Consider the following 57,671-nt stretch of genomic DNA (forward strand, 5'->3'; position numbering starts at 1 on the left):
TAAAGCATTTTGGATTTAATTTTGTGAAAAATTATAATGTAACACACTTCACTTTTTTTTAAGATGGTAAAAGTTGAACTCAATGGCGCATAGGTTATTTGGCAGTAACCATAGTATTCCCTTCCTTTTGGTTAACTAAGTTTTTACAGCCTACTTGGGAAACCCTGCCATAATAGGTGGTTGCGCTTATTGGGTTCTACTGTCAGTGATCAGCATAAACCTTACTTACCGAAGTTTTTTTATTTCATTTTATGTTAAAAATGAAATCTCACATTATTCGCATAATATATTGACATATGGTCAATTTTAGAGAAAAATAGATAACAATAATATAAAAATTTTGGAATTTTTATGTGAAGGGTGGATATGACATGAAGCATACACCTACGATTCGGGCGGAATTAGATAGATACCTAAAACAAGAGGGTCTGAACCTAACGCAATTCGGGCATATCGCAGGCATTAATAGGGGGATAGTAAGTGGCATTGTAACAGGAAATAGTTCTATGTCTGTTAACCAAATTGATAGAATCACTGAGGCTATGGGTTTACCAGAAGGCTATTTTTACGACTTATATGTAGAAAACTATATTATCGACATTCCCCCTAATATGAGGCGAATCGAACCATTTTTGTATCGCTGTGCAGAGTTGGACAAGTTGGATGCGATCCGTCGAGTGGTGGGAGCTATCATGGACAATCTACTCTACTCACCCAAGCTATTTGACATTGCAGAAGAATTGTTAGCGCAGGGACGATATGATGCTGCACTATTGCTCTATGAAAGTGTAGCAGAAGTGGAAAAATATCAACATTCTGAACGCTTGGCCATCTGTCAATATCGGATTTTCACGATTCAGATTGATGACGATCAAAGCCGCAATCTTAGGGCAGCCATACTTTTCGAGCCTTATGTCGAGCGCCTAGATGAAATAGAACAACTTGATGCATTGAAGGACTTAGCTAATGTGTACAGATCTTTGCGTAAATGGGATAAGGTTGATGAAATAGCGAGAAAATTGAGAGCTAAGGCGGAAATCCAATACACTTTGAAACATCAACAGAAGAAACTAAAGGATGACGAGTCTAAAAATAGTTTAAGTCGCCCCATGTTTGTATATATTACCTATGCTGACCTATTGTGTGCAAGTGTCTGTGATGCCCAAGGCGATTATCAACAAGCTCTACAATATACATATGCCTATGCAGACTTGGAGTGGGTTAGAGAGACTGATGATGATACCCTATATTGGGTAGAAATGTATCAAGACTGGGCACGATGCAATATTTACGTTAATAAACTCCTATCTGGAGATACAAGTGTGCTTGCAGATTATGTTGAATACATAGCTGAAACAGCACATACTGTGGAGGATGAAAAACTCTCAAAGTTGTTGAACGTTATGATAGCGGCTAACCGATATAATTTGAATGTAGATGATGTACTATCACGATTTAAGATAGACATTGATGCCTTTACCCAACTTCCGCTATCTACTGATATGTACACCCAACAAGTGGTACCTGACTATATTGCATGGTTTTGTTACGAAGTGGCCTACTATTATTTAAACAGGGGGAAGTACAATGATGGTTTTAAACAATTATTATGTGCTATGGTAAAAGCACATATACTAAACAATGAAACATACTTTATAAACTGTACGGGTCTCTTTGCACATTTCCAAGCATACGCGTCTCCAGAGGCCAGAGAAGAGTATTTTAAACTATCAGAAAAGGTGTGGTTAGACAATGTTGAAAAAAATGACACTGTTAATCGTTGCAAGTAGCTTTTTGTTTTTTCCCGTCCTGACGCAACATATTCAGATCCTTGTACAGGTTGGAGGTTCTTAAATGCAAAGGCTCTACTAACCTTATGGTTGGTAGAGCTTTTTAGTTAAAGGAATTGTTACACTATGCCCCGAATGAGTCACTGAGTGTTCAGTTTTAAAGCATACATATAAATATTTTGATGGCACAAAGTTATGACAAATTATATCTTCCCATGAAATGAGGTTTTTTAATGATTTTTGATCTAAGAGGGTCTGAATCTATGACACCGCAGGTGGGCATCTTTTATTCAATGGTGGAGGGTAATTACAACCGATTAAAGTCCATCGTTCAAGATATGCAGCAAAGCGAGTTAGATTATAAAGGGCCAGATCATAAGTATAACAGCACTTCCCAGTTGGTTAGGCATTTGTCATATGTAGACTTGAAATGGGTTTACAGAATTAAAGGAGAAGATATTCCTGAATATCTTGAGGAAAAGTATGGTCCTATGGTTGATAAACATAATAATATTCCGCAAAGCAGGGATATTTCACTTAAGGATCTCTTAGCGGATTATAATTTTGTGATTAATTTATTGGAATCTGGCACATATCTGATCATAGCCGGTATCACCAAGCAAAATATAAATCAACTTCGGAAATGGTATAGCCAACAACAATAATTTCTCTATTGAGAGTAACTCCAATCGTTGATTAACGGTCTCTATTTCTTTCGTAAGCAGCCGGAGAGTTTTTTTATCTACAACAATTTTTCCCTTACTTCGACACACTTAGAATAGTAGATTTATTATGTAATCATACCAATATTCTGAGAGGGGATACTCAATGAAGAAGTTCAAACCGATGTTTCTAGTCATGATTGCTGCTTTTTTAATGTTTGCTACAAGCGTTTCAGCTTCCAGCTACGTAACCACAACTAAGTGGAAAAACGAAACCTACGCCCAAAGTGACATTATTCATACAAATGGCGGAAAAGTTAGATTACGTGGTGGTTATACTGGTCCAGGTAAAGCTACAATAATGTTTATGTACTCTGTTGACGGCACATCTAGGTATGGCCCAATAGGTACATATAGTTTTGATACTTTTATGAGTGGGAGATCATTTACTGATTATGTCGACGTACCTAGCGGGGGGTATTTATACGTAGTTATCACTGGTGATGAAACTGCAGAAGCATACGGGAGAATAGACGACAAAAAATAAATTACTATAGAGGAATATAATATTTTGTATGAAATGACAAGAGTGACACAAGGCATATCGCAATTACAGTGAGCTTAAGTCGTGACCCAAGGATCGTGTTACGTCGCCTGAAGTGTAAATAGATACTATATGGAACTCTGAGCCTCAGATTAAACTGAGGCTTATTTTTTATGTACTAAAAAAGATAACTCTTGTAAGGAAGAAGGTCAGGAAACTTTTTCTTCTTTTTTGATTGTGTTAGAAAGGAAATGAATACTTGGTGTATGACAATGGCTAAAAAACTGGCTAGCAGTAGGGAGACCAAAGATCGAACCAGATCGACAGACAAAAGGTTATTTGTTCCCGTTCGATATTATGCTGAGTAAGGGGAGTCACCAACCCGGCCCAATGCGAACGCTGACCAATTTACGAACTTATCAGAGTCACCGATAACGTGTGGGCTATCAACGTTATATTGCCGTCTTATTCCTTCATCAATCAGTTCTCATGAAAGGAATCCCTTCTGTTCCAGCAAATCCTCTGTGGCCTTCCACAGTTTTTGCTGCATCTTGGGATCTTCTCCGGGTGAGACCGGTTCAATAGATTTCCCGGTTCCGACGTTAAAGTATCCACCCGTTTTTTTATGATATTCCGGCTCTACAATCAATCGGGTGATGATATCTGCTCCTCTTCGCGGATCTCCAAGACGAAGAAACTTCAACAATCGTTCTAATAGAGGGGCAAACCAAAGTTCTCGTCCCAATCCGGTAACATTGAATCCTGGATTTAGTGCATTTACACTGATTCCCGTATACGACCATCGTCTTGCCAGTTCAGCAGTGAACATAATATTCAATAATTTGGTTTTTCCATAAATGGGCGATGAGCCACGAGCGGTAAAGGCAGTTGTATCCGTTAAATCTTCGGGGAGCTTCAAAACTCCATGACGGCGTGAAGCTTCGGAGGCAACATTGACAACTCTGGCCTTGTCTACGTTCTGCAGACACGGTTTTAGTGTATGTGTTAACAGCCATGGCGATAAATAATTTATGGCAATCATTTCAGGAAACCCCTCGGAAGTGATACGTTGCTCAAAAGCATGGATACCCGCATTGTTTAACAGCACATCAATTTTAGGGTATGCGGCGGCTATTTCACACCCGATCCGTTTAACATCCTTTAGTACTGATAAATCTCCATAAAAAAAGTCAACCTTCGCTGATGGGCTAAACACCTCAATCTGTTTTCTTGTAGCTTCAGCACGTTCTTTACTCCTGGCAGTCAAAACAAGGTCAAAACGGCCGCGTCTTCCCAATTCAATTGCGACTAGCTGTCCAAGACCACTGGTGGCACCTGTTATGACAATAGTAGCATTTTTAGGCATCGTCATTTCTCCTTCATGTGTTACAATTTTATTGGAGTTCCAAAAACCGGCGATTTAGCGCCTTTGATTGACATATGTCCACTATAATAATTTGGTTGATATATGTCAATCAAATTTGATTTATTATGGGTTTTTGATCGAGAGAAAGGTGATTGAGGATGAAATATAATGAAGTCAAAAATGGACCAAGGAAAAAATTGGAGATTGAGTTGGGCGAGCAGCTTAACGCACTTATCAGTGCTTCACACGCCTTGAATGTCAGAGCTGCTGCGAAATTTGACTCCTCCTTACAACCTGCGGCCTTCCACATTGTTCGTTGGCTGTATTCTTATGGCCCAACTAATGCCGCCACTTTAGCAGAATCAACTGCGATGGATCGAAGTTCAGTAAGTCGTCTTGTCAAACAGCTCCAGTCTTTGGGGTATTTGAACAGAGAGGCCTCCCAAAGTGATGGACGGGGAATTGTATTATCTCTTACCGAGCATGGACAACAACAATTAATTGATGCGCTAAAGGAAAAGGAGTCCGTTTTTTTTGAACGAATTTTGGACTGGAAAGATACAAAGCTTCATGATTTCATCCAAATGCTCAGGCAATTTAATGGACTCAATTGACACGGAACGCAACCTTAAGAAGTGTCCCGAATGTAAAGACTTGCAAACAATATCGACACTTTCCAAAGAATGTATTGAGCTAATGGAGAACGTTAGCTCAATATGACTGTAAAAATGTATGTAGCAAAAAAATCCAAATATATTGTCTGTTTCATTAAACTGTTTTACCAGTTAACTTAATGGTATTGCACAGAACCAATTTAAGATACGAGCCAGTAGCAAGTGTTACCCATGACACCTATACAAACTCTTTTAATCAAGAATTAGTTTCATCTCAATTAGTAATTTTTAAAGATGACACAGCATATACAGATGTAGCTATTGTCGGGAAAAGAGTGAAATTTTCGATTAGTGGTTTAGAAAACCCGTTTAATACTAATTATTATAATCGATTAGTCTGGACTAGTACTGATGAAGAACCAAATATAAAAAATATACTGACAGTAAAAGTTGCGCCAAAAACAGGGTCGCTTTACAGTTCCAGCAACTATGAAAACCTTTCACTGATAAAACAAAAAATCAACTCTGACTCACCAGTATATGGATGGATTCAATTAGAATCCAAAGAGTGAGCTAAAGCAGGATCAGCTATAATCAAATATTAGAAAATTCCTAATGTGTAGTGTAAGTGAATATTCTAAATAAGCGAAATCCCCACCCGACCAGCTAAGGTAGTGGGGATTTTTCAAAATAAAAAAAGACTCCATCAAATATTGACAGAGTCTTTTAGAGAAATTGTAATTGTTGAAAGTGATGTTCTTAAGAAGGGAAAAGTGTTTCGAAATCTGGAGAACCGCCATCGCCAAGCCAACGGTTTGGGCTTGCAAATGGAAGAGTTTTCCTGTTTCCAGTAATTTTTATATTAGCGATTTTCCAACCTGGTTTATGTCCAGATCCATCAGTTCTGATCGTAATTTTTCTGATGTCACCAAGGTTGCTGGTGCTAATTCTTGTTGTATCCGAATCTCCTTGTTCAAAACTTCCATTGAGTGTAGCGGTAGCATAATCTCCATTTGAACCATACAAAGTAATAGAGATATTAGAATCAGTTCCAGCATCTTTAAGTTTGGCTGTATTTACAGTAACAACATATTCAACATTAGCAAAAGGTGTAACTGACTCTATACTTCTATTAGAGTCTTGTAATGAGCTATAAGTGTCAGTTGTGACCTGATCTGCAAAAGAAGGTGCTGCGAAAGCTGCAGATGAGACAAGAAGTGCTGATGCTAGCAAAGATACTTTGTTCATTAAAATGTTACCAACTTTCTAGTATTTGTATTTAATGTTATACATTAATTTCAGGATGATATGTTCATAAAAAGTTCACTTACATGAAAATTTTGTTGCAGCTAAAATAATCACATCAAAAATGAAAGGTTGAATTTAATGCCAACAACTAAAAAGGAAAGCTTTTACTTTGGGGCTATTATGTGTTTTGGAATGGTCATTATTATGACCTTCTATAATCTTTTGATTAACGGATTGATTGGAAAAATTAGCTTGATTACCATTGCTGTTGAATTTCTAATTGGATTTATTATAGCGCTCGTATTAGATCTATATATCGTGGGTCCTATAGCAAAAAAAGTTGCTTTAAGTCTACCTTTTGATAAATCCAAAAAAATATTTTTAGTTATCACGATTTCAACATGTATGGTGTTCGGAATGGCCTGTTCTATGTCTTTCTACGGTTTATTAACTTCAATTCTTAGTCATGCTATTAGTGATCATTCATTATTTGAAGCATATTTAGAAATTTTTATAAAGAACTTTGTTGTGGCCTATCCATTACAATTATTGGTTATGGGTCCAGCTGTTCGAGCCTTGTTTATAAAATTTATAAAGAAAAGTGGGCAAGCAGGACCAAAGCTGATACAAGTTTGAAGAAGCTATAACTGCGGGATTGGTAGTTTGGTGTTTGATTTAACACAAAAAAAGCAGGAAGAATTCTTCCTGCTTTTTGCTTGAAAATAATTATTAACGTCTGCGTTGTCTATCATTCACGCTAAACAGATTAACAGCCAGTGCGTTACCTCTTGCACGCGCAGTGGCTCTTTGATTGGAACGGATGTTTAATCTTCTTCTTCTCAATTCACGGTTGCTGTGTCTTCTGCTCATAATGTCACCTCCCTTCAAAGAAATGAAGGTACGGTTAAATCTTAATGATGTTTATGCTTACGCTTGGAAATTTTGATATTTAATGCGTTAGTTGCGAGTGCATTTCCGCTTCCTGTTTTAGCAGCTGCGGCTTGAAAGACTTTAACGACCAGATATCTGTTTTTCCCGATGCGATGCTTATACGTTTTAACTCTATTTCTGATCATCTGCATAACTCCTTTGCTTTAGGTCTGCTATATACATATGTCAATTGTGCTAGTAATGTATCAGCATAAATCTACTAAAGACAAAAAGAAGCTAGTACCTATGTTCCTAAATGTTTAACAAAAAAAGCTCATACTAGCCTGCGTTCGCCTTCCCAACTTTACGTTATAGGGGAAGGCTACAGTAGGTTCACATGAGTCAAATTTCCATTTATTTAGCTAATAAAAGTAAACAGTTCAAGATCAGAGGGGAACTATTTCGGATAATGGGGGGGATATAATAGTAGAGACAATATAGGTTGCTAAAAAGGAAAGAATAGTTGTGAGACACACATAGTAAACATAATAACAATATAAAACCGGCTCGCCTAGGCGGCCGGTTTTATATTCGTGGTAGTATAACGGGGAAGAAAGCACGATAAATCAGTGGAAGTCCCGGAAGAGTCCAACAACCTTGCCCAATATGCTGACGTGTGTCAGGCGAAGCGGTTCAAAGGCTGGATTTTCAGGTTGAAGCCGGATATGATCTTTTTCTTTGTAAAAGGTTTTAACTGTAGCCTCGTCTTCATCTGTCATAGCTACTACAATGTCTCCGTTATCAGCGGTCTGCTGCTGACGTACGATTACATAGTCTCCGTTAGCAATACCAGCTTCAATCATGCTTTCGCCTACAACAGATAACATGAATATTTTATCCTCACCAACAAAGTGTTGGGGAAGAGGAAAGTAATCTTCAATATTTTCTGTCGCCGTAATAGGAAGACCAGCGGTTACTTTGCCGACGACGGGAACACGACTAATGGAGTAATTAATCAAGTTGCTGTTATCCGATTCGTCTTGACCAAGTAATTCAATAGCCCGTGGTTTCGTAGGATCGCGGCGAATGAGTCCTTTTTTCTCCAAACGATCCAAATGACCGTGAACCGTAGAACTGGAGGCCAATCCGACTGCCTCGCCTATTTCGCGTACAGAAGGGGGGTATCCCTTTAGACGCACTTCATTGCGGATAAATTCAAGAATGGCCTGCTGGCGGCTCGAAATCTTAGACATACCGTATCAACCCCATTTAGTAACGTTTGGGAAAATTATAGCATAGAACCTCCGTTCGTACAAACATAAGTTCTAAATAATCCCTAAAAATATTTACGAACTTTTGTTCTGTTTTCTATTGAACAAAACAAACGTTCGTGTTATATTGTGAAAAACATAAGAACAAACGTTTGGAGGACGCGGCCAATTATGAAATATAGCACTTATCAAAGTATTTTCCCGATGAACTTAGAGAATTTACAGGAGACCCGAAAAGAGGGTAAGGTGCGTTTGTTACAGGTTATTACCAATACTCTTTTACTCAAGCTTCTTATTCTAGTAATTATCGTTTGGGTTGCAGGGGCAGGTGTACTTACGGTTTTCGCAGCACCTTCAGTTTCTAATAAAGAGGTGATTAAGCTGACCGTACAACCTGGAGATACGTTATGGAAGATTGCCGTGAATCATAAACCGGAACGAATGGATACACGGGTATATATTGAAGGAATTATGCGTATTAACGCTTTGGAGGATCGGGGAGTGCAGGCAGGTCAGGTGCTTAAGCTTCCACACTTCTGATCTATAAGACTATAGAGCTTGTCAAGGAGCGCAATGCGGGAGCCTTGACAAGCTCTTTTCTACATGTCAAAGTGTATTATATCTTTGCTTTTATGGAGGGGACACAATTTGGATATAGACAGCTTGGTACAGCGCATTAATGAATTAGCGCGCAAAGCAAAAGCCGAAGGATTGACAGAAGAGGAAACCACAGAGCGCGCCAACCTTCGGGAAATTTATTTAGGCAACATTCGCCGTAATTTTCGGCAGCAGCTTGAAACCATTGAATTTGTGGACGATGATACGTCGAAGGGAAATGGCGGGCTGAAGCATTAATGTCGCTAAAGCCTGCATCATTTGCCTTTGTTTTAGGTATCTTTCCTGGTATCTATATAGATCAGCTTTAAGGCAGTTGCTTTAATGTAATATTTATTGGGAAGGGAATTGAGAGATGGCCCGATCATTTGAAAGAAAAGTACGTAAAAACACAGCGCATTTAAATAAAACGCGCAAGAAACAAGGCATTCAAACCATTAACGGCGCAGGTTCAGCAATGGACATTTTCCGTGGCCGTAATATTACTGTGCCAATCATGCTGGCTGGTCTTGCTGTATTGTACATGCTTATGAGTTACTTTTTGACTAAGACCGGCATGCGGGGAATGGACTGGCTGGTATTTGGCTTGTACTTGATGCTGGCTGTAATCTTCTTCATTCGCCGTCCTTATTTAAAAGTGGGAAAAGATACCCTCTATATGTTAAAAGGTGGCAGAGAACGGCCGATGACGGCAGGGGACATGAAAGCCATCAAAATTGAAAAGGGTTACGTTACCGTTGAAAGAAAAGGGAAGGGCGGTAATTTTATTTTTACAAAATCACTGGGACGCTACGATACGGATGCCATCGCAGAGCGTCTTGAAAAGTTTGCACTATCCAATCAGATACAGGTAGATAAGAAATAACCGATTTAGCCTGTAGCTCTGTAAGTAAGGCCGTATGATGTTATTTTTTCATATAACATGGTGCGGCCACTTGCTTAATATGGGCACACATAACGATCTGATTCGTGACCAAACAGACAATCTTACATATACAGTGGAAAGAGAGTGGATAATTCATATGACGATTCAGGCGATAATGTTTGATCTTGATGATACCCTTCTGTGGGATGAACGTAGTGTAGAAGAGGCATTTGATGCAGCGTGTCAAACAGGCTCCCGAGAAACAGGCGCTGATCCGAAAACGCTGGAAGAAGCCGTACGCAAGGAAGCGCGCGCTTTGTATGAGTCCTATGAAACCTTTAGTTTTACTCAAATGATTGGCATTAATCCGTTTGAAGGACTGTGGGCGAATTTTACAGCAGGTGAGCAACCTGAATTCCGCCAATTGGAACAGTTGGCTCCTGCTTATCGTAAGGAATCATGGCGCAGAGGGCTTCAGCAACTGGGGATAGATAATGAGGAGTTGGCGGAAAAGCTAGCTGCCCAATTTGCTTCGGAAAGACGTGCACGTCCACATGTGTATGAGGAAACGTTTGAGATTCTGGAACAATTGAAGGGGCAATACAAGCTGTTATTGCTGACAAATGGTTCCCCTGATCTACAACAGGAGAAGCTGGATGGAGTTCCTCAATTGGCTCCTTTTTTTGATCATGTTGTTATTTCAGGTTCTTTTGGTCGGGGCAAGCCTGATCCTTCTATATTCCAGCATGCTTTGGGCCTTCTAGGAATTGAACCTGGACAAGCTTTAATGGTAGGAGATAAGCTGACGACTGATATTCAAGGGGCTTTGGCAGCTGGTGTACATTCGGTGTGGGTGAATCGGAACGATAAAACCAATACTACAGAAATCAAGCCGAAGTTCCAAATCAAGCATTTGTCTGAGTTGCATGGAATTATTCAATCTTTAAAGTGAGAAATCTACAGTTTTCTAAAACAAGTATCAAGAAAACTCCCTTCGCTCGATATGCTACAGAGCGGAGGGAGTTTTCTTATTGACACCATAGATCTTAATTATGCTGTAGTGAATGTTGGATCTTCGAACGGTTCGGCAATCCAGCCATTTTCTTCGATGAACAAGCGGACTGCGACGATCTTTTGATTTTCCATTAAAGTGAAAAAGTGAGGTGTATTTTCAGGTACGGAAATAACGTCACCTGGTGAAAGCTCTACATTAAAATAGCCGATCTCTTCAGAGCCTTTAATGATGAAAATGCCTTTACCAGCAACAATGGCACGGATCTCATCCTCGGTATGGGTGTGAATTTGCTCGAACTTGGCCAGCAGCTCCTCCAGATTCGGCGTTGCTTCAGATAAGGTGATAACGTCCCATATTTTATATCCACGACGTGCGGCTAAATCCTTGATTTCAGGTTCAAATGTTTTAAGAACAGCGGCTTTTTGATCATCTGTCAGAGTAAAGTTTTCTTGCAGCTCCCCTGGCAGCTTTGAGGCATCCCAGTGTTCATACAATACCTGGTGGCTCTCCAAAAATTCACGTACCTGTTCTTCACCACTAATTCGCTCATTCGTATTGCGTATAAAAATTTCTGCCATGTATAAATCCCTCTTTTCCACTTGGATTAATATTGTATAAAGAATACCATGTCTTAACCAGTTGTACAATACAGGCTGAAACATTTATATGGGAACGACTATAGCTAAACGATACAGTTTAAAGACGTTCGTCTATAACGATGCATACTACAAAAATAGAACAGCTAAGTCGTTTGTGAAGAAGAATAACCTGCATAAAACGTATGTTTTTACTTCAATCTATCTAAATGATACGGTTTCTGCTAAACTAGGATTTAACGTTTTGCGGGGGTGAAGAAATTTTGGATAAAGTTAGCTTGCAGGATGCGTTACAACGAAGAATACTCCTTCTTGATGGGGCTATGGGTACTATGATTCAGCAGGAAGACCTTTCTCCCGCTGATTTTGGTGGAGAAGAGTTGGAAGGCTGCAACGAGATGTTGGTCTTAACGAGACCGGATGTCATTCAAGGGATTCATGAAGCATACTTGGAGGCCGGGGCAGACCTGATTGAAACGAATACATTTGGAGCAACATCCGTCGTTTTGGCGGATTACGATATACCAGAACGTGCCCGTGAAATTAATCTGGTGGCGGCCAAACTGGCACGTAACGCGGTGGATAAATACAGCACTGCGGACAAGCCTCGTTTTGTTGTAGGAGCTATGGGTCCAACCACGAAAACCTTGTCTGTCACAGGCGGTGTTACATTTGTAGAGCTGATTGAAAGCTATCAGGAGCAGGCTTTGGCGCTTATTGAAGGCGGGGTGGATGTTCTTCTGTTGGAGACCTCACAGGATACGCTTAACGTTAAGGCAGGCAGCATTGGAATTCGTCAGGCTTTTGAGCAGACAGGGATTGAGCTTCCGTTAATGATTTCTGGCACGATTGAACCGATGGGAACAACGTTGGCCGGACAAAATATCGAATCCTTCTGCATATCACTCGAACATTTAAACCCAATCTCGATTGGACTGAATTGTGCTACAGGTCCAGAGTTTATGCGTGATCATATTCGTTCTTTGTCTGAAATGTCCTCTGCAGCTATTAGTTGTTATCCAAATGCGGGCTTGCCCGATGAAAATGGTCAATACCATGAATCGCCGGATTCATTAGCTCGTAAAATGGCTGCTTTCGCTGAAAAAGGCTGGTTGAATATTGCAGGAGGCTGTTGCGGTACTACACCAGAGCATATAAGAGTAATGAGTGAAAGTATGGCGCAGTTTGAGCCTCGCCAGCTCGTAGGTCATCATCCTCCTGCCGTATCAGGCATTGAACCAGTATATATTGAACAGGATAATCGTCCGTATATGGTTGGTGAGCGAACGAATGTTCTGGGTTCCCGGAAATTCAAGCGTTTGATCGTGGAAGGCAAATATGAAGAGGCGTCTGAAATTGCCCGCGCTCAGGTAAAAAGCGGAGCACATGTCATTGATATTTGTGTGCAAGATCCGGACCGTGATGAAATGATTGATATGGAAGCGTTCTTGAAACTGGTTGTAAACAAGGTGAAAGTACCATTGGTGATTGATACCACGGATATTAAAGTTATCGATAAAGCACTTCAATATTCGCAAGGTAAGGCAATTATTAACTCCATTAATTTGGAGGATGGTGAAGAGAAATTTGAGAAAATGGCTCCTATTATTCATAAATACGGCGCTGCTGTTGTTGTCGGAACGATTGATGAACGTGGACAGGCAATTGCGCGTGAGGATAAGCTTGAGGTAGCTAAACGTTCTTATGATCTGTTGGTGAACCGTTACGGTCTGGCAGCGGAGGATATCATTTTTGATACGCTCGTATTCCCAGTAGGAACAGGGGATGAACAATATATCGGTTCGGCTAAGGAAACGATTGAGGGCATACGTATCATTAAAGAAGCCCTTCCTGGGGTTCATACCATATTGGGCATCAGTAACGTATCCTTTGGTTTACCGGAAGCGGGTCGTGAAGTGCTCAATTCTGTCTATTTGTATGAATGCACCAAAGCTGGACTGGATTATGCAATTGTAAATACAGAGAAGCTTGAACGCTATGCATCTATCCCCGAGCATGAACGGAAATTGGCGGAAGATCTGATCTATAATACAAATGACGATACTTTATCTGCATTTGTAGCAGCTTTTCGTAACAAGAAAGTGGAGAAAAAAGAGAAGATATCAAACCTTTCGCTCGAAGAACGGCTGGCTTCCTATGTAGTGGAGGGAAGTAAGGAGGGACTGATCCCGGATCTGGAGCAAGCTCTCGCCAAATATTCTTCTCTGGAGATTATTAACGGACCGCTAATGAAAGGGATGGAAGAAGTAGGACGTCTGTTTAACAACAACGAGCTGATTGTTGCGGAGGTTCTGCAAAGCGCTGAAGTAATGAAAGCATCCGTGGCTTATTTAGAGCCGTTCATGGAGAAGAATGAATCCTCGGTAAAAGGTAAGATTTTGTTGGCTACGGTCAAAGGTGATGTGCATGATATAGGTAAAAATCTGGTGGAGATTATTCTATCCAATAATGGTTACCATATTGTAAATCTGGGTATAAAAGTACCACCAGAACGCATCATTGAGGCTTATCGTGAAGAAAAGGCTGACATGATCGGCCTGTCCGGTCTGCTTGTTAAATCGGCACAACAAATGGTGCTAACCGCGCAGGATTTGAAAAATGCGAACATTGATATTCCAATAATGGTTGGTGGAGCTGCCTTAACGCGTAAGTTTACTAAAAATCGTATTCGTCCTGAATATGATGGACTGGTAGCCTACGCGAAAGATGCTATGGATGGTCTGGATATTGCCAATAAGCTTATGGACCCTGAGTCCCGTAAAAAAATGGCCGAGGACATGAAGGCTGAGCAGGAGGCAGAAGCGGCAACGGTCGTGGAGGCCAAGCCGCTCCCTAAGTTAACTCGGGCTGTACGCTCTAACATTGCTCAGGATTTGCCCGTCTATATCCCACCGGATACGGATCGCCATGTACTGCGTAACTATCCACTGAACTATATTCTGCCTTATGTGAATATGCAGATGCTGATGGGACATCATCTTGGCTTAAAAGGGAATGTAGAGCAACTGCTAGCTTCGAGGGACTCGAAAGCGATTCAGTTGAAGGAAACCGTGGACAGCATTATGTTTGAAGCTGTTACAGACGGAATTATTCAGGCGAGTGCTATGTATCGGTTCTTCCCGGCTCAGTCCCAAGGAAACCAAATTCTAATCTATGATCCGTCGGATGTAAGCAAGGTACTGCACACATTTACGTTTCCACGTCAGCAGGTAGAGCCTTATCTATGTCTGGCTGATTTTTTGAAATCTGTGGAATCAGGGGTTATGGACTATGTAGGTTTCATGGTTGTTACCGCTGGTCATGGTATACAAAAGCTATCTACCCAGTGGAAAGAAAAAGGAGATTATCTGCGCTCACACGCACTTCAAGCGGTAGCGCTCGAAGTGGCAGAAGGGCTAGCAGAACGGCTTCACCATATTATCAGGGATAGCTGGGGCTTCCCGGACCCAGCCGATATGACGATGAAACAGCGGCACGGCGCTAGATATCAAGGTATACGGGTATCCTTTGGTTATCCGGCATGTCCGGATCTGGAGGATCAGGGACCGTTGTTCCAATTGTTAAAACCTGAGGACATTGGCGTTGAGCTAACAGAAGGGTTTATGATGGAACCGGAGGCTTCAGTATCAGCCATGGTGTTCAGCCACCCTCAGGCGCAGTATTTTAACGTCGAAAAGGTTTAACACCTTTATCAGATGGGATAGCAAATACCCTCCGAGCTTCGGAGGGTATTTGCTGGTCAGCAGGAAGAAGGTAAATGTCATGGAATTATATTTTCTCGGTACAAATGCAGGGGTACCTACAATTCAGCGAAATGTAACATCCATTGCTCTTCGTTTACTGGAGGAACGAAGAAGCATGTGGTTGTTTGACTGCGGTGAAGGCACTCAACAGGAAGTATTGCGTTCGCCGCTCAAGCTGAGCAGACTTGAAAAAATATTTATCACTCATTTGCATGGGGATCATCTTTTTGGTCTGCCGGGCCTTTTGTCGAGTAGGGCATATCAGGGGGGTACGGCACCTCTGACTGTATATGGACCGCCTGGGCTTCAACAATATATTGAGCTATCTTTAGGGATCAGCCAATCTCGTATCAATTACCAACTACATATTGTGGAGCATACGGGCGGGGTCCTGTTCGATGATGGTCAATTTCGGGTGGAATCCGCTTTGCTGGATCATCGGATCGACAGTTATGGCTACCGAATTGTAGAGATGGATAAGCCCGGTAAGCTCAACCAAGAACTGTTGGAGCGATACGGGATCAAGCCTGGCCCAGTGTACGGTAAATTAAAGCGTGGAGAAAGTGTGGAAGTAGAGGGTGGAGTTATTCTGCATCCTCAGGATGTATTGGGTTCACCTAAAAAAGGTCGGATCGTCACTATTTTAGGTGACACGAGACCCTGTCCGAATACAGTAGTGCTGGCACGAGATGCAACTGTCGTCGTTCATGAAGCCACATTTCTGCATGATCTGGCGGATACGGCGTACGAGTATCATCATAGTACGGCGCTTCAGGCAGCGGAAGCTGCCAAAGCCGCAGGCGCGGGGCAGTTAATTATGACTCACTTTAGTTCTAGGTATAAAGATCAAGAGCAGCTTCAGCCTTTGCTGGAGGAAGCGCGAAGCCTATTCCCCAATTCATTGCTTGCGGAGCAGCATGTGTTGTTACCGGTACCTGATATCGGTCAATAAACGATTGGAGAGAAAGGTATGTGCTTAGGTGCCGGGGCTTGCTCCGGTGCTTTTCTTTTTCACTAGAAATTATTTTCCGGGAAAGCGCAGGATGCGACAAGAGGTGAGACGTATCAGTATGAGGATGAATGAAATTGTTCTACCACATATGGAGGCATGTCATATTTGAGTTTCTATATATCGAATTTAAAGGATTTAGTTGCTTGAGTATGCTCAGGAAATACAGGAAATTTTCTTTGAAGACGTAGCATCTTCGATGGAATTCGACGAAGAAATGATCTTATGCTATGGGGAAGCGACGGCTTTTAGCGAGGGTTGACGCTATTTTGGATGGTTTACCAGCAATTCATGGACTTCATAAGCATTTTTGACTTAAGATAGATGAGATGAGTGGAAATGACCGATTATTTAATGACCTGAGTCATTCAGGTGGTTAAATAAAAAGGAGAACACCATTCACGGGGTCAATTATTATTTTCAATGTTATGATGTATGAAATTGAAGTGGGGGAGGGGATTGCGATAAAATCGTTACTAATTGATCTGGATGGAACACTTTATCATGGAAATCGAATGATTAAGGGTGCGGAGCTGTTCATTTCCCGATTACGCTCAGAGCAGATACCTTATGCATATGTCACAAACAATGCTTCACGCACACCCGAATCGGTGGCTGAGCATTTGATTGGTATGGGAATTGAAGCAGCTAGTCATGAAGTATATACTTCAGCGTTAGCAGCTGCACAATATGTTGCACAGCAAAGCCCTGGAGCTCATGTATATTGTATTGGTGAAACGGGATTACGCGAGGCACTCACGGGGGCTGGCTTGCAGCTTGTTCAGAACCATCCTGATTATGTGGTACAGGGGATAGATCGTCAATTTACATATGAAACGCTGGCAGCTGCCATGCGTTGGATTCGTGAGGGAGCCACATTTATTTTGACAAATCCGGATCTACAATTGCCTTCGCATGACGGACTTACACCAGGTGCAGGTACAATTGGAGCTGCCATTGAAGCTGCTTCACAGGTCAAACCGATCGTCATCGGCAAGCCTTCAAGCGTGCTAATGAATTATGCACTGAATCGCTTGAACATTAGAGCGGATGAAGCTCTGGTTGTGGGCGATAATATGCTTACAGATATTGCGGCAGGTGCAGCAGCAGGTTGTAAGACAGCTTTGATTCTGTCAGGCGTGACGACTCGCGCTAATATGGATGAACATATTCGTGCCGTTGGAGTGAAACCTGACCTGATGTTTGAAAATTTGGACGAACTGCAGGAATGGATGAAAGAAGAGCTGAAGTCATAAAAAAATATATGTTTTAGAAATTTGCGAGAATTAAAAGCTATGTAGCTACGAAAGGAAAGATGTTGATATGCCGGAACTTCCTGAAATGGAAAACTACAGAATCTTATTGTCAAAACAAATTTTGGACATTCCGATTACTGGAGTGACGGTTAGCCGCGAAAAGTCCATTAATACTGAAGTGGAAACCTTTAAGAAGCAATTGCTGGGTGCAACAGTTGTATATTTAGAGCGTCGGGGTAAGCATTTGATTTTTCATTTAAACACGGGTAAACGACTTGTGCTTCATCTAATGTTGGGAGGACTGTTGTATCTGGGAACGGAGGAGCAACGTCCAGACCGTACGATTCAGATCGAATTGGATTTTAGCGGAGTGAAGCTTTATTTTATCGGACTGCGCTTAGGTTATCTGCACTTGCTGACGGCTAAAGAAACAGATGAAGCTTTATCAGACCTGGGGCCAGATCCGTTAGACCGTCGTATGACGTTGGAGAATTTTACAGCACGTCTAAAAGGACGACGGGGAATTTTGAAAACAACACTGGTAAATCAGCAGGTCTTTTCGGGAATTGGAAACTGCTATTCGGACGAAATTGCTTATATCGCCGGATTTACACCGGGTTCCAAGGTACAAAATATTGTGCAGTCTCCAGAAAAAGTGGAAAAGCTATATCATGCTACTCAATCCGTACTTCGTGAAGCTACTGCGGAGGGTGGTTATATGGAAATGCCTCTAATGGAGGGAGACACGCTAACAGGTGGCTTTGATCATCAGTGTCGAGTATATGACCGTGAAGGAGAAGAATCTCCAAGCGGTGGGAAAATTGTAAGAGTCGAGCTGGCGGGAAAAAAAAGCATTTTATTGCCCGGTGCAGCAGCATGATGCCTAAATTGCTTATCGGCTCTCACGTGAGTACGCGTGGTGGCTTTTCCAAAGCTGCTATACGTGCACGAGAGCAGGGAGGACGTTCATTTCAATATTTTCCGAAAAATCCTCGTAGTCTCAAGCTGAAGGAATGGAGCTCTACAGATACTGCTGCTTGTAAAGCCTACTGCTCAGAGCACCAGCTTCAATCCATTGTTCATTCGCCATATCCCGTGAATCCAGCTCATGGTCGCGAACGCGGTCAGGAACTTTATGAGCTGATGGTTGCTTCATTACGCAATGATTTGGATATTGCTGAAGCCTGTGGATCGAAGGGGATAATTGTCCATTTTGGGCATATGCATTCGTCTGACCCGCTGGAGGGCTATCGTAATATTATTAACTGTCTGAATGATGTGCTGGAAGGCTGGCAGGGAAATGCTAAAATATTAATTGAGAATCAGGCTGGGGATCACGGTCCCATGGGAACCACGCTGGAGGAAATGGTTCAAATTCGCCAGTTGTGTCGAGATCCTGGCAGCATCGGATTTTGCCTGGATACTTGTCATGCGTATTCAGCAGGATTGTGGAACGGTGGAATGGACGAGGCTTTGCTTGAAAAAGGGGACCGTCTCGGCTATTGGCCAGCACTGTGCGGAGTTCATTTGAATGATTCCAAATACCCGTACGGCTCTAAAAAAGACAGACATGCGCGCGTGGGGCAAGGTTACATTGGTACTGAGGGCATGCGCTGGATAACAGAACAAGAAGCTGTAAGAGGTATTCCCGTCGTATTGGAGAGTGAGGCGGGACCTGATGGGACACATCAGGAGGACATTCAAATGATTCAAAGCTGGGAGTGAATTATTTTAAATAGATAATAGTTATCTTAGAGGATGATGTAAGCTTACTTTTTTGGGAAGAAGGAGGAGAAGTTGGTGTATTTGTTTATGGACGATTATCGACCTTGTCCTCCAGGTTTTAAGCTGGCAAGGGATGCGGATGAGTGTCTGCTTCTACTTCATGAATACCCTATTTCAATACTATCGTTAGATTATGATTTGGGTCCAGGGCAACCGACGGGAAAGGATGTAGCTGCTGCTATTGCAAGTAAACAGTTATATCCGCGTGAAATTTACTTGCATTCCTCCAGTCCGCAGGGGCGGCGAGCCATGTATGAACTGCTTTATGCGAGTAAGCCGGAGGGAGTCACTGTGCATAACGGGCCAATACCTGAGGTGCGTATGCAAGAGATCCTAAACGAGTCTAAGCGATGAAAGAGATCGGACAAAAAGAGGCGCGCCATGCCATATGGGAAGGATGCAAGCTGGCTTTGTTTGTATACACTCCCATGTGCGGAACATGCGCGGCTGCCCGTAGAATGTTAGAGGTAGCAGAGCATTTGCTCCCCGAAGGAGCAGTGGTGCAGAGCAACATTAACTATATTCCTGAACTGGTTCAGGAGTATCGGATTTCCAGCGTCCCCGCGCTTCTTATATATAATGGTGAAAACAAAAATCCTGAAATCATCTACAAAATGGAATCTGTAGGACACTTGCTGAGCAGGATAAGGAGCGTGATGGAATGATATCCATGAAGAACATTACATTACAGCGGGAAGAAAAACGTATCCTGGACGATGTAAGCCTAGAAATACGAGAAGGTGAACACTGGGCTATTCTGGGTCGCAATGGTTCCGGTAAAACAACATTGTTGGAAATGATGACAGGGTATATGTTTCCAAGTCGTGGTACGGTTGAAGTGCTTGGGCAAACGTATGGTCAATGTGATGTGCGAGAAGTTCGCAAGCAGATCGGATACATTAGCCAGACATTATTGGAAAAGCTGGCCCTAAAAGATCCCGTTTGGGAAGTGGTGGCTACAGGTGCGTATGCTTTTTTGCGTTTTTATCAGGAGATTCCGACGGAGGCAAAAGAAAAAGCCGTATCTCTTCTGGAGGGTATGAATTTAGGCGATCTGATTCATCACCCGTTGGGCACATTATCGCAAGGAGAACGTAAAAAGGTAATGCTGGCCCGCTCGCTGATGGCTGAACCTCGTCTGCTGATTATGGATGAGCCTTGTGCCGGATTGGACTTATTTGAACGGGAAAAGATGTTGGTCGAGATTGATCGGCTTCGCAAGCGAGACTTATCAGTGGTCTATGTAACTCATCACATTGAGGAGATTGTCCCTCTTTTTACGCATGTTGCGTTGATTCGGAATGGCAAAGTCGCAGCTGCTGGATCGAAAAAAGAAGTTTTAACGAAAGAATTGATTATGCACACTTATGAAGTCCCAGTTGAGCTGGAATGGGATGGTGAACGTCCCTGGATTCGGGTGTGCACTGGAGGGTAACGTTATTTTGGAAGAACTATACATGAATACAGATGAACAGAGTGAATGCGCTTTGTCATCATCAAGATTTGTTTGTACGGCCAACCATGGTTTTGCACCCTATGCTCAAGAGGAGCTTAGAAGATTATTTGGGTCTGTAAAAAGTACAATGCTTCTACCTGGTGAAATTTTTTTAGCAACACTACCCGCGGGAGAAATTGAAACAGTGAGGACGATTACAGGCCAGCCACCAATGTTTCTTCGCCACTTGTTTCCTGTTCATTTTCAGGAGGAAGGAACGGATCTGGTTCAAGTGCAAGAGCGTCTGGTTGCATTTATCCGTAACCGCAGGGAACTGATAGATCAACGTGTTTCTTTGCAAGTACGCAAAGGAACTAATAGCAGTTGGACTGAAAGCGCAGGTGCGCTCAAGCTGGCTTTGAGTGAACAATTAAGTGATCTACCTATGGAGTTGGTGGTACAAGGCGCCGATGTTATTGTGTCCGTTTTTGCAGATACGGATACGTGGTACGCAGGCGTATCACATCCTCAGGACAACCTATCGGATTGGAGTGGAGGTGCAGTTCGTTTTCAGAAGGAAGACGGACAGATCTCTCGTGCCAAATTCAAGCTACTGGAAGCAGAAGCAACGTTCGGTATTGATTTTAGCGCTTTCCATCAGGGACTAGATATTGGGGCAGCACCGGGTGGATGGACTTCCTTTTTGCTGGAGCGTGGACTGAAAGTTACAGCGGTTGATCCGGCCAAGATGGAGCCATCGCTGATGAAGTACGCCAATCTGACGTTTTTGCGTAAAAATGCAAGTGAAGTCAAATTTAAAGAAAATTCGTTCGATCTGCTGGTTTGTGATATGAGCTGGAGTCCAAAACAGATGGCAAGGCTCGTTACTGATTTACTATATAGTTTGCGGAGTGGTGGTACGGCTATCGTAACAGTCAAGCTAATGCATAAAAAGCCCTTGGCGCTCATTCATGATGTGATTGCTTCATTTGAGGAGTCCGGCATGCAGATTCAGCGAGCTAAGCAGCTTTTCCATAACCGAGACGAGATTACCCTGTATATGATCAAGTATGGAAAATAATTCTTTACAATAGATACAGGTGTGCTATATAATAAAACCAAATTGTTCCTTTAACAAAATAATTGTGTTAAATCAAGGGAAAGCATCCCGCGAAAATTGTTTTCATGTCAGCATGAAGACTTCATTTTGCGGTGGCTTTCCCTTTTTTGCGTTGTCTGCTTTTAGAAGGGAGGTAAGAGAATGATGAATCAACCATCACGATTAGAGTTCGGGTCAATTGTCGGTGAGCGTTACCGAATAATTCGCACGTTAGGTTCGGGAGGCATGAGCCGCGTGTTCATGGCCGAAGATTTAAAGCTGCCGGGCAAGCATTGGGCAGTGAAGGAGTCGATTGCCGATCCAAAAATAATGAAGATTGTACGGACGGAAGCCGAAATGTTGATTTCGCTAAGCCATCCACGTTTACCGAGAATTGTTGATTTTTTTGAGTATCCTCCATCTGGTGCGGTATATCTGGTTATGGACTACATCGAAGGAATTACGCTGGAAGCATACATGAAAGGATACCAAGGCTATATACCACAGGAGCAAATCATTCCACTCGCTCTGCAGGTACTGGATGTACTTGATTATTTGCATACCCGTCAATTACCAGTCATTTATCGGGACCTCAAGCCAGCAAATATTATGCTGACACCGGAAATGGAATTTAAGCTGATCGATTTTGGGATAGCGAGGAGTTATAAGTCCGAGCTGGATCAGGATACGATAAAGCTGGGCACAGTAGGCTTCGCTGCCCCAGAGCAATATGGAACAGGACAGACGGATGCTCGCTCGGACCTGTACAGTCTGGGGGCGTTACTATTGTATCTATGTACAGGTGGTAAATATAGCGAGTGGACAGCAGGAGTTGAAGGGTATATTCGTGGGGAATTGCCTCGACATTTGATTCCGATAATTCGAAAGCTGCTGCGGCATCATCCTGAGGAACGATTTCAGTCTGCTGAGGAGGTCATTGAAGAACTGAGGCGCAGTGCTGATTTTCAGTCTGCTCAACCTGGAAAATCTATGAGTAATGCTTCAATGGATTATGCTGGAACAAGGGTAGTGGCTGTGCTGGGCGTGTCTTCCGGCTCCGGTGCTACGCACACAGCAATTGCGGTGAGCCACTACTTGGCTCGAAGGACCCACTCTGTAGCCTTGGTTGAGCTACATAGTACAGCTAAGGCATTTGCCCGGCTGCAAGAAGTCGTGGAAGGCATACCTGTTGGACAAGCGAGTTCAAGTCGGCGTTTTGAAGTCGATGGAGTCCATTATTGGCGGCAAACATCTCGTGCGGATGTCATTTCTTTGCTGGGCGGCTCCTACAGATTTATCGTACTGGACTTGGGGAATGGGCAGGACAATGAACGACTGGAAGAATTTCTGAGAGCCGATTACCCGCTAGTTGTTGGCTCAGGGGCCGAATGGAGAGTTCAGGATATAACGGGCCTAGCCCGATCTCTTCAGCGTCATCCGCAACACAAATGGAATTACTGCTTGCCATTGGCCTCCTCGGAGGCTGTCCGCAGGTTACGAAAGGAGCTAGAACACGATAAAGTATTTGCGCTGCCGCTCCACTCAGACCCCTCCGAACAGGATGATGAAATGGATCAGGTATTGGATGAGCTTTTTCGTGGAGTCATTACAGACACCCGGAAAAAACGTTTCGGATTCCTTAAACGGCAGCACTAAATAAAAAGACATGTATATATCAAAAAGAGGTAGGGGAGAAGCTGTGTGTCCAAGCTAAGAAAAAGCAGCAAACAAAAACTATCCGCAGGTTGTATTGGCGCGGGAATTGTAGGCATGATCTTTGTGAGCTACCTTATACTGAATACCTATCAAATGAGTGAGATCAGGAAACAGGCAGAGGTGGAGGCAGAGCAGAAATGGAAACTGTATGAACAAGAGCAACGGACCGCGAAAACAGGCTGGGCGGTTGTTCGTGACATTTCACCAGGCGAGCAGATTACATCTAATGATTTGAAGGGAATTAAGGTTCCTGGTTCTCAAGCCCCGTCTAATTTATTGGCAAATAAAAGTGAAGTTTACGGCACCACAGCCAAGATAGAACTAAAAAAAGGATCTGTGCTTACATCGGCTATGATTACTGCTAATGAACCGACACCTAAGGATCTACGCAACCGTGAGTTAAAAGTGGTGGTACTGCCCAGCAGTCTGAAGTCAGGAGACGAAGTAGATATCCGCATTCAATTTCCAACAGGTCAGGATTACATTCTATTATCCAAAAAGAAGATTTCTCGGCTGGAAGGCCCAATCGTATGGGTTACTATGAATGAGCAGGAAATACTATCGCTTTCGAGTGCTATTGTAGATGCCTATCTGCATAAAGCATCCATCTATGCTCTGACATATGTAGATCCCCAATTTCAGCCCAAGGCAATCCCGACCTATCCGCCTAATGCGCAGGTGTTAGCGTTAATGAATAGTGATCCGAATTTAGTCCGTGTTGCTGAACAAAAACTGTCCAAGCAGCTACGAGATTCTCTAGAAAATGCGTTTGGTTCATCAAACAATGTGATTTCAACACCTGTGGAAAGAGTTCTAAGTGAGGAGGTTGCAGCTCAGCATGCGGACACAGCTATTGAAGATGCAGCAAGCGGAATTGATGATACAGGGAGTGAGGAACAGGATCACAAAGAACAAACGAAGATTCTAACGCAGGGCGGCAGCTCTGATCCGTATGCCAAATAAATGAGAGAAAAGGAACGGAAGTATGAAAACATGGATATTTGCCGGTCTTTGTGACAAAAGCGATACCTTATTATACATCAGCAGCGTATTGGCAGCTTCCGGTCAACAGGTACTGCTTGTGGACGCTACACTGCGGGGACGGTATCGGTATAGCATAGGAATGCTTGATAAACCACTACCCATTACGCAGTTTTGTGGATTCGATGTGGCAATTGGATTTACAGCATGGGAAGATCTGCATATCGATATGCTGGCTGATCAAAATGAAGAACAGACTTATGACATTGTTATTTTGGATGTAGAGCTGCCTGATTTTTGTCCAATTTCGGTTTGGAAAACGGCAGAACTGCGAGTTTGGGTCAGTGATTATAGCCACATGTTAATGCACAACGGACAGAATTGGCTTGAGCATTTGTTTGACCAACCTGGATTCCCCAAAGATCTTGTATTTCATAAGCTATTTATACATGCAGTGGATTGTGGTGTGGAGAAAGCGTATTTGTGGGAATACATGAACCGCTTTCCTGCCTTATGGCAGCAAGAGCCGTATGTACTGCCATGGGATGAGGGTCAGCTTGCTCTAAAGCTGGAAAATGAGCATAAAAAACAGCTTCTGCTAAAACCTCTATCCAGAATATATAAGAGAGAATTGTGCCGTTGCATTGGGGAATGGATGAGTTGGGAGATAAAAGAGAGTCGTCGTGCGCTAAAGCGTGCGGAAAGGAGGAGAGCATGAGCACCATTTTATTTTGGAGTCCAATTAAGGGAGCGAGTGGGAGTAGCTCTTTAGCGGCAGCAATAGCAATTACCATAGGTAATTTATATAGAGGAAGACTATTATTGACTCATTTAGGCCGTAGGCATACCGGTATTGAATCAGGATTTCCTATACAGGAGTACGGCATGGACGATCCGAGTCTACAGATTCAGGAAGGGGGCTGGGAGGCTGTTTCACGTTTAGTTCTAAGAGGGACGTTGTCTAGAGAAAATATTCGTAACTATACAATACCTGTGTTAGAACACACTCTGGATGTACTTGAGGGAACCTCCGGCTTTGGAGCTGCACCGCCGCTACTTTCCCCTGATCTTGTAAGGGTGGTAATTGATACAGCGAATCAATATTATGATTTAACGCTGATTGATGCAGGGAGTGGGGGAGGCTGGGGGGCTGTACAGCATGAAGCATGTGCACGAGCCAAACTGGCTGTTCTTTCGCTCACTCAGAATATGCGTGAGTTGGACGCTTATTTTGAATCTGTGTCTCCGTTATCCACATATTCGTCATTACCCTTATTAATTGTCCTTGGAAAATATGATGTGCATTCACAAGCGAATGAAGCGAACATACGCAGGAGATATGGCTACAAGGGTACTTTGTATACAGTTCCTTATAGCACCGAATTTATGGACGCATGGAACCGCAGGGATGTGATTGGCCATGTGCAGCGCGAGGTGCGAAGTGGAAAAGAGCAGCAACGCAAGCTTTTTATGTCTGTAGGATGGGCGCAGAGCGTACGGCAGATTAGCAAAGCTATTCTGGAGGCGGTAGAGTCCGATCTTCGGCTCAAGGCTTTGGAGAGGGGCGCTTAATGCTGTCCGCTCATATGATCAACGGGTTAATTGTTACCTGCATTGTGTTGTTGTGCATCGTACTGATTATTGTTAAATATCGAGGGAATCTTCACTCGCAACATTCAGCTCTTCGGGTAGAACCAAAGAACGAAGATGCCACATTTGAAACATTGATAGAGTATATCAAAAATGCGCTTCATGAACTAAGTCACAGCCAGATGGCAGACGCCGGATTACATGAAGAGGAATATAGGCGGCGTATCCATCAAAGGGCGGAACTACGAAGGGCGTTAAAGGACTGTGCCAATGGCAGCAGTGGAGATAAACGTTTTGTTAAAAATCTGATGAGTGAGCTTCTGATAAACGGTTACGGTTTGAACGAGAAAATCGCCGATACTGTTATGCCATTCTCCAGACCTGAGTTGTTTAGCACACAGGATCAATTCGAAATTATTTTTTACCAATATCAGCAGAAGTTTGGCGCGGATGCACTATCACGTTTACTGGATACTTATGACTTAGCCGAAATGAGGTATTCACAGCAAGGTGAAGAGGATGGAAGCTATTTCGTAACGACAGAGGATATCCGCTATATCTATGACTGTGAATACCGTCCCCTTTCCTTTATGGAGAAAGTGGATATTATTGTGCAGCGGATTTATCAAAATTATAAAGGCTTTTCTGTCATTGATGATATTCGTGACCAGAAGATCGATGGTGTAAGCGGGGGTGTCAGTGGTGTGCCGGAAGGTGGGATTCCTTCATCACCACATTGGTCTTCAGATAGATATGTATTTGAACAAACCTCTGCGCCTACTACAAATGGATATGAGAGTGTGTGGATTTTCTACAAAGGTAAAACTATCCATCTTTCATTCCTTTCCTTCGGATCAGAACGTGAGCTTAAAAGGGTATGTCAAAATATTTACAAATACAATTATCCAGGACAGCTTTCTGAAGCGAATGGTTATAAGGTCAACGAAATGAAGGATGGATCACGGGTAGTAGTAGTGCGGCCGCCTTTCTCTGAATCATGGGCTTTCTTTGTTCGTAAGTTTGATATTCAAAGCGCTTCGCTGGAACAGTTAATTAGGGGACAAAACGCTGATTTTCCAATCCAGCTATTATCTTATCTAATGAAAGGCAGTCGGATTACTGCAATTACAGGTGCGCAGGGTTCAGGAAAAACAACATTGTTAATGGCGATGGTCAAGCATATTTACGCTTCGTATACGCTTCGCGTTCAGGAAATGGCCTTTGAGCTGCATCTACGCAACATCTACAGTCGCCGTAATATTCTTACCTTTCGAGAAACAGATCATATTTCAGGACAACAAGGTCTTGACTTGCAGAAAAAAACAGATGGAACCGTCAATATTCTAGGCGAAGTAGCGAGTGATGAAGTAGCTGCTTGGATGATTCAAATGTCACAGGTTGCTAGTCTGTTCACTATTTTTACTCACCATGCTAAAACATTTCGTGATCTTGTATTTTCACTTCGTAATTCACTGCTCAAAACTGGAGTATTTCAGCATGAAGGCATTGCTGAAGAACAGGTAGTGCATGTCATTAATTTTGATGTGCATCTCAAGTGTGATGCGCAAGGGCGGCGTTATATCGAACGGATCACAGAATGTGTGCCGCGTAATCCAGAGCATACGGATGTAGGTCCCAATGCTTCATCGAGCTATAGCTATCGCCATGTTATGGAATATCGAAATGGAAGCTATATACCAATGAAGCCCTTGACAGCTAAAAGCGTAGAAGAAATGTGTGAGCAAATGAATGCTAAGGATGCTACAGATTTCCGCAGTTTTTTGACCCGTTATTGGGAGGAAGACTATGAGTCTTAAAGAAATTTTATTGTGGGTTTTGCTTATATCAGGTGGGGGATTTGCAGTTCTATATACAGTTTTGTATGGGTTGCATAAGCATAAGAGCTATGCAGTTCGCAGAGGTAGAATTCATTCTGTACAGGAAGCACGAAAGGGAAAAGCGGTACTTCAACGGGAACTTCAAACTTTAATGCATAAATTGTATACGCTGTGTATGAGGGTCCCTATCACATCTGGATACATCACAAGTGTACGTAAGCGACTAGCTGGTCAGCATGCATACGATGAGTATAAGCTTCGTCTGCAGACCATGAAGATGATACTGTTCATCTGGGGTATTTTTGTTTGCAGCGGCGTTGTGCTGTTGATGATGAAACCAGGAATAGAGTTTGCTATATTGGCCGTTTTATGTGGAGTGGTAATCAACAGTCTTGTTATAGATGTGGCCACTAGCCAAATGGAAAAAAGGCTACTTTCTCAAATGATCGAATTGTTCGCCAATGTACGTCATCACTATCATCAGCACGGTATGGTAGAAGAATCCATATCTGAAGCGGCCGATTTAGCAGGAGCAGAGGCTGGAAGACATGCACGGCTCATCCATGAGGCGCTGACAGATGCTGATCCGCACGAGGCACTCGAAAGATATTATGAAACAGCTCCAAATCGGTTTTTAAAAGCCTTTGCTGGTATTTCGTATATGGTAATGGAGTTTGGTGATCGGGTTGAGGATGGTGGTTCCATTTATTTAAAGGGGCTAAGCAGTCTTGCACGCGAAATCCAGTTGGAGTTACTGCGGAGAAATAAACTGGACTACCTACTAAAAAGTTTAAACGTGATCGCACTGGCCCCCGTTTTCTTTACTACCCCAATCGAGAGATGGGCGAGATCCAGCTTTCCATCCATGGATGAATTTTATCAGGGGAAATTGGGTTATATCACAAAATTGACCGTTTACATTGTTATCATCCTATCCTACTTTCTGTTACAGAAACTGCAACAGTCGGACGAGACAGGATATCGTGCGGGTAAAGGGCGGAGGGTGTGGGAGCAGAAGTTATATCGTCTGCCCATCATTCGTAATATGGTGGATTCTTTAATTCCCCGGCAGCATATGACATCTTATTCCCAGATAACCCGACTATTAAAGGAAAGTGGTGCGGAGGTAAAGCTTGAGTGGCTCTACATACGCAGAATTGCTCTTTTTATCTTAGGATTAGTGCTTAGTATCAGCACTATATTTATTTTACATGAAGCTGAAAAAACGCATATCCTTCACGCACCAGTACAATCGGGTCAAATGTTTGGACGTTTAAGTCCGATAGAGGAAAAGGAAGCTTTGAAGCAGAGTGAGATTGACCGCAAAATCATGCAAACGTTGAACATGAAAGCGGACAGCACATACGAGCGAGCGTACGCTGCTTTAGAACATTATGCTAATGGCACAGCTACTCCAGAGCAGCTATCCAGAAATACTCAACGAATTCTCCAAAAGCTGAAAGATTGGAATGAAGAATATATCAAATGGTGGGAAGTACTGATTAGTATAGTTGCTGGGTATGTAACCTATCAAATGCCCATGCTTTTATTATATTTGCAACGGAAAATGCGTTATTTGGACATGAAGCATGAGGTGTATCAGTTTCAAACGGTTATTTCCATTTTACGGGTTATGGAACGAATGTCTGTCGAGGAAATATTGGAGTGGCTGAACAGATTTTCAGTTATCTTCAAAAGACCTCTGCAAAAATGTCTGCTTCATTATGAACATGGACCAGAGGCAGCTCTCGATTTGTTGAAAGAAGAAGCACCTTTGCCGGAATTTCAACGTCTGGTGGACAAGCTTCATTTATCTTTGGGGAAAATTACCATTAGAGAGGCGTTTGATGATTTGGAATCCCAGATGTCCTACTATTTTGAACAAAGAAAACAGGAGTATGAAAAAATAATAGACAGCAAGGCAATCTGGGGGAAGATGATTGGTTTTGCCCCGATGTATGGTCTTATCTTTTTATATTTGGTAATTCCGCTGATCGGTATGAGCTTTGATCAAATGGATAGCTATTATGAGCAAATACAAAAAATTCAGTAAGTAAATTCAATGATGATTAACCAATATTACAAGTTGAGGAGAGAAAGAAATGAACAATGCATCAACAGCATTAAAGGTAGCTGCTGGGATATTTTTGACCATCGCACTAATTACAATTGTAGTCATACTGTTTATCTCAGCTCAGGAAGCTACTAAAACAGCACAAAACAATTTCGCCGATATCCAGACCGAATTGTCTCAAGCCTCCTTTACAGTATACGACGGCACAACAATTAGCGGCTCCCAGGTAACCAATGCGCTGCGGAAGTTTCAGGGAAAGGACCAGTTTGGTATTCAGATTAAAACCGGCAAAAATATGGCAGGACAGTGGTATGGAAATGCTCTGAACATTAGTCCAGACAGCGAGCAGTATGGTGCTGTGAATGGCGGCAGTGATAAGACGGGAAAAATTGCGAATACACTTAATGAAAAGGAGAATGAATACGTAAATCCAAGTGGTAAATTCAAGGCTGAAATCGTTAAAGACAAATCAAACGTGGTACGTGGGTTGTTGTTTACCCAGTCTTAAGAAGTACAGCAAAGATAATAGTCATAAGGGAGATGTGAGCATGTCTGATCACGCTTCAAGTATGCTGTGGCTTGGTGTGTCAGTTATTCTATTTATAACCGCATGTGCAGCAGCAGCAAACTTGTCCAGTCAATTGGGTAGTGCACTGGAATTAAGGTCGCAGCGGGAGGAGCAATCAGAGGGGCGGATATCCAGAACTATAGAGGTGGAGACGCCGCAACGGATTAAGGGGACTCAAGTTATCCAGACCATTCGGATGAACTTGCAGGAGGGGATTTCGGTTCAAGTTGACGGTTTAGAGTACGATGTATACTCTGAACCATTTGAGCCTGATGTATCTACCTTGGATGCTTCCTCTATATATGCCATATACCCACAGCGTAATGGGAACGGAGACATAACATCTGTACGTTTTGAGAAATTGGGGGAGGACTGAAGTGGTTCAAATAATATCCAAGCTGTTGGGGGCGCTGCTCGCTGTATTGCTTTTGTACATCGTACCCGCAGCTCAAGCTGCTGAACGGCAGGATGATATATCCGGGTTAAATACATATCATTCGACTGTACATTTTGTTGATATGGTAAGAACCAAAGGTTACATTACACCGACGATGTATAACGATTTTATGCGTGATCTGGAGCTGACAGGCAATACGTACGAAGTTGATTTGGAGCATATGCACAAAAAATATGTACCGAACTATGCAGATGCGGCGAAGCCAGACAGTTTTCTTGGTAATTATGAAGCTGTATACGATGGCTACTATAACCCGCAAATCTTACCTGTACTGTTTCCTGATAATTCGCAGCCCAAGTCGGAACAGACACGTCGGTATACCTTGATGGCCGGAGATTATTTTACAGTACGATTACATAATACGAATCGAACTCCTGCGGATTTATACAAATCCTGGATTTTGGGTGGAATAGATAACGATAAGCCGGCAGTTTCAGCTTCTTACGGGGGCATGGTTTTGAATGAAGATTACTGATTTTGCAGTTATATTTGTCCTACTCTTTTTGCCCTTTGGTGTGGTTAGTGATTTACGAGTGCAGAATCAGCGTGAAGTACAGCAGCTAGAAATCAAATATACGTCTGCTCTCCGTACCGCAGTTCAGGATGCAGGTGTTGTGCTCTCACAGAATGAACATCAGGAACGCGAGGCCGGATATGGATCAGATAAGTTTTTTCGTGTAGATAAAGAAGAAGCACTGGTGACGTTCCTGCACACTTTCTTCCTTAATATGGGCATTGATGGGGATACAGCAGCACAACGTGCGTTATTGGATTACATACCAGTCATTGTGATTCTGGACTATGATGGTTATTATACGTTCGCTTCAGCAACCTATAAAGATGCGTATGGACAAGCGGTCATAGGCCACAAGTGGAGCGAAAAAAAGCCTTATGCCTATGTTGATGCAGCAGGCAATAGTGTGGGATTCACCCTGGACAATTATCTGCACGCATATGATGCGCGGAATCAGAGATGGGTGGAGGGTTTTCAAAAGGAGCTTGAGGGTCAGACCCCCATTTCGTTCCTGAACAATTCATTAACCTTTGAGCAAATGCGCCGTTCTACCATCGTTCGCACCGTTCAGGAAGATCTGGCTCGAATGATTAACGTCCATAACGAAAAAGCAGCACGGAATGGCATTTCCTATACGTTCACTCTTCCACTCATTCCACAAGAGGAATGGTATAACACGATAGATGATGTGGGTATGATTGCGTTTATCCAAGGCATTCCAGTTGGAGACAGGTATTACAATAACTACGGGTTTGGTGGTGGAAGAGTCGTCCGAAAGCGATCTATTATTGGAGGCATAGAACCGGGTACTAAAATGAAATATTTTTATAGAGATTCATATCCAGCCCCTTTTCAAGCGGTTGAGCGTTTTACGGATGAAAAATCTGCGGCAGCTGCTGGGTATTTCGAATACAAATATCATAACAGCTTAAAATAATCACTCTCCGGGGTGGGTTTCGTATTATTAGGTCAACTAAAAGGTTGGCCTGCAGTGACAGCCTAGTCTTTCGATTTTATGGTCACTGCTATTTTAAAGAGTGAGTCAAATAAATGGAATTTGATACTCGACTTATCGGGGGGAGTTCCAACGAAGCTGACACCACTCGCAAAGTATATGCGGTTATATGTAATTTTAAGTGCTAATATCTGTTGAAGTAAAAGACGAAACCGCTTGTGAATATTTTTGTCTTGGCATCATTTAGGCTCTTGCCTAATGTTGAAGGTTTTTTAGTCCTTTATATAGGCAACCGCATATGATAAGTAAACACTGAATCAAATAAAGGAGAATGAGTATGTACCCTAAATCATGCCATCACTTCCCATGGCATATTCCTATGTATAACAGCTGTAATTACAACTATCGGAGTTATAATCCTCAATACTACAATTGGTACAACAACGACAGTAATCTCAATGAAAAGATAATATTAAGAGATTATGGACAAAGTCCATTTGTAGTGAATATTGACCAGGCTGCAAATCAAAACAAAAATTATCGTACTGCTATATGGACAGGGAAACATTTTCAAGTGACTCTGATGAGTATTAATGTTGGCGATGATATCGGTTTAGAAGCTCATCCAACAACTGATCAATTCATACGTATTGAAGAAGGTCAGGCACTTGTTCAAATGGGGGATAGGAAAGACAAATTAGATTATCAAGTGATGGCCTATGATGACTATGCAATTATGATACCTGCTGGAAAATGGCACAATGTAATTAATACAGGAAATACGCCCCTTAAGATATACGTTATCTATGCACCGCCTGAGCATCCATTTGGTACAGTTCATGAAACAAAAGAAATTGCCATGTCTGCTGAAAGATAGCCAATTATAAATTAATTTTATTTCATCCCGGTCAAGAACCCAGACCGGGATGATTACATTTTCTCATTTTATTATTCCTCCGATACTCATGAGAACTGTCTACATAGAGTTCCTTTTTATTAATTGTTATTAGAACTTATCAATTATTTAGGCATTCATTGCTAGGGAATTGTAAGCTTCTGTATACTAGAAGCTTAGATTACCAAAGCAGCAAGTAACTCCTTACGTACATACCGAAGAGGAGCTTAAGTGCTACTACGATTAACTGTTTTTCTTTTTTTAGGCCAATCCATCTGAAAACCTTAAAATTCGCTGTTTTCAATATTCCGATAAGGGTGCCGGATGTGCTACAATAAAGCTTTGAAAGAAACGATAGCTATATGAAATAAGAACACTCGGCAGCGCCGATGAGACAATAAGGAGCCAAAAACAGCTTATGAGTTTATTGACTGTAGAAAATGTATCCCACAACTTTGGGGACCGTGCGTTATTTAAAAATGTTTCCTTTCGATTACTTGCGGGGGAACGTGTAGGATTGGTAGGAGCAAACGGTGTTGGTAAATCGACACTCATGAACATTCTGACTGGAAAATTGCTTAAAGATGAAGGGAAAGTGGAATGGACTCCACGTGTACGTTATGGCTATCTGGATCAGCACACCAAGCTAACGCCAGGTAAAACAGTACGTGATGTATTAAAAGACGCGTTTCTTCCTTTGTTGGAACTGGAAAAGGAAATGATGCAGATTACGGATAAAATGGGAGAGGCTTCTCCCGAAGAGTTGGAAGTACTGCTGGAACAGATGGGAGAAATTCAAGAGCAACTGGATATGGGGGATTTTTACCTCATTGATGTGAAGGTTGAAGAAATGGCGAATGGATTAGGTCTCTCTGCCATCGGACTGGATCGGGATGTAGCAGCCCTTAGTGGTGGGCAACGGACAAAGGTGCTGCTTGCGAAGTTGCTGTTGGAAAAGCCAAATGTATTGCTGCTGGATGAGCCTACCAACTATTTGGATGTGGAGCATATTGAGTGGCTTACGCGATATTTGAAGGATTATCCTTATGCTTTTATCCTAATTTCACATGATACTGAATTTATGAACCAAGTCGTTAATGTAATCTACCATCTTGAATTTGCTAAGATGACCCGTTATTCAGCTAACTATGAAAAGTTTCTTGAAATGGCGGATCTGAACAAAGCCCAGCATATTGATGCATATGAGAAGCAGCAGGAATATATTAAGAAACAGGAAGATTTTATTCAGCGCAATAAAGCGCGCGCATCTACATCAGGTCGTGCAAAAAGCCGTGAAAAGCAGCTTGATCGAATCGAACGTATTGATAAGCCTGAAGAAGCCGCAAAGCCAACCTTTCAGTTCAAAGAAGCCCGTGCAAGCGGGAAAACAGTTTTTGAGGGTATTGACTTTGAAATTGGCTATACTCATGCCCTTTTGCCTAAAATGTCCATGACGATCGAACGTGGCGAAAAGATCGCAATTGTTGGCTGCAATGGTGTTGGTAAGTCTACGTTACTCAAAACCATTCTTGGGAAAATACCTCCGATCAGCGGAAAAACCTATCAAGGAGATTTCTTGCAGCCCGCTTATTTTGAGCAGGAAGTAAAGGCAGAGAAAATTACACCGATTGACGATGTATGGAATGAATTTCCACATTTGAATCAGCATGAAGTACGAGCGCATTTGGCGCGCTGTGGTTTGAAGAATGAGCATATCACCCGGCCTTTGTCTGCGCTTAGTGGTGGAGAACAGGCTAAAGTCCGCCTTTGTAAACTGTTAATGCGTGAGAGCAACTGGGTACTGTTTGATGAGCCTACCAACCACTTGGATGTCAAAGCAAAGGATGAACTCAAACGCGCTTTGAAGGAATACAAAGGGACCGTATTGCTTGTATCCCACGAACCGGACTTTTACGAGGATTGGGTAACCAAAACGTGGAATGTAGAAGAGTGGTCTAGTAAAGTTAACTAAAATCCAGTTCTGACAGATTTCACACAAGGTGGGGTTTGCAGAATTAGGAAAATATGCTAAGCTATCTTTAGCTGATACAATAAAATAGTCACACTAGGGGAGCCGCCCATGCGGCTGAGACGAAATAAATGGATTTCGGACCCTTTGTACCTGATCTGGGTTATGCCAGCGTAGGGAAGTGAGTACTGTACAAACAAAGTGGTAGCTCTTTACTTTTGTTTGCGCAGGGAACGATATACGTTTACGGATATAATAGTCCGTTTGATTTTGAACGTTTGTCAAGCCACTTCCTTTGGGAAGTGGCTTTTTGCGTTTCGTTCATCTTCATTTGTTCGAGTTTCCGTAGACGGATTTACATATAATCTCCTTTCATTATTGCTGGTATATGTGGCTGGCTCCGATATTACCCAATATGGAGCTAAAACAATATAGATTCAGCTAATACGATTTTTTTGATAACACAAGTTCATATTCTTTAGTCCAAGTGAGGTGAAAATGAGATCGAATTACACGTAATTACGATGGAAAGTGTCTCCTGTGTGAATGTACCCCAAGTGGCTGCCGCTATTTGTCCTTATATTCATTATGTACACGCACGTTCGAAACAGAAGGGTGCCTCTGCTTTGCTTTCTTTGACTCGTAGCATGATCAAGCAGGAAGTTCCTTTGCGGCAAATTGTAGTAAATGACCGCGTGGACGTAGCTTTACTTACCTCGGCAGGAGCTGTCCAGCTTCCAGCTAATGGGTTATCTGTGGTGGATGCGAAAAGTCTACTTTCAGAGGGTACACGCTGTGGAGTGTCTGTACATTCCTTGGAGGAGGTGCAGACCGCCGAGCAGGCTGGAGCAGACTATGTACTATTTGGTCATGTATATGAGACCCATTGTAAAGCCGGTCTTGTACCGCGAGGTATAGCACAGCTTGAACGCATTTGCAGATTGTCGGACATTCCGGTGATAGCGCTGGGAGGCATACAACCCCATCATGTTCCAGAGCTTTATCATGCTGGAGCAAGCGGAATTGCGGTGATGTCTGGTATATGGGAAGCAAAGTCACCCGTTGCAGCAGCGATGGAATATAGGCGAATGGTAGATCTTGTAGTTCACGACCTGTAGCAAGAAAACGAGACGAAGGGAAAGCAGAATGTTTACTGGAGAGGAGACACGGAACATATGTCAAAGACACATACAGAGAAAAAAGCGATAGGACACGCTGAATGCTTGGTCATAGGCGGAGGTGTGATCGGCAGTTCCATTGCTTATCATGTGGCTAAGGAGGGACGCAGTACGATCATGCTGGAACGATGGATCCCTGGTGAGGGAGCATCAGGAGCAGCGGTGGGAATGCTGGCAGCGGAAAGTGAAGAGTTTGCAGACCTTGAGCTGGCACGATTTGCCCGTACAAGTCGAGATGCATTCCCTGACCTTGTCTGTGATTTGGAACGTTTATCGGGTATTTCAGTGGACTTTCGTACAGGAGGATTTGTGACCCCATTTCGTTCGGAAGCAGAGGGCCAAAAACGCTGGAATGCTGCGAATATGCGAGAGGATGATCGTCCCATTTGGTGGGATGCCAAGGAGTTGGCCCGACGGATTCCGGGCTTGGCAGATCAAGTAATTGGGGCTATCTACCGATCAAAGGAGACACAAGTGTCTCCTGTCCAGCTTTGCCGTGCTTATGCAGGGGCAGCTGCGGTGCTGGGAGCAACAATATGGTCTGGAACTCAAGCTGAGGAACTGGTCATACAGGATGGTCGAGTTTGCGGTGTGCGAACGGATAGTGGATTTTTTTCCTGTGATCAGGTCGTGATTGCCGCAGGCTTGGACAGCTTGAACTTGCTAGAACAAATTGGGTTTGATTATCCACTATACCCGGTCAAGGGCGAAGCGGTAGCAGTCTCCTTGAAGGATCATCCGTTAGATTATACCATTTATGCTGACGATATTTACCTCGTGCCTAAACAGAATAACGAGCTTTGGATTGGTGCCACGAGTCTTCCGCATCAATATGACAAAGAGGTGACCGTAGGAGGCTTAAAGGGGTTGTTAGCACGTGCATCTGCCTGGTTACCGCGTGTACAGGAAGCTTCTTTTGTACGTGCATGGGCAGGCTTGCGTCCGCAGGCAGCTGCGGGGAGTCCTTTCATTGGCCCTGTTCCTGGAGTAGAGGGCGTCTATGCTGCAGTCGGGCATTATCGCAACGGTGTCCTGCTTAGTGATGCGACTGGGCGAGCGATGGCAGCTATGCTTGAAGGGGCTGGTGCAGCTGGACTTGGAATAAGTAAATTTTCTTCTGAACTTCTCAAGGAGGAAAGCTTATGAAGCTGACCATTAACGGACAGAGTATGACCATTTCCAATCGAATCACTCGTGTGGATCAATTGCTGCATGAACTTGATTTAAAGGTGAAAACCGTAGTGGTAGAGCTGAATCGGCATATATTGACCCGTGAAGATCATCATGAAACGGTACTTAAGGATGGAGATTGCCTAGAAATCGTACATTTTGTAGGAGGCGGTTGATCATGTTAACCATTGGAAAAGCATCTTTTACCTCAAGGCTGTTGCTGGGAACAGGGAAATTTTCGGATCGGGATATCCAATCCCAAGCTGTAGAGGCTGCTGAGACGGAAATATTAACGTTCGCTGTGCGCAGACTGAATTTGGAGGAACGGGATAAGCAGCATTTTCTCGATACACTGGATTTGAGCCGGTATACACTTCTTCCCAACACAGCGGGGGCAACAACAGCAGAGGAGGCAATCCGTATTGCCAAGTTGGCAAAAGCCTCCGGCTTGTGCGATATGATTAAGGTAGAAGTCATTGGGGATAGCAAGACGCTGTTGCCTGATCCTTTTGAAACATTGAAAGCTAGTGAAAAGTTGCTAGAGGAAGGCTTTGTCGTGCTACCCTACATATCGGATGATGTGATACTAGCGAAGAGGTTGCAAGAGCTTGGAGTACATGCCGTAATGCCTGGAGCGTCGCCGATTGGTACAGGACATGGTTTGCTCAATCCGTTTTCGTTAGAGTTGATTATCGAGCAAGCGGAAGTTCCGGTCATTGTCGATGCTGGTATTCGCTCACCTGGTGACGCAGCAATGGCAATGCAGTTGGGAGCAGATGGTGTTCTGCTAAATACAGCTGTCTCAGGAGCGAAGGATCCTGTGAAAATGGCTGAGGCCATGAAGCTGGCTGTACGTGCAGGTAGATATGGATTTGAGGCGGGGATGATTCCTGTAAAACGTTATGCTTCAGCAAGCAGTCCGATAGAAGGCATGGTTCAGGGATGAGGATTACTAAAAAATCTGCTGCTGAACCACCACAAAGTGACCGTTATTCCAGACAGGAAAGGTTTGCACCCTTTGGGCCTGCAGGCCAACGCCGGCTTGCTTCCTCTCACGTACTAATCATAGGTGTTGGAGCGCTGGGCACAGGTATTGCAGAAACGTTAGTTCGTGGAGGCGTAGGTACAGTAAGCCTGGTAGACCGGGATTATGTGGAATGGAGCAATTTGCAGCGCCAGCAGCTTTTTCAGGAAAGTGATGCTGTGCAAAGGTGTCCCAAAGCAGTAGCTGCCCAGCGAAGATTAAAGGATATTAATTCGGAAACAATTGTACATGCACATGTCTTGGATGTTGGGATAGAAGAGCTGGAAGAGTTGATCCAGGGGGTAGATCTCATGATGGATGCAACCGATAATTTCGATACCCGGCTTCTTATGAACGACATGGCACTCAAGCATCGCATTCCTTGGATTTATGGAGGATGTGTGGGTAGCTACGGTGTAACTTACACTATTTTACCGGGTCAGACACCTTGTCTACACTGTCTGATGGGAACTGTACCGCTTGGAGAGGAGACCTGTGATACGGCCGGGATTATTCCGCAGGCAGTACAAATGGTCACCGCTAACCAGACTACGGAAGCTTTCAAGCTTCTTGGTGGATATCCCGAGAACTTGAGAGGAAAGTTGCTTTCGTTTGATTTGTGGAAAAATGAGTATGTAGCAATAGCAGTGGATCGTCTTAAAAAAGCGAATTGTCCTTCTTGCGGTAGCCAACCGACGTATCCCTATTTATCAGCCTCTTATCGGCAGAAAACAGATGTTTTGTGCGGTAGGGATACCGTTCAAATAAGACCTGCCAACCGAACACATCTGAATCTCGCAGAGATAGCAAATAGATTTACAGCATTGGGTGAGGGGAACGTAGAGTGGAATTCGTATCTGGTTTCCTTTAGTGTGGGCGAGCATCGCTTAGTTGTTTTTGCAGATGGCAGAGCGCTGATCCATGGGACAAAGGACGTGGCAAAAGCAAGAAGTCTATATCATCGCTATTTGGGCTGAAAACCATAAACCATAAAGCATAAAGCAGAAAACCATTCTTTGAGAATGATTTTCTGCTTTTTTGTTACACTAACACAAATATGTTTTAATGGCTTATAACAAACTTGTTCGTATCCAATATGTAATGCGATGTCCAAACCAGGTGGGTGAAAAGATGAGCCCGTTAATTGTACTTGTGGATGAAAATGAAGCGCCCGCTGTATTCGTTCATCCATTGGAGCAGGCAGGTTATCAGGTGGTTCATGTTCGTAATACGTCGGATGTAAGCCCTTATATAGCTCAAAATCCTGTGAGTTTGCTACTCCTGAACATTAAAGATGAACAGGCGGACACTCAAGGCTTGATTCGCATTTTGCAGCAGAATTATCCTCATGTTCCACTGCTTGTAATGATTTCATCAGATGAGGAAGCACTTATGGTTTACTGCTTTGAACAAGGAGCACATGATGTAATGGTAGTGCCCTTTTATCCTAGAGTTCTTCAGGCTAGAGTAGCTAATTTATTACGAATTTTTGGTGTTGAACGTGATGTGAAAAGAGCAATCGAGGCAGGGGATTTACATATAGACACTGCAAGCAGAATGGTGAGCAGAGGGGAGCGAAAGCTGGAATTAACTCCGAAAGAATTCGATCTTTTGCTACATCTGGCGATACATCTTAACCAAGTTTGTAGCAGGCAGCAAATTTTAAAGGATGTTTGGAAACATGATTATATCGCTGATACGAACGTAGTAGATGTGTACATCAGGCATTTAAGGGTTAAAGTAGATAGAGGGCAAAAGTTTAAAATGATTCGAACGGAACGAGGCATTGGTTATTCACTCAGAACGCCAACTGAAGCAAAATAGCATAAAGTTTAAATAAAAAAAAGCCGAGACTTTTCGTCCCGGCTTACCAATCTTAAATGAGTTCTACATTACAGCACGCGACGTGCTTTAATGTACGTTCTTTTCCAGTTGCCGGAGTTCAAATCAGAGATGGTCACCCCAGGTCCACCGTAAGTGTGTAGGATTTTACCCCCGCCCATATATACTGCTACGTGAGTAATATTGCGCCCTGTGGCACGGCTACCGCTTGAAAAGAACACTAAGTCACCTTTTTTCAAATTGGCCTTGGATACGGCATGTCCGACTTTAGACTGTTGAACAGAAGTACGCGGCAAATCGACTCCGTATTTCTTGAATATGTGCTTCATGAAAGAAGAACAGTCAAAATTGCGTGTGGTGCTTGTGGAAGCTCCAAACTTATAAGGAGTACCCATATATTTTTTGCCGTAGTTAATTACTTTTTGACCTACAGTAGTAGTAGCAGTAGCAGCTTGTGCTGTATTTGCTCCCTCAATGGCAAAAGTACCAAAGCCGATAGTGGCAGCGACTCCTGCGATAATTACCTTTTTTATGATTTTATGCATATTCATGTTGTAAGTACCTCCAAAAATTGATTTGTGCAATATTTTGCTGAGTTGCTAACTAACTGACAGCGTTGAGTATAACAGTTTTGAAGCCGCCTAATAGTTGGAAAACTACTCTCAAATGCTTGTGGGGCAAGGCTTACATCGCGATTATTAAAAAACGATTAAAAATTACAATTTGTAAAAAATAAATAAATTCTAGTACCTTTAAAAAACCGAAAAACCCTTGTTAATCAAGGGTTTTGAGTGTGTGAACAACTTTTTAAATAGTTACAACAATGTCATAATTAATCCTTGCTTTGAATAACGAGTAGTAGACCGCTTTTGACAGAAATAGTACCTTTTGCAGCTGTTAGCTTATTGCTGACACCACGTGATTGTCCCATTTTGAGGGTGGCATTATGAAGAGGATACATAAATCCTTCCAGTTGTATACCTGTTACTTCGGCGGTCATAGGAATCAGGGATGTATATGTATAGCCCATGGGCTGGATCTCGAGCGTTGATCCGGTCAGCTCAATATAATTATGTGCGTCCATGATAGCGCAACTAATGTGATGCTGCATGGCCCGTACTAATATTTGAACATTGGCTAAGGTGTGGTCCATTCGAGTGCCAGTAACACCGAGCAAGAGTGCATGATCTACTTGTTCTTCCATAGCAATTTCTAAAGCAAGCTCTGTATCAGTTAGATCCTTATGTACTGGATCGCACGCAATCATACGTTGGCTTGCTGATTTTACCTGTTCTTGTTCCTCTGAAGTAATCGAATCAAAATCTCCTACAGAGACATGTGGTGTAATACCGTGTTCTATCAGGAAAAGGGCACCTTTATCTGCGCCTATAATAAAATCATCGGGTTGTATTTGTTGTAAATCTTCTTCATTAAGACGACCGCCTGAAAATACAATGGCTCGCTTTTTCATCATAACCAACATCCTTTCTTTCTGCATACGGTTCCAGATATACGATCATTTTAAGTATACCGCGTTAAATATGGCTTGCACAATTTTGGAGGACCTGGCTACAATGGAACAGAAAAAAAGTGTGACGTGAATAGGAGGGGGAACGAAATGATTAACGTTTTGTTTGTATGTTTGGGCAATATTTGCCGCTCTCCCATGGGGGAGGCAATACTGAGACATAAAGTAAAGGAACGGGGATTAGACGCACAAATTCGGGTGGATTCGGCTGGAACAGGCGACTGGCATATTGGAAATCCTCCGCATGAGGGAACGCTAAAGCAGCTTAAACTGCACGGAATCAGCGAACAAGGCATACAGGCACGGCAAATAACGGATCGTGATTTTGACGCATTTGATTATATTGTGTGCATGGATGACTCTAATGAACGAAACATGCGTAAACTTGCAGGTGGAGCAGATGCAGATATTCTAAAATTCATGGATTTGCTTCCTCGAGAAAAGTTAAGAGAAGTACCCGACCCATATTTTACCGGGAACTTTGAAGAGACCTATCGATTATTGGACGCAGGATGCGAGGCCTTGCTGGACAAGATCATAGAAGAAAAGCTATAATGTGAACGACAGATGACGGCAATCATTGCCGTTTTCCGTTATATATTTTTGAAAGCGCAACCAAACTATAAAAAAAGAGGAAGGAGCCTTATGACCTCCTAGGTCAATGCTCATTCCTCATCATTGTCTGGGATGTTTTTTACTCAGGCACGATCCAGAAAATACATTAGCGCGTCAGGCAACTCGTTTTGCCAAAAGCCCCATAAATGTTTGCCATCCTTTTCACGGTAAGAAACTTCAGCATTCCGCTCGCGCAGTAAATCTGCGCATTGACGGTTCAGCTCTACAAAGTTGTAAATGCCGGTATCACTCTCAAAAGCATCTTCCTGAAGGCCAACTGTCATCCATACATTTAGATGCGACAGTTCTTTCTCACGGGCAATAATTTCTTGCGAAGCTTCATAGTAGGCACCTGAAAGGCTAATAATGCGATTAAACAGCTCAGGATACAATAGCGCCAAATGCAAAGACACACTGCCTCCCAGTGAATCCCCAGCCAGAATGCGGGAAGCTGCATCTTTTCTTATAGGATACTTTTGTTCCACATAGGGAATAATCTCTTCTGCAAAACAGGCAGTGTATGCCTCAAAACGATTGCCGAAGGGAGCGTACTCCTGAGTTCTGATTTTGGTGTTCACTTCCACGCCTACAATAATGAAGGGTTCCACGCCCTCATCCAGTATGAGACGGTTGGCGTGTGTTGCAATTCGTCCAAAGTTGAAGAATTCCTCTCCATCCTGACAGTAGACGACCGGGTAGCTCAATATTTCATTATAGCCGGGCGGCAAATAAATCCGAAGAATTCGGGTTTCGCCAAGTAAGCGGCTATCTACTTCGTCTTTAAGGATGGTTCGTTTTAAATACCGAGAATCCGTCATTTTTCGTCACCTTTCTTGGGTATTATTTTGCATTAAGGATCACAATAAGTTAAGATTACCCTGATTGCAATAGATGTTTAAAATTTCAATCATGTATTAAGCTGTTATAGTAAAAAACACACCCTGTTACATACACAAAAATGTGCCAAACTCAAAAAAAATAACTAAATCTTTGACGCGAGCGATATAACAGGTGTATAATAATCCTATAACAGCGGAACTTGATATTCAAATTTTTTTGTTGAGGTGAAGAAAATGAGCAAGGTTCCTTATGAAGTTTACACAGAGGAAGTTGAGGCTCTGTCCGTGCTTTCTCCGGATGGTGAAATTATCAATAAAGATAAATTGCCTAAACTTACAGATGATCAATTGAAAGAAATTATGTATCGTATGGTATTTACACGTACTTGGGATGACCGTGCTGTTAACTTGGGCCGTCAAGGACGTCTCGGTTTCTACGCTCCGGTATCCGGACAAGAAGCAACAATGGTTGGTAGTGAATTTGCGCTCCAAAAAGAAGACTTTATTGCACCAGGCTACCGAGATATTCCGCAACTCGTTTGGCATGGCCTGCCATTATATCAAGCTTTCTTGTATTCCCGTGGTCATCAACATGGTGGTCAAATTCCGGACGGCGTTAACGTATTGATGCCGCAAATCATCATTGGCGCGCAAATTCTGCACGCTATGGGAATTGCAATGGGCTACAAACTGAAAAAACAAAAACAAGTCGTCATTACATATACAGGTGACGGTGGTTCTTCCGAAGGTGACTTCTACGAAGGTCTGAACTATGCTGGTGTGTACAAATTGCCAGTTATTTTCTTTGTGCAAAACAATGGTTACGCGATCACAACTCCATTCTCGAAACAAACCGCTGCCCTTTCGATCGCTCATAAAGCAGTAGCTGCTGGTATTAAAGGCGTGAAAATTGACGGTATGGACGTGCTTGCAGTTATTAAAGCTGTTCAAGAAGCTGCAGAGCGTGGACGTAATGGCGAAGGTGCAACATTGATTGAAGCCGTTACTTACCGTTTCCGTCCGCATTCCCTTTCTGATGATGCGACGAAATATCGTTCTAAAGAAGAAGAAGGCGAATGGAATGCAAAAGATCCAATTGCCCGCTTTGCGAAATACCTTGAGAAAAAAGGTCTTTGGACTGAAGAAGATACAGCTCGCGTAAAAGAAGAAGCTAAGGCAAAAGTGAACGAAGAGATCAAAAAAGCTGAGAAAACAGAAAAAATGACAATTCCTGGCCTGATCGATAGCATGTTCGAAACTACGCCTAAGCACTTGGAAGAACAAAAAGCTGATTTTAAATAATTGAACTTGAAAGAGACCGGGCGGCAACCCGATCCGGTCTGCTTTTCGATTGACCTGAACTGAAACTGATCTGTCAATGTTTAAGGAGGAAATGAAGCAAATGGCACAAATGAACATGAAAGAAGCGATTCGTGACGCACTGCGCGTAGAGTTGAAACGCGACCCTAACGTCCTGCTTTTCGGTGAAGACGTAGGTCATGTAGGTGGCGTGTTCCGCGCTACAGAAGGTCTGCAAAAAGAATTTGGCGAAGAACGTGTATTCGATACTCCGCTGGCGGAATCCGCAATCGGGGGTCTTGCTGTCGGTCTGGGTATCCAAGGTTTCCGCCCTGTAGCTGAAATCCAGTTCGTAGGCTTTATCTTTGAAGCACTCGATCAAATGGCAATTCAAGCATCCCGTATGCGTTACCGTTCCGGCGGACGTTACAATTCTCCAATCGTATTCCGTACACCTTTTGGTGGCGGTGTTAAGGCAGCCGAGCTGCATACAGATTCCTTGGAGGGTCTTTTGACTCAAACACCAGGTATTAAGGTTGTTGTTCCTTCCAACCCTTACGATGCAAAAGGTCTTATGATCGCGTCTATTCGCGATAACGATCCAGTATTTTTTATGGAGCATTTGAACCTGTACCATGCATTCCGTGCTGAAGTTCCTGAGAATGATTACACAGTTGAACTGGGCAAGGCTAATGTAGTTCGTGAAGGTTCCGATGTGACGATCATTACTTACGGTATGATGGTACACACTTCAGTTAAGGCTGCTGAAGAGCTGGAAAAAACAAAGGGTATTAAAGTGGAAATCATTGATTTGCGTACAATCAGCCCAATTGACATTGATACCATTGTTGCCTCTGTTCAAAAAACCAATCGTGCTATCGTTGTTCAAGAAGCGCAAAAGAGTGCCGGTGTTGCTGCTGAAGTTATTGCACAAATTAACGAAAAAGCAATCCTGCATCTGGAAGCACCAGTTCTGCGTGTAGCAGGTCCGGATACCGTTTATCCATTTGCTCAAATTGAAGATACTTGGTTGCCAACGCCAACACGTATCATTGATGCGGTTAATAAAGTATTGGAATTTTAATTAAAGCACACCGTAAATTTGGGAGGTTTTAAACGTGGCAAAATTTGAATATAAATTCCCGGAGCTGGGTGAAGGTCTTCACGAAGGCGAAATCATCAAGATGCACATCAAGCCCGGCGACAAAGTAACTGATGATGATATCATCATGGAAGTACAAAACGACAAGGCTGTAGTTGAAGTTCCATGTCCGGTTAATGGTACGGTTCAAGAAGTATTTGCCAAAGACGGAGACATCTTCAACGTAGGTCAGGTTGTGGCTGTCATCGACGCAGAAGGTGAACTTCCTGAACAAGAAGATGCACCAGAAGCGCCAGCTGCTAGCCCTGAGCCAAGTGCTGCTGCACAAGGCGGAGCTGCAGGTGCAGCTAGATTTGAATATAAATTCCCAGAGCTGGGTGAAGGTCTTCACGAAGGCGAAATCATCAAGATGCACATCAAGCCCGGCGACAAAGTAACTGATGATGATATTATCATGGAAGTACAAAACGACAAGGCTGTAGTTGAAGTTCCATGTCCGGTTAATGGTACGGTTCAAGAAGTATTTGCCAAAGACGGAGACATCTTTAACGTAGGTCAAGTTGTGGCTGTCATCGCTGCTGAAGGTGAACTTCCTGAGCAAGAAGAAGCACCAGCTGCTGTTAAACAAGAAGAGGATGCTGCCAAAGGTGGAGCGAACACGCAACCAAGTGCAACACCTGCTGCTTCGAACAAAGACGTACTGGCTACACCTAGCGTTCGCAAATTTGCACGTGAGCAAGGTGTTAACATCGCTCAAGTGAGTGGCTCCGGCAAAAACGGTAAAATCACTAAAGAAGATGTAGAAGCTTTCAAAAATGGTGGAGGCCAAGCGGCTGCACCAGTAGCGAAAGAAGCTGCAAAAGCGCAAGAGCCAGCTAAAAAAGAAGCGAAAGCTGCAGCACCATCCGCACCAGCTGCAGACCCGCGTGCTGAGGAAGAACGCGTACCATTTAAAGGTATCCGTAAAGCAATTTCCAATGCTATGGTTAAGTCGGCTTACACGGCTCCACACGTTACAATTATGGACGAAGTGGATGTAACTGAGCTGGTTGCTTTCCGTACTCGTATCAAACCAATTGCAGAGAAGAAAGGCACAAAAGTAACTTACCTGCCATTCATCGTAAAAGCTTTGGTTGCTGCTTCCCGTCAATTCCCGGCTCTGAATGCCTCGATCGACGAAGAAGCTAACGAAATTGTCTACAAAAAATACTACAATATCGGTATCGCTACAGATACAGACAACGGCTTGATCGTTCCTGTTATCAAAGATGCTGATCGTAAGAGTATCTGGATGATTGCTGATTCCATTCGTGACCTGGCTGTACGCGGTCGTGATGGTAAATTGGCTGCCAATGAAATGAGAGGAAGCACGATTTCCATCACGAACATTGGTTCCGCAGGCGGTATGTTCTTTACTCCAATCATCAACTTTCCTGAGGTTGCAATTTTGGGTACTGGCCGCATCAGTGAAAAAGCAGTCGTGAAAAACGGTGAAATTGTTGCCGCTCCAGTAATGGCTCTTTCCCTGAGCTTTGACCACCGTATTATTGACGGTGCAACTGCTCAAAACTTCATGAACTATATTAAACAGCTGCTCGCTAACCCTGAGCTGCTTGTAATGGAGGTGTAATCAATGGTAGTAGGAGACGCTTCTCTGGATATTGACACATTGGTTATCGGTGCGGGTCCTGGCGGCTATGTAGCTGCCATCCGTGCCGCACAGTTGGGACAAAGCGTATTGATCGTTGACAAATCTGAGCTGGGCGGTGTCTGCTTGAACCGTGGATGTATTCCATCCAAAGCTTTGATCTCTGCAGCTCATCAATACGAAGCAGCTAAACATGGCGAAACTTTCGGTATTACGGCTGAAAATGTAAAAGTAGATTTTGCAAAAACACAAGAATTCAAAAACGGTGTTGTTAAGAAAATGACTGGCGGCGTAAGCGGCTTGCTCAAAGGCAACAAAGTCGAAGTTTTCAACGGTGAGTGCATGTTCATCAACGAAAACGAAGCGCGTGTATTCAACGAACATGAATCACCACGTTACCGTTTTAAAAATGCAATTATCGCAACAGGCTCCCGTCCTATCGAATTGAAGCCATTCCCGTTTGGCGGACGCATTCTGTCTTCTACTGAAGCATTGAACCTGCCTGAAATTCCGAAAAGCCTGATCGTTATCGGTGGTGGATATATTGGTGCAGAGCTTGGACAAATGTATTCCAAATTCGGTTCCAAAGTAACGATCATTGAAGGTATGGATACTGTTCTTCCTGGCTTCGATAAAGATATGACTTCCATCGTTTCGAAAAGCATGAAGAAAACAGGTATCGAAATCTTCACTGGCGCTAAAGCGGAAAGTGCGGAACAAACTGATAAAGATGTAACAGTGAAATTCTCTGTTAACGGTGAAAGCAAAGAAGTAACTGCTGAGTACCTGCTTGTAACTGTTGGACGTCGTCCAAATACAGACGGTGAACTGGGTCTGGATTTGATCGGTGTAGAACTGGATGAACGCGGAATGGTGAAAGTTGACCACCAAGGACGCACAAGCATCCCTCACATCTTCGCAATCGGTGATATTGTTCCTGGTCTTGCTCTGGCTCACAAAGCTTCTTACGAAGGTAAAGTAGCTGCTGAAGTAATTGCTGGCCAACCATCTGTTGTAGACTATAAATGTATTCCGGCTGTTGTGTTCACAGATCCAGAATGCTCTAGCGTAGGCTACACAGAGACACAAGCTAAAGAAAAAGGCTATAATGTCAAAGTTGGCAAGTTCTCTTATGGAGCAAACGGTCGTGCCGTTTCCCTGAACGCTGCTGAAGGCTTTGTAAAAATCGTAGCTGACGCAGATACAGGTCTGGTACTGGGTACGCAAATCGTAGGTCTGGAAGCTTCCAACCTGATTGCTGAGCTGGGTCTGGCGATTGAAATGGGTGCTACACTCGAAGATATCTCCTTGACTATCCATGCTCACCCTACACTGGGCGAACTTGTGATGGAAGCTGCAGAAGTCGTAATGGGTCATCCGATCCACGCATTGGCGCCACGTCGCTAATTCCATTTCATTATCTTGTTTTTGGTTTTCATACATGAAAAAAGAGGCAAGGAGCGCTATATCTGCGCTCTTTGTCTCTTTTTTTCAAACTTTAAGATTATTGGACTATCATGAAAATTCACACAGCACATGGTCAAAAAAGTACCCTACATGATAAACTAAATATAGATTAATGGGGTAGATCGAGAATTTTAAAAATTAAAAACTGACGATGCTGTTTTTTATTCATGCTCAAAGGAGAGAAACAACGTGCGCAACTACTTGGAATTGTTGGAGGATATTTTAGAGAACGGAGTGAAAAAAGAGGATCGGACAGGGACGGGAACATTATCTGTGTTCGGAAGGCAACTTCGTTTTGATCTGGCCAAGGGCTTCCCGTTGGTGACCACTAAAAGAGTACATTTGAAATCCGTTATACATGAACTGTTATGGTTTTTGCGAGGGGATACCAATATTGCTTATCTCAAGGAGAACGGAGTTAGCATTTGGGATGAATGGGCAGACGAGCAGGGGAATCTGGGACCTGTGTATGGATCGCAATGGCGCGCATGGGAAACACCGGACGGACAACATATTGACCAAATTGCGAATGTCATTGAGGCTATCAAAAACAATCCGGATTCACGTCGACATATCGTCAGTGCTTGGAATGTGGCTGAAATTGAATCGATGAAGTTGCCGCCATGTCATTTTGTATTCCAGTTCTACGTAGCTGGGGGAAAGCTATCCTGTATGTTGACGATGCGTTCAGTGGATACATTCCTTGGACTGCCGTTCAACATCGCTAGTTATGCATTGCTGACGCATATGGTTGCACAGCAGTGCGGTTTGGAGCCTGGAGAGTTTATTTGGTCAGGCGGCGATGTGCATATTTATTCAAATCATATACAACAAGTGCATACGCAGTTGGAGCGTGATCCTTATCCCTTGCCACAGTTAAAAATCCTGCGCAAGCCGGAATCCATTTTTGATTACACTTACGAGGATTTTGTTTTTGAGAATTACGAGCATCACCCAGGGATCAAGGCGCCTGTCGCCATCTGATTAGAGGAGGTGGAAAGATGAGCATTTCGATGATATGGGCTATGGCACAAAATGGTGTGATTGGCCGGGATAACAGTCTTCCTTGGCGCCTTCCCAGAGACATGGCCTTCTTCAAAGAGCAGACGATTAATAAAACGGTACTCATGGGACGCAAAACGTGGGAATCCTTTGGCGGGAAAAGCCTACCAAACCGCCGTAACGTCGTTTTGACTCGAGATGAGCGCTATCAGGCGGAAGGTGCGGAAGTAATCCATACGCTGGAAGAAGGGCTCCAACTTGCCCAGAAAGAAGAGCTAATGGTCATTGGCGGAGCGGAGATTTATTCACTGTTTTGGCCACATGCTGATCGGCTGATTGTGACTCGAATTGAGGAGACCTTTGAAGGTGATACGACGTTTCCTGAGCTGGATTGGAGCGGCTGGACTATAGTCAGTGAGACGCCAGGTATCAAGGACGACAAAAACCTGTATGACTACCGTTTTGTTGTTTACGAGAGAACAGGATAACAAAAGATGAACTCGACCTAGCTCATTTGAAAAATTAATAAACCATATAAAAAATCCTTTTGGCTGTAGATGCAGAAAGTTGCATAAGTTTTCATTACTTTTACGCTGTATTGTGATACAATAAATCAAATTCAACGAGAACAGACCCTTTCATAACACAAACAGACAAGTTCGAATTTGATTAGAATTCTGAATGGATGATCGGGGTTCATAAGCGAAGAGATGGGGGAACGTAACATGTCTACACCAACTGGATTTATGGAATACACACGACAACTTCCTACAGACCGGGACCCGGCAGAGCGTATAAAGGATTGGGAAGAATTCCATAAGCATATGTCTGAAGAAGAGCTGCGTACCCAAGGGGCGCGTTGTATGGACTGCGGAACTCCTTATTGTCATACGGGGATGGATCTCATGGGAGCAACTTTAGGCTGCCCGGTTCATAATCTTATTCCGGAATGGAACAATCTCGTATATCGTGGTTTGTGGAAGGAAGCGTTAGACCGGCTGCACAAAACGAATAACTTCCCCGAATTTACGGGCCGTGTTTGTCCTGCGCCATGTGAAGGCTCATGTACTGTTGGCCTTATCGGGCAGTCTGTTACCATTAAGACAATTGAGGAAGCGATTATCGAAAAAGGTTTTGAGGAAGGCTGGGTTGTTCCTAACCCGCCGGAAAAACGTACAGGCAAACGAGTGGCGATTGTTGGCTCGGGTCCTGCGGGATTGGCTGCGGCAGCACAGCTTAACAAAGCAGGGCACAGCGTGACTGTATATGAGCGTGCAGATCGTGTAGGTGGGTTGCTGATGTACGGAATCCCATCCATGAAGCTGGATAAGAAGGTTGTACAGCGTCGTGTAGACTTGCTGGAGGCTGAAGGTATTCAATTCATCACGAATACGGAAATTGGCAAGGATATCCCTACTGAACAGTTGGTTGCCGACTATGATGCGGTTGTGCTATGCGGTGGATCTACAAAGCCGAGAGAATTCGATATTGAAGGCAGTGATTTGAATGGCGTCCATTATGCTATGGATTATTTGAATGGCACCATCAAAAGTTATCTGGATTCTAACCTTGAAGATGGCAACTATTTGTCTTCCAAAGGTAAGGACGTTATTGTTATCGGTGGTGGTGATACAGGTTCGGACTGTGTAGCTACTTCTTTGCGGCATGGTTGCCGGAGTGTCACTCAATTTGGCACACACACCAAAGCTCCACTGGAACGTGATCCGATTGCCAATCCTTGGCCGCAGTTTCCGAATGTGTACTCTCTCGATTATGCACAGGAAGAAGCGAAAGCGTTGTTCGGGGAAGACCCGCGTGAGTTCTCCATCATGACAACCAAATTTGTAGGTGATGAGAATGGCAATCTGAAAGAACTGCACACCATTCAAATCCAACGTATTGTTGATGAAACTGGACGTAAAATCTATCAACCGATTCCAGGTACGGAACGTGTATTCCCAGCACAAATTGCGCTGATTGCAATTGGGTTTGATGGGCCTGAGCAAACGATTGTGAAGGAAATCGGTTTGGAAACGGACCGTCGCTCCAACGTTAAGGCACGTTATGGGAAATATGTGACGAATGTGGATAAGGTGTTTGCTGCGGGTGACATGCGCCGCGGACAAAGTCTGGTTGTGTGGGCTATTAATGAAGGTCGAGAAGCAGCACGTGAAGTTGATAAATACCTCATGGGTACTACTGTTTTGGTGTAATTATAAATTTAATTTACGAATCAAGTAAAGGCTCCATCTTAGGATGGGGCTTTATTTGTGTTTCAAGCATTGTCGCTAGTTGTTGAATCCAATTTTCTAGGGAGGTGTACAAAAGGGTGTGAATTTAATGTCATATAAAATGACTTTGAATTGAGTCTTTAATCATGCAACTGTTATTTATAGTGATCATAACATAAATAAGGAGGGTGTGTGTAGCCTTTTTAAAGAAAAATACATTCATTTTACAAAACAATTAACTGCAAATTTAAATATATGTAATATAAATTAACATAAATGTGAGTCGCCGAAACAGACCACATCATTACTAAAAAGCAATGGGGAGCTTTTTACGGAACGGAGCTCGACCTGCAGTTGCGTCGCCGGGGAATCGACACCATCGTCTTATGCGGCATCGCTACCGGGCTTGGCGTGGATACGACCGCGCGGGAAGCGTTTATGAATGGGTATCAGCTGATTTTGGCGATCGATGCCATGACCGGGTTTTCTCAAGCCGAGCACGATCACGTGAAAAATTTTATTTTTCCACGCATCGGGCGTGTTCGGACAACACAGGAAATCATTTCTGCCTTTGCTGAAGTTTGAACCCAAAGGAGATGTGCCCTTGGATTTATCAGGTTCCAGGGGTCGTTTTTTTATTTCAGGAGGTTGGTCTCTATGACCCAAAAGAGAAGTCCCAAGTCCGATAGGATGTACCCCTGGTATGTCTTATCTGTAACCAGTCTCGGAGCGTTCCTGGTTCTGGTCAATATCGGAACGCTTAATGTCGCATTGCCGGAATTAAGCCAGCAATTTCATGCGAATGCGGCAGCTTCCAGCTGGATTTTACTTTCCTATATGCTGGTAAACACTATCCTGATTTTAATCTTCGGACAAATTTCGGATATTTTCGGAAGAAGCCGAATGTATTTAATAGGAATGGCCATCTTTACCGTATCCAGTTTACTACTCGGTTATGCTTTTAATGTAGAGGTACTAATCCTTCTTCGGATCGTACAGGCTGCCGGAGGAGCGCTCGTAGTGACGAACACAACACCGCTGATTACCGATGCGTTTCCCCAATCGCAGCTGGGCACCGGTCTCGGTCTGAATTTATTGTCCGCTTCCGTCGCGCAGGTGCTTGGCCCGGTCGTCGGCGGCGTGGTCACGACCGCCTGAGGCTGGAGGTGGGTGTTCTGGTCTAATGTTCCCTTCGGGATCATTGTTCTCATCTGGGGGCTCTGGATTCTAAGGGTGAAGCCCCTAGCGCAGCTCCATAAAAAAGTGGACGGATATGGAGGCATCATGATCTTTGTCGCTTTAGCGGGTCTAATCATTGCTTTATCCAAGGGGGGAGAACTGGGCTGGGGAGACAAGCAGGTGATCGGAGGTTTTGCGATATTCGCCATATTTACTACTATATTTTTATGGCATGAGCATCGTTCAGCATCACCTCTACTAGATTTAAGCCTTTTTGAAAGCTGGACGTTCAGTATGGGGAACATCGCTACATTCTTTAATTCTTTTGCCCGTACGGCGGTTGCTCTGCTCTTCGCTCTCTATTACCAATTTGCCTTCCACCAAAACGCGCTTAATGCCGGTCTAAGGATCCTTCCAATTACGATAGGGATGTTGGTCATTTCTCCGATTGCTGGCATGTTGGCTAAGAAGGCGGCCATTCGAGTTCTGGCCTCACTTGGAATTCTTATTTCTATAGCAGGACTACTACTACTCCTATTCGTGGTCGGTGGAAATTTCTCTTACGGGGTCACCGCTTGCGGCATGTTGTTAATCGGGGTCGGGACCGGTTTATTCCTTACCCCCAATACGACGGAGATCATGTCAAGCGTTCCGGAGCAAAGCCGCGGGGTGGCGAATGGACTGCGGTCCATGCTATATAACTTGGGTCAAGTGCTGAGTACGGCTCTTTCTTTAACCATCGTCGGCGCAGCGCTGCCGGCCCACCTGAAGAACGTGCTGTATTCCGGAAAGAACAATGTGATTTCTGCCGTTGATTTTGCTTTCGTCATTCACGGTTACCGCTGGGTCATCATCGCACTAATAGGGACTTCTCTACTCGCTCTTGCTGCCTCGTGGTTCCGTCCGCAACAGAAAAAAGCTTACGAAAGCTCTTCAGCGGCCTCTTGACTTTGACGCATTGATGCCGCGTCAATCCGTCCGATCCTCATCGATCGGTCCTGCGGCTGCCGCCATAACCCCAGCGCGTCCGGTAAGCCCAAACTTCTGGAGCTAGCGATATATATCCGGCGGGTAGTGGAGCGTTGCGATATACTTTCACACGACACCAAGATATCCTCTTCTCCTAAATTCCGCCTTTTGGAGGCGCGAAAAAGATGAGAGTTCTAAAGTTAGAACATGTAGGTGTTCTAACACATAACGAACATTGTTCTTTACGAACAATGTTCATTATGGTATAAATATTGTGTGAACGTCCAAATACTGCCTATGCGGTAAATGATACAGTAACATATAGTGGAAGTACTTATACCTGTCTTCAGGCACATACTTCCCTTGTAGGCTGGGAACCATCCAATGTTCCTGCTTTATGGAAGAAAGGCGGCAGCGGAACTACGCCACCTACAACACCGCCAACACCGCCAACACCGCCAACAACGCCACCAACAGGTCCTTCAGTAACAAAGCCTTCCGAAGTTCCAAGCCACATATGGACATACACAATGAATGCGGGCGATAAATTCGGTAAAGGCGGAGATTTTGCTTTATTGCTGAGTGCTGTGATCAAAAAGGAAAGCAGCTTTGGAGCAGGCTTACCAGGCAGTCCATCAGCCGGCGACGGATTGATGCAGGTAGAACCAAACACACGTAATGCTTATTTATCTCAATTCAGCTCAAAATTTGGCCGTGCTTATAATCACGGCAGTGAACAAGATCAGGTATGCTTGGGCGGACTGATTTTAAATGAAAAGATTACTAGATTCGGCAACATATATAATGGCTTATTACACTATAACGGAGGAGATAACTGGTATCCGGGAGCTACAGACTCTTATGGCCGTCCTATTCTGGCCAATCAATATGCAGATGCAGTTTACGCTACTTATAAGGGCTATGGCGGTAAGAACTAAGATGTTATTTATTTTCCACCCTTGCAGGTTTTACAATCCTACCGTACATGTACACCCAGTTTTGTAAGTAATACCGGGAGTGGGCGGGGGAGGACAAAGGCAACGATGCACATCCACCACAAGCCGGGAGAGAACATGGATGTGGATTGGGCCGGAAAAATAAACTGAAGTTAGTGTTTAAACACTAACTTCAGTTTAAGGGAGGAATTATCAGTATGGAAATTTTTGAGCAGTATGAATCCAACGTAAGAGCATATTGTAGAAACTTCTACGATGTGTTTGACCGGGCTAAAGGTGCACTGATTTATTCAGAATCCGGAAAGAAATTTGTTGATTTTTTTGCAGGAGCAGGAGCTTTAAATTATGGACATAACAACGAATACATCAAACAAAAGATACTCGCTTATCTTGAATCGGACAGTATTACTCATGGGCTTGATATGTACACAAAAGCGAAACGTGAATTTATCGAAAAATTCTCGCAGATCATATTGGAACCCCGAAAGTTAAACTATAAAATTCAATTTTGCGGGCCTACAGGTACAAACGCTGTAGAAGCATCGCTGAAGCTTGCCCGAAAGATCACTAAACGGACTGGTATATTTGCGTTTATGGGAGGATTTCACGGAATGTCGCTGGGGAGTCTGGCTGTTACCAGCAACATTCAGAAAAGATCTTCCTCCGGCATAGCATTATCCGATGTTACCTTTTTCCCATACTCCGAGAGTCCAATTGACTCATTCGATACTATTGAATACATGGAAGCCGTTCTAAACGACGGTCACTCGGGAATCGAAAAACCGGCGGCTATTATATTTGAAACCATTCAGGCGGAAGGCGGCGTAAATATAGCTTCACCCGAATGGATGCTCAGGCTGAGGGAACTTAGCGACAGACACGGTATTCTACTGATTTGCGATGACATTCAGGTTGGCTGCGGACGCACCGGACCGTTCTTTTCATTTGAACGTGCCGGGATGATCCCTGATATTGTACTGCTTTCCAAGTCAATCAGCGGGTATGGCCTTCCCATGTCTATTCTGCTGATGAAACCGGAACTTGATGTCTGGAAGCCTGGTGAGCATAACGGTACGTTCCGGGGAAACCAGCTTGCTTTCATTGGAGCTACAGCTGCGTTGGAATATTGGGAAATGAATAATTTGGAACAGTCTGTGAAATATAAGGAAGCATTTGTAAGAGAATATTTAACCAAGCAGATTTTGTCATTACATAAGGGCCTGACCATTCGGGGTGCAGGTTTGATTTGGGGTATTGATTTTTCCAATGTGGAGGATGAGCGAATCACGCAAAAAGTAGTAGAGGAATGTTACCAAAACGGTTTAATCATCGAAAGCGCAGGAAGAAAAGACAGTGTTATAAAACTTATGCCTCCGTTAACCATCGAGCTTGAACTTTTGCAGCAGGGTTGTTCAATTATCAGACAAGCTATTCAAGAGAATATAAATAAAGTATTGGAGGTCGAAAGTTATGGATAAAATCGCCATTATAGGAATAGGATGCCGTTTGCCAGGAGGAATAAGGGGGCCTGAGGAGTTCTGGGAAGCATTGAGTGCGGGAAAAGATATGACTTCCGATTTACCCGAAGGCCGCTGGGATTTAGAAAAGTTTTATGATCCTGACAAATCAAAGCCAGGCAAGCATTACACCTGTCATGGTGGATTTTTAGATAAAATAGATGAGTTTGACCCTTTGTTTTTTGGTATTTCTCCAAGGGAAGCGGCCTTTCTTGATCCACAGCAAAGACTGATGCTGGAGACATCATGGGAAGCAATGGAAGATGGAGGCTTGGATCCGGCCAAGCTAGCAGGAACCAATACCGGTGTCTTTGTAGCGGGCTTCACCCTTGACTATCAAGCAATACAATTTAAAAACGAATCGGTTGAAAGTTTAGATACACATTCGGCAACGGGTATGATGATGACAATGTTGTCCAACAGGATTTCATATATATATGATTTCAGAGGTCCAAGTTTGTCTGTAGATACAGCGTGTTCGGGCTCTTTGGTTGCAACACACCTTGCATGCGGGAGTTTATTGAATAATGAATGTAATCTCGCAATAGCAGGCGGAGTAAGTGTTATAGCTACACCTGAGTATACCATAGCGGAAAGTAAGGGTGGTTTTTTATCTCCCGATGGACGGTGCAAAACTTTCGATTCCAGTGCAAACGGTTATGCAAGAGGAGAAGGAGCCGGCGTTGTGGTTTTAAAACGCCTGTCAGATGCTATCGAAGACGGAGATAGGATTTATGCCGTAAT

58 protein-coding genes, 4 pseudogenes and 1 riboswitch (2 of these 63 cut by a window edge) are annotated in these 57,671 nt (G+C 43.4%); of the genes and pseudogenes, 52 read left to right on the plus strand and 10 right to left on the minus strand.

The window, feature by feature from the left end; translation table 11 throughout:
* The 4 genes from BN1546_RS28005 to BN1546_RS23370 form a co-directional block, all read left to right on the plus strand.
* Nucleotides 1–19 carry the 3' end of a sporulation protein YjcZ gene (locus tag BN1546_RS28005; RefSeq protein ID WP_080683377.1) on the plus strand. Its footprint begins 83 nt before the window's first position, so the window shows 19 of its 102 coding nt (coding positions 84–102); its start codon lies off the left edge, out of view; it ends in the stop codon at nt 17–19.
* Nucleotides 20–371: 352 nt separating this feature from the next.
* Nucleotides 372–1,790: a helix-turn-helix transcriptional regulator gene (locus tag BN1546_RS23360; RefSeq protein WP_013371498.1), complete on the plus strand. Its 1,419-nt coding sequence runs from the start codon at nt 372–374 to the stop codon at nt 1,788–1,790.
* Nucleotides 1,791–2,023: 233 nt separating this feature from the next.
* A complete protein-coding gene (locus BN1546_RS23365) occupies nt 2,024–2,455 on the plus strand; it encodes a DinB family protein (RefSeq protein WP_369690594.1) in 432 nt (143 codons plus the stop codon).
* Between the two features lie 163 nt (nt 2,456–2,618).
* Nucleotides 2,619–2,999, plus strand: a complete 381-nt coding sequence (locus BN1546_RS23370; protein WP_058829651.1) for a hypothetical protein — start codon at nt 2,619–2,621, stop codon at nt 2,997–2,999.
* A gap of 484 nt (nt 3,000–3,483) precedes the next feature.
* Here the strand turns inward: BN1546_RS23370 and BN1546_RS23375 are convergent, their stop codons facing one another.
* Nucleotides 3,484–4,362, minus strand: coding sequence for an SDR family NAD(P)-dependent oxidoreductase (locus BN1546_RS23375; protein ID WP_058829650.1), 879 nt, complete (start codon nt 4,360–4,362; stop codon nt 3,484–3,486).
* Between the two features lie 158 nt (nt 4,363–4,520).
* On the opposite strand from BN1546_RS23375, the gene BN1546_RS23380 reads away from it, so the two are divergent.
* The gene (locus tag BN1546_RS23380; RefSeq protein ID WP_058829649.1) at nt 4,521–4,976 is read left to right on the plus strand and encodes a MarR family winged helix-turn-helix transcriptional regulator; all 456 of its coding nucleotides are present in this window, start codon (nt 4,521–4,523) and stop codon (nt 4,974–4,976) included.
* A gap of 179 nt (nt 4,977–5,155) precedes the next feature.
* Complete coding sequence (locus BN1546_RS23385) at nt 5,156–5,548, plus strand: hypothetical protein (RefSeq protein ID WP_255305516.1); 393 nt, start codon at nt 5,156–5,158, stop codon at nt 5,546–5,548.
* Nucleotides 5,549–5,735: 187 nt separating this feature from the next.
* On the opposite strand, the gene BN1546_RS23390 is transcribed toward BN1546_RS23385, so the two are convergent.
* Nucleotides 5,736–6,224, minus strand: a complete 489-nt coding sequence (locus tag BN1546_RS23390; protein WP_090738928.1) for a PLAT/LH2 domain-containing protein — start codon at nt 6,222–6,224, stop codon at nt 5,736–5,738.
* A 138-nt stretch (nt 6,225–6,362) separates the two neighbouring features.
* On the opposite strand from BN1546_RS23390, the gene BN1546_RS23395 reads away from it, so the two are divergent.
* Nucleotides 6,363–6,860, plus strand: a complete 498-nt coding sequence (locus tag BN1546_RS23395; protein WP_090738929.1) for a DUF2798 domain-containing protein — start codon at nt 6,363–6,365, stop codon at nt 6,858–6,860.
* Between the two features lie 93 nt (nt 6,861–6,953).
* Here the strand turns inward: BN1546_RS23395 and BN1546_RS27450 are convergent, their stop codons facing one another.
* The 3 genes from BN1546_RS27450 to lexA all read right to left on the minus strand — a co-directional run bounded on the left by BN1546_RS27450 (nt 6,954) and on the right by lexA (nt 8,347).
* A complete protein-coding gene (locus BN1546_RS27450; RefSeq protein ID WP_167347010.1) occupies nt 6,954–7,094 on the minus strand; it encodes a hypothetical protein in 141 nt (46 codons plus the stop codon).
* Nucleotides 7,095–7,135: 41 nt separating this feature from the next.
* On the minus strand, nt 7,136–7,300 hold the full coding sequence (locus BN1546_RS27455) for a hypothetical protein (RefSeq protein WP_016821950.1): 165 nt from the start codon (nt 7,298–7,300) through the stop codon (nt 7,136–7,138).
* Between the two features lie 420 nt (nt 7,301–7,720).
* Entirely contained in the window at nt 7,721–8,347 is a 627-nt protein-coding gene (gene lexA / locus BN1546_RS23400; RefSeq protein ID WP_013310545.1) for a transcriptional repressor LexA, read from the minus strand.
* Nucleotides 8,348–8,536: 189 nt separating this feature from the next.
* On the opposite strand from lexA, the gene BN1546_RS23405 reads away from it, so the two are divergent.
* From BN1546_RS23405 to BN1546_RS23420, 4 genes are all read left to right on the plus strand, one after another.
* Entirely contained in the window at nt 8,537–8,905 is a 369-nt protein-coding gene (locus BN1546_RS23405; protein WP_013371494.1) for a LysM peptidoglycan-binding domain-containing protein, read from the plus strand.
* A 108-nt stretch (nt 8,906–9,013) separates the two neighbouring features.
* Complete coding sequence (locus BN1546_RS23410) at nt 9,014–9,220, plus strand: DUF896 domain-containing protein (protein WP_016821948.1); 207 nt, start codon at nt 9,014–9,016, stop codon at nt 9,218–9,220.
* Between the two features lie 115 nt (nt 9,221–9,335).
* Nucleotides 9,336–9,845: a hypothetical protein gene (locus BN1546_RS23415; RefSeq protein ID WP_013371492.1), complete on the plus strand. Its 510-nt coding sequence runs from the start codon at nt 9,336–9,338 to the stop codon at nt 9,843–9,845.
* 157 nt (nt 9,846–10,002) lie between these two features.
* The gene (locus tag BN1546_RS23420) at nt 10,003–10,797 is read left to right on the plus strand and encodes an HAD family hydrolase (RefSeq protein WP_196767499.1); all 795 of its coding nucleotides are present in this window, start codon (nt 10,003–10,005) and stop codon (nt 10,795–10,797) included.
* A gap of 98 nt (nt 10,798–10,895) precedes the next feature.
* Here BN1546_RS23420 and BN1546_RS23425 read toward each other — a convergent pair whose 3' ends face one another.
* Nucleotides 10,896–11,438 carry a 1,2-dihydroxy-3-keto-5-methylthiopentene dioxygenase gene (locus tag BN1546_RS23425; protein ID WP_040103576.1) on the minus strand — a complete coding sequence of 181 codons (543 nt, stop codon included), beginning with the start codon at nt 11,436–11,438 and terminating at the stop codon, nt 10,896–10,898.
* 281 nt (nt 11,439–11,719) lie between these two features.
* On the opposite strand from BN1546_RS23425, the gene metH reads away from it, so the two are divergent.
* From metH to BN1546_RS23565, 27 genes and pseudogenes are all read left to right on the plus strand, one after another.
* Entirely contained in the window at nt 11,720–15,160 is a 3,441-nt protein-coding gene (metH, locus tag BN1546_RS23430; protein ID WP_040103577.1) for a methionine synthase, read from the plus strand.
* A 79-nt stretch (nt 15,161–15,239) separates the two neighbouring features.
* A complete protein-coding gene (gene rnz, locus BN1546_RS23435) occupies nt 15,240–16,172 on the plus strand; it encodes a ribonuclease Z (protein WP_014599878.1) in 933 nt (310 codons plus the stop codon).
* Between the two features lie 485 nt (nt 16,173–16,657).
* Nucleotides 16,658–17,485, plus strand: coding sequence for a TIGR01457 family HAD-type hydrolase (locus BN1546_RS23440; RefSeq protein ID WP_090738930.1), 828 nt, complete (start codon nt 16,658–16,660; stop codon nt 17,483–17,485).
* A gap of 67 nt (nt 17,486–17,552) precedes the next feature.
* Nucleotides 17,553–18,372, plus strand: a pseudogene (locus BN1546_RS23445) (Fpg/Nei family DNA glycosylase).
* Complete coding sequence (locus BN1546_RS23450) at nt 18,362–19,210, plus strand: deoxyribonuclease IV (RefSeq protein ID WP_176702351.1); 849 nt, start codon at nt 18,362–18,364, stop codon at nt 19,208–19,210. Before BN1546_RS23445 ends, BN1546_RS23450 begins: the two are co-directional and overlap by 11 nt.
* A gap of 75 nt (nt 19,211–19,285) precedes the next feature.
* Nucleotides 19,286–19,624: a cyclic-phosphate processing receiver domain-containing protein gene (locus BN1546_RS23455; RefSeq protein WP_090738932.1), complete on the plus strand. Its 339-nt coding sequence runs from the start codon at nt 19,286–19,288 to the stop codon at nt 19,622–19,624.
* Entirely contained in the window at nt 19,621–19,935 is a 315-nt protein-coding gene (locus BN1546_RS23460; RefSeq protein WP_058829641.1) for a thioredoxin family protein, read from the plus strand. The genes BN1546_RS23455 and BN1546_RS23460 overlap by 4 nt, the downstream gene beginning before the upstream one ends.
* Entirely contained in the window at nt 19,932–20,705 is a 774-nt protein-coding gene (locus tag BN1546_RS23465) for an ABC transporter ATP-binding protein (RefSeq protein WP_090738933.1), read from the plus strand. The genes BN1546_RS23460 and BN1546_RS23465 overlap by 4 nt, the downstream gene beginning before the upstream one ends.
* A 22-nt stretch (nt 20,706–20,727) precedes the next feature.
* Nucleotides 20,728–21,786, plus strand: a complete 1,059-nt coding sequence (locus BN1546_RS23470) for a 23S rRNA (cytidine(2498)-2'-O)-methyltransferase RlmM (protein ID WP_090739187.1) — start codon at nt 20,728–20,730, stop codon at nt 21,784–21,786.
* Between the two features lie 180 nt (nt 21,787–21,966).
* Nucleotides 21,967–23,460 (plus strand): serine/threonine protein kinase, encoded by a 1,494-nt coding sequence (locus tag BN1546_RS23475; protein WP_090738934.1) that lies wholly within the window; start codon nt 21,967–21,969, stop codon nt 23,458–23,460.
* A 45-nt stretch (nt 23,461–23,505) separates the two neighbouring features.
* Complete coding sequence (locus BN1546_RS23480; protein ID WP_090738935.1) at nt 23,506–24,483, plus strand: SAF domain-containing protein; 978 nt, start codon at nt 23,506–23,508, stop codon at nt 24,481–24,483.
* A gap of 22 nt (nt 24,484–24,505) precedes the next feature.
* Nucleotides 24,506–25,219, plus strand: a complete 714-nt coding sequence (locus tag BN1546_RS23485) for a hypothetical protein (protein WP_090738936.1) — start codon at nt 24,506–24,508, stop codon at nt 25,217–25,219.
* Nucleotides 25,216–26,073 carry a hypothetical protein gene (locus tag BN1546_RS23490; protein WP_025675958.1) on the plus strand — a complete coding sequence of 286 codons (858 nt, stop codon included), beginning with the start codon at nt 25,216–25,218 and terminating at the stop codon, nt 26,071–26,073. The genes BN1546_RS23485 and BN1546_RS23490 overlap by 4 nt, the downstream gene beginning before the upstream one ends.
* Nucleotides 26,073–27,908 carry an ATPase, T2SS/T4P/T4SS family gene (locus tag BN1546_RS23495; protein ID WP_090738937.1) on the plus strand — a complete coding sequence of 612 codons (1,836 nt, stop codon included), beginning with the start codon at nt 26,073–26,075 and terminating at the stop codon, nt 27,906–27,908. Before BN1546_RS23490 ends, BN1546_RS23495 begins: the two co-directional genes overlap by 1 nt.
* Nucleotides 27,898–29,982 carry a hypothetical protein gene (locus tag BN1546_RS23500; RefSeq protein WP_090738938.1) on the plus strand — a complete coding sequence of 695 codons (2,085 nt, stop codon included), beginning with the start codon at nt 27,898–27,900 and terminating at the stop codon, nt 29,980–29,982. The genes BN1546_RS23495 and BN1546_RS23500 overlap by 11 nt, the downstream gene beginning before the upstream one ends.
* A gap of 49 nt (nt 29,983–30,031) precedes the next feature.
* A complete protein-coding gene (locus BN1546_RS23505) occupies nt 30,032–30,511 on the plus strand; it encodes a hypothetical protein (protein ID WP_007430644.1) in 480 nt (159 codons plus the stop codon).
* 40 nt (nt 30,512–30,551) lie between these two features.
* Nucleotides 30,552–30,947, plus strand: coding sequence for a hypothetical protein (locus BN1546_RS23510; RefSeq protein WP_013371472.1), 396 nt, complete (start codon nt 30,552–30,554; stop codon nt 30,945–30,947).
* Between the two features lies 1 nt (nt 30,948).
* On the plus strand, nt 30,949–31,503 hold the full coding sequence (locus tag BN1546_RS23515; RefSeq protein ID WP_090738939.1) for a hypothetical protein: 555 nt from the start codon (nt 30,949–30,951) through the stop codon (nt 31,501–31,503).
* Nucleotides 31,490–32,479 (plus strand): hypothetical protein, encoded by a 990-nt coding sequence (locus BN1546_RS23520; protein WP_058829634.1) that lies wholly within the window; start codon nt 31,490–31,492, stop codon nt 32,477–32,479. Before BN1546_RS23515 ends, BN1546_RS23520 begins: the two co-directional genes overlap by 14 nt.
* A 355-nt stretch (nt 32,480–32,834) precedes the next feature.
* Entirely contained in the window at nt 32,835–33,374 is a 540-nt protein-coding gene (locus tag BN1546_RS23525) for a cupin domain-containing protein (protein WP_013371469.1), read from the plus strand.
* 436 nt (nt 33,375–33,810) lie between these two features.
* Nucleotides 33,811–35,364 carry an ABC-F family ATP-binding cassette domain-containing protein gene (locus BN1546_RS23535; protein WP_013371468.1) on the plus strand — a complete coding sequence of 518 codons (1,554 nt, stop codon included), beginning with the start codon at nt 33,811–33,813 and terminating at the stop codon, nt 35,362–35,364.
* Between the two features lie 85 nt (nt 35,365–35,449).
* Nucleotides 35,450–35,558, plus strand: a riboswitch (TPP riboswitch).
* Between the two features lie 327 nt (nt 35,559–35,885).
* Nucleotides 35,886–36,479 carry a thiamine phosphate synthase gene (locus BN1546_RS23540; protein WP_014599813.1) on the plus strand — a complete coding sequence of 198 codons (594 nt, stop codon included), beginning with the start codon at nt 35,886–35,888 and terminating at the stop codon, nt 36,477–36,479.
* A 57-nt stretch (nt 36,480–36,536) separates the two neighbouring features.
* Entirely contained in the window at nt 36,537–37,685 is a 1,149-nt protein-coding gene (gene thiO, locus BN1546_RS23545; RefSeq protein ID WP_090738940.1) for a glycine oxidase ThiO, read from the plus strand.
* Nucleotides 37,682–37,885: a sulfur carrier protein ThiS gene (gene thiS, locus BN1546_RS23550; RefSeq protein ID WP_013371465.1), complete on the plus strand. Its 204-nt coding sequence runs from the start codon at nt 37,682–37,684 to the stop codon at nt 37,883–37,885. Before thiO ends, thiS begins: the two co-directional genes overlap by 4 nt.
* 2 nt (nt 37,886–37,887) lie before the next feature.
* Nucleotides 37,888–38,655, plus strand: coding sequence for a thiazole synthase (locus tag BN1546_RS23555; protein ID WP_090738941.1), 768 nt, complete (start codon nt 37,888–37,890; stop codon nt 38,653–38,655).
* Nucleotides 38,652–39,710 (plus strand): ThiF family adenylyltransferase, encoded by a 1,059-nt coding sequence (locus BN1546_RS23560; protein WP_090738942.1) that lies wholly within the window; start codon nt 38,652–38,654, stop codon nt 39,708–39,710. Before BN1546_RS23555 ends, BN1546_RS23560 begins: the two co-directional genes overlap by 4 nt.
* A 154-nt stretch (nt 39,711–39,864) precedes the next feature.
* The gene (locus BN1546_RS23565) at nt 39,865–40,557 is read left to right on the plus strand and encodes a response regulator transcription factor (RefSeq protein ID WP_013371462.1); all 693 of its coding nucleotides are present in this window, start codon (nt 39,865–39,867) and stop codon (nt 40,555–40,557) included.
* 68 nt (nt 40,558–40,625) lie between these two features.
* On the opposite strand, the gene BN1546_RS23570 is transcribed toward BN1546_RS23565, so the two are convergent.
* Both BN1546_RS23570 and BN1546_RS23575 read right to left on the minus strand, forming a co-directional pair.
* Entirely contained in the window at nt 40,626–41,126 is a 501-nt protein-coding gene (locus BN1546_RS23570) for a C40 family peptidase (protein WP_090738943.1), read from the minus strand.
* 281 nt (nt 41,127–41,407) lie between these two features.
* Nucleotides 41,408–42,049 (minus strand): thiamine diphosphokinase, encoded by a 642-nt coding sequence (locus tag BN1546_RS23575; RefSeq protein WP_090738944.1) that lies wholly within the window; start codon nt 42,047–42,049, stop codon nt 41,408–41,410.
* A gap of 144 nt (nt 42,050–42,193) precedes the next feature.
* Here BN1546_RS23575 and BN1546_RS23580 point away from each other — a divergent pair, with 144 nt between their 5' ends.
* Entirely contained in the window at nt 42,194–42,658 is a 465-nt protein-coding gene (locus BN1546_RS23580) for a low molecular weight protein-tyrosine-phosphatase (protein WP_090738945.1), read from the plus strand.
* A gap of 143 nt (nt 42,659–42,801) precedes the next feature.
* Here the strand turns inward: BN1546_RS23580 and BN1546_RS23585 are convergent, their stop codons facing one another.
* On the minus strand, nt 42,802–43,536 hold the full coding sequence (locus BN1546_RS23585; RefSeq protein WP_016821912.1) for an alpha/beta hydrolase: 735 nt from the start codon (nt 43,534–43,536) through the stop codon (nt 42,802–42,804).
* A gap of 255 nt (nt 43,537–43,791) precedes the next feature.
* On the opposite strand from BN1546_RS23585, the gene pdhA reads away from it, so the two are divergent.
* From pdhA to BN1546_RS28015, 10 genes and pseudogenes are all read left to right on the plus strand, one after another.
* Complete coding sequence (gene pdhA, locus BN1546_RS23590) at nt 43,792–44,859, plus strand: pyruvate dehydrogenase (acetyl-transferring) E1 component subunit alpha (RefSeq protein ID WP_013371457.1); 1,068 nt, start codon at nt 43,792–43,794, stop codon at nt 44,857–44,859.
* Nucleotides 44,860–44,959: 100 nt separating this feature from the next.
* Nucleotides 44,960–45,940: an alpha-ketoacid dehydrogenase subunit beta gene (locus tag BN1546_RS23595; protein WP_013371456.1), complete on the plus strand. Its 981-nt coding sequence runs from the start codon at nt 44,960–44,962 to the stop codon at nt 45,938–45,940.
* Between the two features lie 34 nt (nt 45,941–45,974).
* A complete protein-coding gene (locus tag BN1546_RS23600) occupies nt 45,975–47,588 on the plus strand; it encodes a 2-oxo acid dehydrogenase subunit E2 (RefSeq protein ID WP_090738946.1) in 1,614 nt (537 codons plus the stop codon).
* Nucleotides 47,589–47,591: 3 nt separating this feature from the next.
* The gene (gene lpdA / locus BN1546_RS23605; RefSeq protein WP_013371454.1) at nt 47,592–49,013 is read left to right on the plus strand and encodes a dihydrolipoyl dehydrogenase; all 1,422 of its coding nucleotides are present in this window, start codon (nt 47,592–47,594) and stop codon (nt 49,011–49,013) included.
* A gap of 249 nt (nt 49,014–49,262) precedes the next feature.
* Nucleotides 49,263–50,057, plus strand: a complete 795-nt coding sequence (gene thyA, locus BN1546_RS23610; protein ID WP_013371453.1) for a thymidylate synthase — start codon at nt 49,263–49,265, stop codon at nt 50,055–50,057.
* A gap of 17 nt (nt 50,058–50,074) precedes the next feature.
* On the plus strand, nt 50,075–50,563 hold the full coding sequence (locus BN1546_RS23615) for a dihydrofolate reductase (protein ID WP_013371452.1): 489 nt from the start codon (nt 50,075–50,077) through the stop codon (nt 50,561–50,563).
* Nucleotides 50,564–50,800: 237 nt separating this feature from the next.
* Entirely contained in the window at nt 50,801–52,288 is a 1,488-nt protein-coding gene (locus tag BN1546_RS23620) for a glutamate synthase subunit beta (RefSeq protein ID WP_025674604.1), read from the plus strand.
* Nucleotides 52,289–52,600: 312 nt separating this feature from the next.
* Nucleotides 52,601–52,891 (plus strand): annotated as a pseudogene (locus BN1546_RS23625) (isochorismatase family protein); the annotation flags it as partial.
* A gap of 105 nt (nt 52,892–52,996) precedes the next feature.
* Nucleotides 52,997–54,433: pseudogene (locus BN1546_RS23635) on the plus strand (MFS transporter).
* A 305-nt stretch (nt 54,434–54,738) separates the two neighbouring features.
* Nucleotides 54,739–54,858, plus strand: a pseudogene (locus BN1546_RS28015) (carbohydrate-binding protein); the annotation flags it as partial.
* Here BN1546_RS28015 and BN1546_RS28020 read toward each other — a convergent pair.
* Nucleotides 54,801–54,971 carry a hypothetical protein gene (locus BN1546_RS28020; RefSeq protein WP_255305604.1) on the minus strand — a complete coding sequence of 57 codons (171 nt, stop codon included), beginning with the start codon at nt 54,969–54,971 and terminating at the stop codon, nt 54,801–54,803. The pseudogene BN1546_RS28015 and the gene BN1546_RS28020 sit on opposite strands and share 58 nt — an antisense overlap.
* A gap of 13 nt (nt 54,972–54,984) precedes the next feature.
* Between BN1546_RS28020 and BN1546_RS28025 the strand changes: the two genes are divergently transcribed.
* The 3 genes from BN1546_RS28025 to BN1546_RS23650 form a co-directional block, all read left to right on the plus strand.
* Complete coding sequence (locus BN1546_RS28025; protein ID WP_230486250.1) at nt 54,985–55,392, plus strand: transglycosylase SLT domain-containing protein; 408 nt, start codon at nt 54,985–54,987, stop codon at nt 55,390–55,392.
* Between the two features lie 215 nt (nt 55,393–55,607).
* Nucleotides 55,608–56,888 carry a diaminobutyrate--2-oxoglutarate transaminase gene (gene ectB / locus BN1546_RS23645; protein ID WP_025719505.1) on the plus strand — a complete coding sequence of 427 codons (1,281 nt, stop codon included), beginning with the start codon at nt 55,608–55,610 and terminating at the stop codon, nt 56,886–56,888.
* Nucleotides 56,881–57,671, plus strand: the 5' end (the start) of a protein-coding gene (locus BN1546_RS23650; RefSeq protein WP_090738949.1) for a type I polyketide synthase. It continues 7,150 nt past the right edge of the window; the window shows 791 of its 7,941 coding nt (coding positions 1–791); its start codon is at nt 56,881–56,883; the stop codon falls past the right edge of the window. The genes ectB and BN1546_RS23650 overlap by 8 nt, the downstream gene beginning before the upstream one ends.

The organism is Paenibacillus sp. Mc5Re-14, assembly GCF_001049835.1.
GTDB lineage: Bacteria > Bacillota > Bacilli > Paenibacillales > Paenibacillaceae > Paenibacillus > Paenibacillus polymyxa_C.

Coding starts and splice junctions, on each gene's coding strand:
- BN1546_RS23620 (WP_025674604.1), top strand. CDS start 50,801: ATGTCTACACCAACTGGATTTATGGAATACACACGACAACTTCCTACA.
- BN1546_RS23520 (WP_058829634.1), top strand. CDS start 31,490: ATGAAGATTACTGATTTTGCAGTTATATTTGTCCTACTCTTTTTGCCC.
- BN1546_RS23580 (WP_090738945.1), top strand. CDS start 42,194: ATGATTAACGTTTTGTTTGTATGTTTGGGCAATATTTGCCGCTCTCCC.
- BN1546_RS23420 (WP_196767499.1), top strand. CDS start 10,003: ATGACGATTCAGGCGATAATGTTTGATCTTGATGATACCCTTCTGTGG.
- thiO (WP_090738940.1), top strand. CDS start 36,537: ATGTCAAAGACACATACAGAGAAAAAAGCGATAGGACACGCTGAATGC.
- BN1546_RS23495 (WP_090738937.1), top strand. CDS start 26,073: ATGCTGTCCGCTCATATGATCAACGGGTTAATTGTTACCTGCATTGTG.
- BN1546_RS23560 (WP_090738942.1), top strand. CDS start 38,652: ATGAGGATTACTAAAAAATCTGCTGCTGAACCACCACAAAGTGACCGT.
- BN1546_RS23475 (WP_090738934.1), top strand. CDS start 21,967: ATGATGAATCAACCATCACGATTAGAGTTCGGGTCAATTGTCGGTGAG.
- BN1546_RS23485 (WP_090738936.1), top strand. CDS start 24,506: ATGAAAACATGGATATTTGCCGGTCTTTGTGACAAAAGCGATACCTTA.
- BN1546_RS23415 (WP_013371492.1), top strand. CDS start 9,336: ATGGCCCGATCATTTGAAAGAAAAGTACGTAAAAACACAGCGCATTTA.
- BN1546_RS23465 (WP_090738933.1), top strand. CDS start 19,932: ATGATATCCATGAAGAACATTACATTACAGCGGGAAGAAAAACGTATC.
- BN1546_RS23450 (WP_176702351.1), top strand. CDS start 18,362: ATGATGCCTAAATTGCTTATCGGCTCTCACGTGAGTACGCGTGGTGGC.
- BN1546_RS23470 (WP_090739187.1), top strand. CDS start 20,728: ATGAATACAGATGAACAGAGTGAATGCGCTTTGTCATCATCAAGATTT.
- thiS (WP_013371465.1), top strand. CDS start 37,682: ATGAAGCTGACCATTAACGGACAGAGTATGACCATTTCCAATCGAATC.
- BN1546_RS23565 (WP_013371462.1), top strand. CDS start 39,865: ATGAGCCCGTTAATTGTACTTGTGGATGAAAATGAAGCGCCCGCTGTA.
- BN1546_RS23490 (WP_025675958.1), top strand. CDS start 25,216: ATGAGCACCATTTTATTTTGGAGTCCAATTAAGGGAGCGAGTGGGAGT.
- BN1546_RS23585 (WP_016821912.1), bottom strand. CDS start 43,536: ATGACGGATTCTCGGTATTTAAAACGAACCATCCTTAAAGACGAAGTA.
- BN1546_RS23440 (WP_090738930.1), top strand. CDS start 16,658: ATGATGTATGAAATTGAAGTGGGGGAGGGGATTGCGATAAAATCGTTA.
- BN1546_RS23595 (WP_013371456.1), top strand. CDS start 44,960: ATGGCACAAATGAACATGAAAGAAGCGATTCGTGACGCACTGCGCGTA.
- lpdA (WP_013371454.1), top strand. CDS start 47,592: ATGGTAGTAGGAGACGCTTCTCTGGATATTGACACATTGGTTATCGGT.
- BN1546_RS23370 (WP_058829651.1), top strand. CDS start 2,619: ATGAAGAAGTTCAAACCGATGTTTCTAGTCATGATTGCTGCTTTTTTA.
- BN1546_RS23505 (WP_007430644.1), top strand. CDS start 30,032: ATGAACAATGCATCAACAGCATTAAAGGTAGCTGCTGGGATATTTTTG.
- BN1546_RS23500 (WP_090738938.1), top strand. CDS start 27,898: ATGAGTCTTAAAGAAATTTTATTGTGGGTTTTGCTTATATCAGGTGGG.
- BN1546_RS23570 (WP_090738943.1), bottom strand. CDS start 41,126: ATGAATATGCATAAAATCATAAAAAAGGTAATTATCGCAGGAGTCGCT.
- BN1546_RS23540 (WP_014599813.1), top strand. CDS start 35,886: ATGGAAAGTGTCTCCTGTGTGAATGTACCCCAAGTGGCTGCCGCTATT.
- rnz (WP_014599878.1), top strand. CDS start 15,240: ATGGAATTATATTTTCTCGGTACAAATGCAGGGGTACCTACAATTCAG.
- BN1546_RS23525 (WP_013371469.1), top strand. CDS start 32,835: ATGTACCCTAAATCATGCCATCACTTCCCATGGCATATTCCTATGTAT.
- BN1546_RS23405 (WP_013371494.1), top strand. CDS start 8,537: ATGAAATATAGCACTTATCAAAGTATTTTCCCGATGAACTTAGAGAAT.
- pdhA (WP_013371457.1), top strand. CDS start 43,792: ATGAGCAAGGTTCCTTATGAAGTTTACACAGAGGAAGTTGAGGCTCTG.
- BN1546_RS23380 (WP_058829649.1), top strand. CDS start 4,521: ATGAAATATAATGAAGTCAAAAATGGACCAAGGAAAAAATTGGAGATT.
- BN1546_RS23425 (WP_040103576.1), bottom strand. CDS start 11,438: ATGGCAGAAATTTTTATACGCAATACGAATGAGCGAATTAGTGGTGAA.
- BN1546_RS23365 (WP_369690594.1), top strand. CDS start 2,024: ATGATTTTTGATCTAAGAGGGTCTGAATCTATGACACCGCAGGTGGGC.
- BN1546_RS23555 (WP_090738941.1), top strand. CDS start 37,888: ATGTTAACCATTGGAAAAGCATCTTTTACCTCAAGGCTGTTGCTGGGA.
- BN1546_RS28025 (WP_230486250.1), top strand. CDS start 54,985: ATGAATGCGGGCGATAAATTCGGTAAAGGCGGAGATTTTGCTTTATTG.
- BN1546_RS27455 (WP_016821950.1), bottom strand. CDS start 7,300: ATGATCAGAAATAGAGTTAAAACGTATAAGCATCGCATCGGGAAAAAC.
- BN1546_RS23385 (WP_255305516.1), top strand. CDS start 5,156: ATGGTATTGCACAGAACCAATTTAAGATACGAGCCAGTAGCAAGTGTT.
- ectB (WP_025719505.1), top strand. CDS start 55,608: ATGGAAATTTTTGAGCAGTATGAATCCAACGTAAGAGCATATTGTAGA.
- BN1546_RS28020 (WP_255305604.1), bottom strand. CDS start 54,971: ATGTGGCTTGGAACTTCGGAAGGCTTTGTTACTGAAGGACCTGTTGGT.
- BN1546_RS23390 (WP_090738928.1), bottom strand. CDS start 6,224: ATGAACAAAGTATCTTTGCTAGCATCAGCACTTCTTGTCTCATCTGCA.
- BN1546_RS23510 (WP_013371472.1), top strand. CDS start 30,552: ATGTCTGATCACGCTTCAAGTATGCTGTGGCTTGGTGTGTCAGTTATT.
- BN1546_RS23615 (WP_013371452.1), top strand. CDS start 50,075: ATGAGCATTTCGATGATATGGGCTATGGCACAAAATGGTGTGATTGGC.
- BN1546_RS23375 (WP_058829650.1), bottom strand. CDS start 4,362: ATGCCTAAAAATGCTACTATTGTCATAACAGGTGCCACCAGTGGTCTT.
- BN1546_RS27450 (WP_167347010.1), bottom strand. CDS start 7,094: ATGAGCAGAAGACACAGCAACCGTGAATTGAGAAGAAGAAGATTAAAC.
- BN1546_RS23360 (WP_013371498.1), top strand. CDS start 372: ATGAAGCATACACCTACGATTCGGGCGGAATTAGATAGATACCTAAAA.
- lexA (WP_013310545.1), bottom strand. CDS start 8,347: ATGTCTAAGATTTCGAGCCGCCAGCAGGCCATTCTTGAATTTATCCGC.
- BN1546_RS23575 (WP_090738944.1), bottom strand. CDS start 42,049: ATGATGAAAAAGCGAGCCATTGTATTTTCAGGCGGTCGTCTTAATGAA.
- BN1546_RS23395 (WP_090738929.1), top strand. CDS start 6,363: ATGCCAACAACTAAAAAGGAAAGCTTTTACTTTGGGGCTATTATGTGT.
- BN1546_RS23460 (WP_058829641.1), top strand. CDS start 19,621: ATGAAAGAGATCGGACAAAAAGAGGCGCGCCATGCCATATGGGAAGGA.
- BN1546_RS23535 (WP_013371468.1), top strand. CDS start 33,811: ATGAGTTTATTGACTGTAGAAAATGTATCCCACAACTTTGGGGACCGT.